This window comes from Devosia sp., assembly GCF_030689745.1.
Lineage (GTDB): Bacteria > Pseudomonadota > Alphaproteobacteria > Rhizobiales > Devosiaceae > Devosia > Devosia alba.
The window spans coordinates 1-42,891 of the sequence record NZ_JAUYGL010000233.1 but is presented as its reverse complement, the minus strand read 5'-3'; the positions used below and the strand labels follow the sequence as shown (position 1 = coordinate 42,891).

The 42,891-nt window shown below is 62.6% G+C and carries 43 protein-coding genes; 18 read left to right on the top strand and 25 right to left on the bottom strand.

Features of this window, described 5'->3' with window-relative positions:
• Positions 1 to 339: DUF6384 family protein (locus Q8O80_RS20725; RefSeq protein ID WP_305582895.1), on the top strand; the 339-nt coding region annotated here is incomplete at its 5' end.
• A 4-nt stretch (positions 340 to 343) separates the two neighbouring features.
• Entirely contained in the window at positions 344 to 1,885 is a 1,542-nt protein-coding gene (locus tag Q8O80_RS20720) for a hypothetical protein (protein WP_305582893.1), read from the top strand.
• A 66-nt stretch (positions 1,886 to 1,951) separates the two neighbouring features.
• On the opposite strand, the gene Q8O80_RS20715 is transcribed toward Q8O80_RS20720, so the two are convergent.
• From Q8O80_RS20715 to Q8O80_RS20675, 9 genes are all read right to left on the bottom strand, one after another.
• The gene (locus tag Q8O80_RS20715; RefSeq protein ID WP_305582891.1) at positions 1,952 to 2,350 is read right to left on the bottom strand and encodes a VOC family protein; all 399 of its coding nucleotides are present in this window, start codon (positions 2,348 to 2,350) and stop codon (positions 1,952 to 1,954) included.
• 130 nt (positions 2,351 to 2,480) lie between these two features.
• Positions 2,481 to 3,068 carry an SCO family protein gene (locus Q8O80_RS20710; protein WP_305582899.1) on the bottom strand — a complete coding sequence of 196 codons (588 nt, stop codon included), beginning with the start codon at positions 3,066 to 3,068 and terminating at the stop codon, positions 2,481 to 2,483.
• A gap of 5 nt (positions 3,069 to 3,073) precedes the next feature.
• On the bottom strand, positions 3,074 to 3,595 hold the full coding sequence (locus tag Q8O80_RS20705) for a copper chaperone PCu(A)C (RefSeq protein WP_305582889.1): 522 nt from the start codon (positions 3,593 to 3,595) through the stop codon (positions 3,074 to 3,076).
• A 54-nt stretch (positions 3,596 to 3,649) separates the two neighbouring features.
• Positions 3,650 to 4,039 (bottom strand): hypothetical protein, encoded by a 390-nt coding sequence (locus Q8O80_RS20700; protein WP_305582887.1) that lies wholly within the window; start codon positions 4,037 to 4,039, stop codon positions 3,650 to 3,652.
• 55 nt (positions 4,040 to 4,094) lie between these two features.
• The gene (locus tag Q8O80_RS20695; protein ID WP_305582885.1) at positions 4,095 to 5,006 is read right to left on the bottom strand and encodes a LysR family transcriptional regulator; all 912 of its coding nucleotides are present in this window, start codon (positions 5,004 to 5,006) and stop codon (positions 4,095 to 4,097) included.
• A 34-nt stretch (positions 5,007 to 5,040) separates the two neighbouring features.
• Positions 5,041 to 5,778 carry a TSUP family transporter gene (locus Q8O80_RS20690; protein ID WP_305582883.1) on the bottom strand — a complete coding sequence of 246 codons (738 nt, stop codon included), beginning with the start codon at positions 5,776 to 5,778 and terminating at the stop codon, positions 5,041 to 5,043.
• A gap of 135 nt (positions 5,779 to 5,913) precedes the next feature.
• Positions 5,914 to 7,812 (bottom strand): ABC transporter ATP-binding protein, encoded by a 1,899-nt coding sequence (locus Q8O80_RS20685; RefSeq protein ID WP_305582881.1) that lies wholly within the window; start codon positions 7,810 to 7,812, stop codon positions 5,914 to 5,916.
• Complete coding sequence (locus tag Q8O80_RS20680) at positions 7,809 to 9,665, bottom strand: ABC transporter ATP-binding protein (protein ID WP_305582879.1); 1,857 nt, start codon at positions 9,663 to 9,665, stop codon at positions 7,809 to 7,811. The genes Q8O80_RS20685 and Q8O80_RS20680 overlap by 4 nt, the downstream gene beginning before the upstream one ends.
• Positions 9,666 to 9,834: 169 nt before the next feature.
• Positions 9,835 to 10,818, bottom strand: a complete 984-nt coding sequence (locus Q8O80_RS20675; RefSeq protein WP_305582877.1) for a DUF1624 domain-containing protein — start codon at positions 10,816 to 10,818, stop codon at positions 9,835 to 9,837.
• Between the two features lie 156 nt (positions 10,819 to 10,974).
• Here Q8O80_RS20675 and Q8O80_RS20670 point away from each other — a divergent pair, with 156 nt between their 5' ends.
• A complete protein-coding gene (locus tag Q8O80_RS20670; RefSeq protein ID WP_305582875.1) occupies positions 10,975 to 11,916 on the top strand; it encodes an ornithine cyclodeaminase family protein in 942 nt (313 codons plus the stop codon).
• Here Q8O80_RS20670 and Q8O80_RS20665 read toward each other — a convergent pair whose 3' ends face one another.
• The 7 genes from Q8O80_RS20665 to Q8O80_RS20635 all read right to left on the bottom strand — a co-directional run bounded on the left by Q8O80_RS20665 (position 11,917) and on the right by Q8O80_RS20635 (position 18,730).
• Positions 11,917 to 12,948 (bottom strand): proline racemase family protein, encoded by a 1,032-nt coding sequence (locus Q8O80_RS20665; protein ID WP_305582873.1) that lies wholly within the window; start codon positions 12,946 to 12,948, stop codon positions 11,917 to 11,919.
• 30 nt (positions 12,949 to 12,978) lie between these two features.
• Entirely contained in the window at positions 12,979 to 13,980 is a 1,002-nt protein-coding gene (locus tag Q8O80_RS20660; RefSeq protein WP_305582871.1) for a 4-hydroxyproline epimerase, read from the bottom strand.
• A 185-nt stretch (positions 13,981 to 14,165) separates the two neighbouring features.
• On the bottom strand, positions 14,166 to 14,891 hold the full coding sequence (locus tag Q8O80_RS20655) for an ABC transporter ATP-binding protein (RefSeq protein ID WP_305582869.1): 726 nt from the start codon (positions 14,889 to 14,891) through the stop codon (positions 14,166 to 14,168).
• Entirely contained in the window at positions 14,888 to 15,673 is a 786-nt protein-coding gene (locus Q8O80_RS20650; RefSeq protein WP_305582867.1) for an ABC transporter ATP-binding protein, read from the bottom strand. The genes Q8O80_RS20655 and Q8O80_RS20650 overlap by 4 nt, the downstream gene beginning before the upstream one ends.
• Before the next feature lie 2 nt (positions 15,674 to 15,675).
• A complete protein-coding gene (locus Q8O80_RS20645; RefSeq protein WP_305582865.1) occupies positions 15,676 to 16,638 on the bottom strand; it encodes a branched-chain amino acid ABC transporter permease in 963 nt (320 codons plus the stop codon).
• A 1-nt stretch (position 16,639) separates the two neighbouring features.
• Positions 16,640 to 17,554, bottom strand: a complete 915-nt coding sequence (locus Q8O80_RS20640) for a branched-chain amino acid ABC transporter permease (RefSeq protein WP_305582863.1) — start codon at positions 17,552 to 17,554, stop codon at positions 16,640 to 16,642.
• Between the two features lie 78 nt (positions 17,555 to 17,632).
• Positions 17,633 to 18,730: a branched-chain amino acid ABC transporter substrate-binding protein gene (locus Q8O80_RS20635; protein ID WP_305582861.1), complete on the bottom strand. Its 1,098-nt coding sequence runs from the start codon at positions 18,728 to 18,730 to the stop codon at positions 17,633 to 17,635.
• A 184-nt stretch (positions 18,731 to 18,914) separates the two neighbouring features.
• On the opposite strand from Q8O80_RS20635, the gene Q8O80_RS20630 reads away from it, so the two are divergent.
• Together Q8O80_RS20630 and Q8O80_RS20625 are read left to right on the top strand one after the other, a co-directional pair.
• Positions 18,915 to 19,586, top strand: coding sequence for a GntR family transcriptional regulator (locus Q8O80_RS20630; protein ID WP_305582859.1), 672 nt, complete (start codon positions 18,915 to 18,917; stop codon positions 19,584 to 19,586).
• Between the two features lie 162 nt (positions 19,587 to 19,748).
• Positions 19,749 to 21,320: a serine hydrolase gene (locus Q8O80_RS20625; protein ID WP_305582857.1), complete on the top strand. Its 1,572-nt coding sequence runs from the start codon at positions 19,749 to 19,751 to the stop codon at positions 21,318 to 21,320.
• Positions 21,321 to 21,411: 91 nt separating this feature from the next.
• On the opposite strand, the gene Q8O80_RS20620 is transcribed toward Q8O80_RS20625, so the two are convergent.
• The 5 genes from Q8O80_RS20620 to Q8O80_RS20600 are packed head-to-tail and all read right to left on the bottom strand — an operon-like array spanning position 21,412 to position 25,295.
• Positions 21,412 to 23,133: a SulP family inorganic anion transporter gene (locus tag Q8O80_RS20620; protein WP_305582855.1), complete on the bottom strand. Its 1,722-nt coding sequence runs from the start codon at positions 23,131 to 23,133 to the stop codon at positions 21,412 to 21,414.
• Positions 23,134 to 23,139: 6 nt separating this feature from the next.
• Entirely contained in the window at positions 23,140 to 23,466 is a 327-nt protein-coding gene (locus tag Q8O80_RS20615) for a beta-lactamase hydrolase domain-containing protein (RefSeq protein ID WP_305582853.1), read from the bottom strand.
• A 41-nt stretch (positions 23,467 to 23,507) separates the two neighbouring features.
• The gene (locus Q8O80_RS20610; RefSeq protein ID WP_305582851.1) at positions 23,508 to 24,401 is read right to left on the bottom strand and encodes an MBL fold metallo-hydrolase; all 894 of its coding nucleotides are present in this window, start codon (positions 24,399 to 24,401) and stop codon (positions 23,508 to 23,510) included.
• 25 nt (positions 24,402 to 24,426) lie between these two features.
• On the bottom strand, positions 24,427 to 24,867 hold the full coding sequence (locus Q8O80_RS20605; protein WP_305582849.1) for a YeeE/YedE family protein: 441 nt from the start codon (positions 24,865 to 24,867) through the stop codon (positions 24,427 to 24,429).
• On the bottom strand, positions 24,867 to 25,295 hold the full coding sequence (locus tag Q8O80_RS20600; protein ID WP_305582847.1) for a YeeE/YedE family protein: 429 nt from the start codon (positions 25,293 to 25,295) through the stop codon (positions 24,867 to 24,869). Before Q8O80_RS20600 ends, Q8O80_RS20605 begins: the two co-directional genes overlap by 1 nt.
• A gap of 178 nt (positions 25,296 to 25,473) precedes the next feature.
• On the opposite strand from Q8O80_RS20600, the gene Q8O80_RS20595 reads away from it, so the two are divergent.
• Positions 25,474 to 25,776: a helix-turn-helix transcriptional regulator gene (locus Q8O80_RS20595; RefSeq protein WP_305582843.1), complete on the top strand. Its 303-nt coding sequence runs from the start codon at positions 25,474 to 25,476 to the stop codon at positions 25,774 to 25,776.
• 28 nt (positions 25,777 to 25,804) lie between these two features.
• On the opposite strand, the gene Q8O80_RS20590 is transcribed toward Q8O80_RS20595, so the two are convergent.
• The 3 genes from Q8O80_RS20590 to Q8O80_RS20580 all read right to left on the bottom strand — a co-directional run bounded on the left by Q8O80_RS20590 (position 25,805) and on the right by Q8O80_RS20580 (position 29,049).
• Positions 25,805 to 27,244, bottom strand: coding sequence for a M81 family metallopeptidase (locus Q8O80_RS20590; RefSeq protein ID WP_305582841.1), 1,440 nt, complete (start codon positions 27,242 to 27,244; stop codon positions 25,805 to 25,807).
• A complete protein-coding gene (locus tag Q8O80_RS20585) occupies positions 27,244 to 28,425 on the bottom strand; it encodes an MFS transporter (RefSeq protein WP_305582839.1) in 1,182 nt (393 codons plus the stop codon). The genes Q8O80_RS20590 and Q8O80_RS20585 overlap by 1 nt, the downstream gene beginning before the upstream one ends.
• Positions 28,426 to 28,569: 144 nt before the next feature.
• Positions 28,570 to 29,049 carry a hypothetical protein gene (locus Q8O80_RS20580; RefSeq protein ID WP_371136250.1) on the bottom strand — a complete coding sequence of 160 codons (480 nt, stop codon included), beginning with the start codon at positions 29,047 to 29,049 and terminating at the stop codon, positions 28,570 to 28,572.
• A 63-nt stretch (positions 29,050 to 29,112) separates the two neighbouring features.
• On the opposite strand from Q8O80_RS20580, the gene Q8O80_RS20575 reads away from it, so the two are divergent.
• The 8 genes from Q8O80_RS20575 to Q8O80_RS20540 all read left to right on the top strand — a co-directional run bounded on the left by Q8O80_RS20575 (position 29,113) and on the right by Q8O80_RS20540 (position 38,022).
• Positions 29,113 to 29,397 (top strand): hypothetical protein, encoded by a 285-nt coding sequence (locus tag Q8O80_RS20575; protein ID WP_305582835.1) that lies wholly within the window; start codon positions 29,113 to 29,115, stop codon positions 29,395 to 29,397.
• Between the two features lie 67 nt (positions 29,398 to 29,464).
• Complete coding sequence (locus Q8O80_RS20570) at positions 29,465 to 30,619, top strand: Gfo/Idh/MocA family protein (protein WP_305582833.1); 1,155 nt, start codon at positions 29,465 to 29,467, stop codon at positions 30,617 to 30,619.
• 10 nt (positions 30,620 to 30,629) lie between these two features.
• Entirely contained in the window at positions 30,630 to 31,517 is an 888-nt protein-coding gene (locus Q8O80_RS20565) for a carbohydrate ABC transporter permease (RefSeq protein WP_305582831.1), read from the top strand.
• Positions 31,518 to 31,606: 89 nt separating this feature from the next.
• Positions 31,607 to 32,449, top strand: a complete 843-nt coding sequence (locus Q8O80_RS20560; RefSeq protein WP_305582897.1) for a carbohydrate ABC transporter permease — start codon at positions 31,607 to 31,609, stop codon at positions 32,447 to 32,449.
• 43 nt (positions 32,450 to 32,492) lie between these two features.
• Positions 32,493 to 33,713, top strand: coding sequence for an ABC transporter substrate-binding protein (locus Q8O80_RS20555; protein ID WP_305582829.1), 1,221 nt, complete (start codon positions 32,493 to 32,495; stop codon positions 33,711 to 33,713).
• Between the two features lie 98 nt (positions 33,714 to 33,811).
• Entirely contained in the window at positions 33,812 to 34,888 is a 1,077-nt protein-coding gene (locus Q8O80_RS20550) for an ABC transporter ATP-binding protein (protein ID WP_305582827.1), read from the top strand.
• A 29-nt stretch (positions 34,889 to 34,917) separates the two neighbouring features.
• Positions 34,918 to 35,784, top strand: a complete 867-nt coding sequence (locus Q8O80_RS20545; RefSeq protein WP_305582825.1) for a MurR/RpiR family transcriptional regulator — start codon at positions 34,918 to 34,920, stop codon at positions 35,782 to 35,784.
• A 225-nt stretch (positions 35,785 to 36,009) separates the two neighbouring features.
• Positions 36,010 to 38,022, top strand: a complete 2,013-nt coding sequence (locus Q8O80_RS20540) for a beta-N-acetylhexosaminidase (RefSeq protein WP_305582823.1) — start codon at positions 36,010 to 36,012, stop codon at positions 38,020 to 38,022.
• A gap of 93 nt (positions 38,023 to 38,115) precedes the next feature.
• Here the strand turns inward: Q8O80_RS20540 and Q8O80_RS20535 are convergent, their stop codons facing one another.
• The gene (locus Q8O80_RS20535) at positions 38,116 to 39,576 is read right to left on the bottom strand and encodes a M81 family metallopeptidase (protein ID WP_305582821.1); all 1,461 of its coding nucleotides are present in this window, start codon (positions 39,574 to 39,576) and stop codon (positions 38,116 to 38,118) included.
• A 194-nt stretch (positions 39,577 to 39,770) separates the two neighbouring features.
• On the opposite strand from Q8O80_RS20535, the gene Q8O80_RS20530 reads away from it, so the two are divergent.
• The 4 genes from Q8O80_RS20530 to Q8O80_RS20515 all read left to right on the top strand — a co-directional run bounded on the left by Q8O80_RS20530 (position 39,771) and on the right by Q8O80_RS20515 (position 42,720).
• Positions 39,771 to 40,160 carry a RidA family protein gene (locus Q8O80_RS20530; RefSeq protein WP_305582819.1) on the top strand — a complete coding sequence of 130 codons (390 nt, stop codon included), beginning with the start codon at positions 39,771 to 39,773 and terminating at the stop codon, positions 40,158 to 40,160.
• Between the two features lie 7 nt (positions 40,161 to 40,167).
• Positions 40,168 to 40,944, top strand: a complete 777-nt coding sequence (locus Q8O80_RS20525; protein WP_305582817.1) for an SDR family oxidoreductase — start codon at positions 40,168 to 40,170, stop codon at positions 40,942 to 40,944.
• Positions 40,941 to 42,002, top strand: coding sequence for a D-TA family PLP-dependent enzyme (locus Q8O80_RS20520; RefSeq protein ID WP_305582815.1), 1,062 nt, complete (start codon positions 40,941 to 40,943; stop codon positions 42,000 to 42,002). The genes Q8O80_RS20525 and Q8O80_RS20520 overlap by 4 nt, the downstream gene beginning before the upstream one ends.
• Before the next feature lie 151 nt (positions 42,003 to 42,153).
• Positions 42,154 to 42,720 (top strand): DNA-3-methyladenine glycosylase, encoded by a 567-nt coding sequence (locus Q8O80_RS20515; protein WP_371136251.1) that lies wholly within the window; start codon positions 42,154 to 42,156, stop codon positions 42,718 to 42,720.
• Positions 42,721 to 42,891: the final 171 nt, after the last annotated feature.

Sequence of the window (42,891 nt, the reverse complement as noted above, 5' to 3'; positions counted from 1 at the left end):
GAATATACGCTGCGGGTGGTCAATCGCGCTGACGAGCAATCCGGCTTCTGGACCTTCCCGGAGATCAATACCGACGCCACCAACTACTATCTGGTGGTCGAGGCGCTTGATGCCGACGGGCAGACGCTCAGCCTGCCCATTCTCAACGAGGAGACGGGCGCGACCGAAACGGTCAGCATCTGGGGCGTGCGGGTTCCCGAAGCGGTCTATGACGCGGTGGTGGCGGACAAGCGCGACGACGGCATCATCCAGAACAATGAAATTGGCCGGAAATCCTATGGATTCATCGAAGTAAACTACAATGTGCCGGTGTCCGGCGGGGCGGTAACGCGGTGGTAGAGTTATGAGCATTCGCGGCCCTGAGGCACTGGCGAGCCTGGACGAGGCGATGCGGGATATCCGCCGCGAGGAAGACGAGATTTCCAAACGGCTGGCCCGCGCCGCCGATCGCATCAGCAAGATCCGCGAGGGCGAGGCAGAACTGTTCCGGCAACTCGCGCGGCTGCGCCTTGACCCGGCAATACAGGGCGAGCTGGACGGCGCCATTTCGGCGGCCGAAACCAGGGCGCGGGCGCAGGTCAAGGCCCATGCCAAGGATTTGAGCCAGGCCGAGAGCGCCGTGGCCGAGATCGACGCCCGGCTCAGCCAGTTGACCACGGAGCGGGCCGCCGTCCTCAAGCAATACGAGACCCATCAGGCCGAACTCAGGGCCCTGGCCAACGCGCTCGGTGCGTCAATTGCCCGCGATCCAGCTTTTGCCGCCAAGCAGGAGCAGGCAGTGGCGCTCGCCGAAGTGGCCGCCCAATCCATGCGCAAGACCGAGCAGGCCGAGGCCGATCGGGAGGAAAAGGGCAAGCCTTACCGCGAGGATCGGCTGTTCATGTATCTTTGGGAGGCGGGCTACGGTACGGCCAATTACCGGGCCAACAATCTGGTGCGCTATCTCGATGGCCTGGTAGCCAAGCTGGTGGGCTTCCACAAGACGCGGCCAAATTTTGCCATGCTCAACGAAATTCCGCTGCGGTTGCGTGAACATGCCGAACGGCAGATCGCAATGGCCAAATCCGCCGAGGCCGAACTCGACGAGATGGAGACCGCAGCGATTGATGCGGCAGGCGGCAAGCCGATCCGCGACGCCATGAAAGGCGCCCAGCAGCAGCTCACCGATTTTGATGCTCAGATGTTGGCCACCGAGGATCAGCGCGACGAGGCCGCCAGAACCGTGGCGACGCTGTCACAGGGCCTCAACCCGGCCATTGAAGGCACGCTGGGGGAACTGGCCACCGCGCTCGAGCGTGAAGACATCCAGAGCTTGCTGGCCGATGCGCGTCGCACCCGCACCGGTCAGGACGACACCATCGTGGCGCAGATTGACGATGCACGGGCCCGCGCCAAGGAAGAAGAGCAGGAAACGCGCGAGCAGAAGGAGCGGCTCAAGACCCTGGCCGCCCGCCGACGCGAACTCGAAGATATTCAGTGGGAGTTCAAAAAACAGCACTTTGACGATCCACGCTCGACCTTTCGCGAGGAACGGCTGGTGGGCGATCTGCTCAACGACTTCCTGCGCGGCAGCATCACGGCGGCGTCCTATTGGGACAAGTGGCAGCGCAGCCAGAATTGGGGTGCGGGCACCAGCGATTGGGGCGGCGGGGTCGGCTTGCCCAATAATGGCCGGCAGCGCTCCAACACGCCTTGGCCCGAAGGTGGGGGCTTTAGCTGGCCGGACAACAGCTTCGGGGGCGCCGGCGGCAAATCCAAGGGTGGCTTTAGTGGCGGTTTCGGACGTCCCTCCGGGGGGGCCACTGGCGGCGGCTTCTCGCGTCCCCGCACCGGATCGAGCGGCACGCGCAAGCATGGCGGCTTCAAGACGGGTGGCGGCTTTTAGGGCAGCGGCAGCAAGTGTTCGGGGCTCCTGCCCCGGCACTATCAGCGCCGCCCCTCTACTGAGGGTTTAGTGCGCTGGCGGCTTGGCCATCAATTCCCAGACATTGCCTTCGCTGTCCTCGAAATAGGCCGAATAACCCCATTCCGATTGCGTGCCTTCGGTGATGATGGCGCCGCCAGCAACGAGCACCCGGCGCAGGATATCGTCAACATCGGCCGGACTTGCGGCCTGGTGGCTGAGCACGAAGCCAGGTGTGCCGGCGATGGCGACTGGCTTGCCGGCGGTCTGGGCGATCTGCTCGCGCGGGAACAGCACGAAGGAAAAGCCATCATCGAAGAAAAAGGCGATGTGGTCTTCGCCAGCGCCAATCTGGTCATCGCTGATATCAAACAGGGTGCGGTAGAAGGCAAAGGCGCGTTCGAGGTCGTCGACACCGATGGTGATGATGGATATCGAGGGCTGCACGGCACGCTCCTTGTGGCTGTTGCGCGCAACCTAGCCAGCATAGCCCGCTTCGTCACCCACCAGTTTGGCGCGGGCGCGGTTCTGTGGGGTGGGTGCCCGATCCGCAGCACTGCGAACCGGGGGTTTGATCTCAGGATTTGGCCAGCAAATTCCTGAGCTTGCCGACCGCCGTCTCCTGGTCCTCGCCATAGGCGATGGTGCCCTGGAACGCTCCCCTGTCGTCGAGCAGGAATACAAGCGCCGTGTGATCCATGGTGTAGCCACCATCATCGAGCGGAACGCGTTGATAGTAGACGCCCCAGGACCCGGCGATCTTGGCGATCTCCTCGGGCGTGCCGGTAATGCCGGTGATGCGATCGCTGACCCAGCTGACATAGTCGCCCAACAATTCCGGCGTATCACGCTCGGGGTCGATGGAGACGAAATAGGCCCGCAGGTCCTTGCCCTCATCGCCCAGCGCCTCGAACCAGCCGGCCATTTCGGCCATGGTGGTGGGACAGACTTCCGGGCAATGGGTAAAGCCGAAAAACAGCGCCGACGGGTGACCGATAAACAGGGTCTGATCGACCGCTTTGCCGTTCTGGTCGATCAGGCTGTAGGTCCCGGTGCCGAAGGGCGCGGCGCCCGGCGGCGACTGACGCAGCAGCAGGGCACCGACACCAGCCGTCAGCGCCAGGGCGACAACCGCGCCCCAGAGCCAAAGCCGAACCGTCTTGATGGCCACTATTTGGTGGCCGCAGCGGGCGCCGCGGGACCGTGACCCATTTCCATGGCGCCATGCTCGGCCGATTTCGCCGCATTGCCCAGTACTGGCAGGGCCAGCTCGACCGAACCGGCCTTTTCGAACACCAGCGTCACCGGCACGGCTTCGCCTTCGACAAAGGCCTGATTGAGACCCATGAACATGATGTGGAAGCCGCCGGGGGCCAGCGCCACGGTTGCACCGGCCGGGATTTCAAGACCGTCGGCCAGCTCGCGCATCTTCATGACATCGCCTTCCATGGCCATTTCATGGATTTGCACATCGCCGGCCACGGCGGAACTCGCTTCGATCAGACGATCGGCCTCAGCTCCTGTGTTGGCGATGGTCAAAAAGCCCCCGCCGACGGGTGCGTTGGGCAGGGTGGCACGCGTGAAGGGCTGGGTGATGTTGAGCTCGCCGACATGGGTGGTCCCGTCATGGGCGAAGGCGGGCGTGACGAGCAGCAGAATGGCTGCAACAGCAGCGTGCAGAGTACGGATCATGGTGATGACTTTCGAAAGAGAAATGGATCTGAATGAGCCAGGGGCTCGGGGCAATCAGACCAATGCCGGTGGGCCGCGGGGTCCTGACGGCGGGGCAATCGCCGCCGGACGAACCGTGACGCGCGCCACAGGACGGGGGGCGGCGAGCATGATAGCGCCCAGATCCAACACCACGGCGTCAAGAGCCGGGGCCACGAGCGCGGACTTGCCGACGCCGGTGACCGGGCATTTGCTGACCGGCGTTTCGCTGTCGGGGTCAGAATCGGAAGTCGAAAGGGACGAACACAGCACCCAACCGCTCTGCAGCGTCGAATAGCCCAGCTTTTCAAAGGCCAGCTGGCTGGCGCGGGCTTCGTGCAGCGGCGCCAGCAGGGTAAGCAGATAGATCGCCAGCACGGCCAGGGCCGTTCCGATCTCGCTGCTGATGCTGCGCGTGCTGTTCATGGTTCACTCATAGGGCGGCGGCGGATCGCGTGAAAGCGCCGAAATGTCGCAAGCCTCAGATTGCGGGGGTATAGGTCTCGCTGCACAGGGCGATAAAGCTCTTCATGGCGGCTGACAAGGGGGTTGATTTGCGGCGGGCGACCAGCAATTGGCGCAGCGCCCATGGCTCGGCAAGCGGGGCGCAGACCAGATCGGTACCGGCCAGCAGATGCAGGCTGGTGGAGCGCAGGAAGCCGATGCCAAAACCGGCCTCAACCATGCGCACCAGGGCCGGAAAACTCTCGACGCGAAGGGTCTCCGTCAGCGGCTTGCCGGCCGTGTTGGCTGCATCCGCCAATAGTCGGTCGAGCGAGCCGGCGTGATGGATGCCGACAATGGGATGGTCGAGCACTGCAGCAAAGGCAATTTCCTTGCGCGGCTCGATGCTGGCGGCCAGTGGATGGTCGGGCGGCACAACGACCCAGACGCGATCATCCTCGAAGGGTTTGATCTCAAAGCGGGTGAAATCGTAATTGTCGGAAACAATGGCGATATCGGCCCGCCCCTCATCAAGGGCCAGCAGCGCTTTGGCCGCGCTCATTTCCTGAATATCCAGATCAATGCCGAGATGCCTGGCCGCGTAGTGCGCCAACAGTTCTGGCAACCGTCCGGTCAGGGCAGAACTGGTACAGGCCAGCCTGAGCGCGCCGCGATGACCCGAACTGAAATCGGTCATTACCGCGTCAAGATCGGCAATGGCGCGCAACACGGTACGGCAGCCTTCGGCATAGGCCTCGCCCGCAATGGTCAGCCTGACGCCTTGTGCCGAGCGGTCAAACAGCACCACGCCGAGGCGGCTTTCCAGATCGGAGACGCGACGGCTGACGGCCGATGAGGCAATGCCTTCGCGCTCGGCGGCGCGACCGATTGAGCCGGTATCAGCCAACAATAAAATCAGGCGCGCGGTAACGCTGTCGAACGGTGCCATCTGGTCCCCCTGGCCGGCACCATACTGATCGCGATCAGATCAGCAAGGAAATGCCGCGGCCCAGATAGAATATCCCGATGGCGGTGACAATCCAGCGGGTCCAGGAACGGAAATTGGCATCAGTGAGCCGCTGCAAAATCCAGTGCCCGGCGCTGGTACCGGCGATGGCAAAGGGCGCTGCAAGCGCAATGGCACCCCATTCCAGCGGGGTCAGCACCGCCGCGGCATTCCAGTAGAACACCACCTTGGCTGCGTGCGAAACCACCTGCGTCGCCGCCTTGGTGGCGATGATCTTGCGACGATCCATCTGGGTGCGGATAAAGAAGATATCGACGGTCGGTCCAGAGACCCCGACCGCCAGATTGAGACCGCCACCGAGCAGGCCACAAAAGAAGGCATGCAACGGCTTGCTGGCGTCGAGTTCCAGCCAGCTTTTGGGAATCCAGACCAGAATAGGCAGCAGCCCGATGGCGATGCACACCGTTGTCAGGTCCGGTGTATAGCGCACGATGAACAGGATGATGCCCGCCACCAGCAGCCCCAGGCAGATCATGCCCAGTATTTTCCAGTCGATATAGGCCCGTGACAGGAAGGCGCGCGAGCCATTGGCCACGATCTGGATGGCGCCCTGCACGGCGATGGCCGTGCCGACCGGCAGGATGGCCAGCAGAATACCCAGCAAAACCAGTCCGCCAGCCATGCCGAACACGCCCGACAAAGTCGAGGTACCAAACACGGCCAGCAGCAACGCCGCACTCACCCACAGACTCACGCATTTCACTCCTGCTGTCGGGGCGCTTCATGCACCGGCGTGGCAAGCGGCGCCAGAACCGATGTGGCAAGAGGGGGTGTCGAGGTCGGCATGCCGGGTTGGCAAGCACGCTAAGGCGGCAAGCGCGCACTGGGCTCAGGTGCTCGCCGCCTTGGCATTGGCCTTGCTGACCAGTTCGTCCGGAATGTCGTCAAAGCTGGAATAGTTCATGTTGTAGAGCTTGGCGTAGAGGCCGCCGAGTTCCATCAACTCGTCATGATTGCCGGTCTCGATCAATTCACCGTTCTGCAGCACGAAAATACGGTCGGCGCCGCGAATGGTCGCCAAACGGTGGGCGATGACCATGCCCGTGCGGCCTTCCAGCAGGGTCAGCAGAGCCTTCTGGATCTGCCGCTCGGTATAGGAATCGATGTTGGCAGTAGCCTCGTCGAGCACCAGGATCTTGGCGTCCGCCACCAGGGCACGGGCAAAGCTCAGCAATTGGCGCTGTCCCAGCGACAGATTGGAGCCGCGCTGTTCGAGAATGCTGTCATAGCCGTTCGGCATGCGCTCGATAAATTCGTGCGCCCCCACGGCCGTGGCCGCATCAATGACGTCCTGGCGCGTCGCGTTGACCTTGTTGTAGCGGATATTGTCAAACACGCTGCCGGTGAACAGGAAGGGCTCCTGCAGCACCATGGCGACCTGTTCGCCCAGCGATTGCTGGGTGATATCGCGCACATCATGGCCACCCACCAGCACGGCGCCGGACTGCACCTCGTAGAAGCGGTGCACCAGGGCCATGGCACTTGTCTTGCCCGACCCCGTGGGGCCGATCAGCGCGACCGTCTCGCCCGGATTGACCGTGAAACTGACATTCTTGAGCACCGGGCGATCCGGGTCATAGGCGAAATTGACATTGCGGAACTCGACCGAGCCATCCATGTCACGCGTCAGGGAAATGGCGTCGGGTTTGTCGGTGATCGAGGCGGGAATATCGAGCACTTCGGTAATGCGGCGGCCCGAGGTCATGGCGCGCTGCATGATGGAATACTGCATGGTCAGCGACCGGATCGGATCAAAGAAGCGCTGGATGTAGAACAGGAAGGCGACGATGACGCCGATCTCCAGCTTGCCATTGAGCGCCAGCGAGCCGCCCACCACCACGACAATGGCCATGGCGGTGCCGGTCAGGGAGTCGACAATCGGCACCATCACCTGGGCAAAGCGCGAGCCGATCAACTGGGTGCGCAGATTGGCATAGGCCTTGTCGTCGAACAGGTCGAAATTGACCTTCTGGCGGTCGAGATTCTGCACGGTGCGCACGCCATTGATGCCCTCGGCCATGGCGCCGGCAGTGATCGAATTGGTTTCATGGGCGTTCCAGAAGGCGCGCTTGGCGGGAGGCAGCCAGAAGATGCGGACGATGAACAGGATGGGCATGGTGGACAGCGTCAGCAGGCCCAGCCGGAAATCGAGCGACAGCAGCACCACGACAATGCCAATCAGCAACACCATGTCGCCGACCGAAATCACCGAGGTTTCGAGGAACTCCTGCATGGAGTTGACGTCGCCCTGCAGCCGGCTCATCAGGCGACCGACTTCGGTCTTGTCCATGAAACTGAGTGAGACGCGCTGCAGTTGGGCGAACATGGCGCGGCGCATGTCGAACAGCACGTTTTCGGCCACCTTGCCCACTTCGGTCTCCTGCACGAAGGAGGCGCCAAAGTTGAAGATGACGGCGACGGCGAAGGCGGCCACCGCCCAGAGCAGATTGGTGGCATTGCCCCCTTCGGTCATGCCGCTGTCGATAGCGCGGCCGATGATCAGCGGAATGGCCAATTGGGTAGCGGTGAACACCAGCACCGCCGCAACCGAGAGAACGATCTTGGCCCGATAGGGACGCACGAATGCCCAGATGCGGCGCACCGTCTGGGGATCATAGGCCTTGCCAAAAACGTCCTCTTCAATGCGGTGGCTCCCGACACTGGCGCGGGGTGGACGCTGGCCCGGAAAGGCGGCAACTTCGCGTTCGTCTTCGTCAAGCACGTTCATTGGGCAGCGCTCCCGAGTTCAATATTGTCGCTGGGGCGGGTCTGCAGATCGTAGAGCGCACGGTAGCGACCGCCCTGGGCCAGCAGCTGGTCGTGGCTCCCCTGCTCGACGATTTTGCCATCTTCGAGGAACAGGATGGTGTCGGCATGCAGCAGCGAACTCAGGCGATGGGAAATCACCAGCGTCACCCGATCGCTGGCATAGCGGCGAATGGCACTGCGAATGCGGTGCTCGGTCCCCGCATCAATGGCAGCGGTGGAATCGTCAAATACCATCACGGCAGGCTTGAGCACCAGGCTGCGGGCAATTGACAGGCGCTGGCGCTGCCCACCGGAAAGCGACACCCCGCGTTCACCCACCACAGTGTCGTAGCCGGCAGGCAGACCCATGATGTAGTTGTGCAATTGCGCGCTTTCGGCGGCCCGTTCGATCTTGGTCTCCTTGGACCAGGGATCACCATAGGCAATGTTGTTTTCAATGGTGGTGGTGAACAGGAAGGTGTCCTGCTGCACGACCGCTACCGCGCGGCGCAGTGACTGCAGGGTGACCTGACTGACATCCTGGCCATCAATGGTGATCTTGCCGGCGTCGATGTCGTAAAAGCGCGGGATCAAATGGGCGAGCGTCGACTTGCCGCTGCCGGGGGCGCCAACAATGCCAATGGTCTGGCCCGCTTTTGCCTCGAAGCTGACGCCCGCCAAAGTGGGGTGGGTAGCGCCGGGATAGGTGAAATGCACATCCTCAAAGCGCAGCGTGCCCTCGGTCAGCTTGAGATCGACCGCGCCGGGCACATCATCAATGGCCAACGGTTCGTCGAGGAAATTGAACAGCCGGTCGCCACAGATGGAAGCACGGGCGAAGGAATTGACCATCAGTCCGAGCTGGCGCACCGGCATCTGCAAAATGGTCATGAAGGTCAGAAACGAGGCCAGCGTGCCCACGCTCATGTCGCCAGCGATCACCTTGTTGCCACCGAACCACAGCACCAATCCCATGGCGGCGAAGAAGGAGAAGGTCATGGCGCTGGTATTGCGCACCCGCACATCGACCCGCTGATGGGACAGTGCCAGGGCTGCACGCGAGGCAGTATCGAATTTGTCGAGCTCGAAATCCTGCGCCGAAAAGGCCCGTACCACGCGAATGCCGCCCAGGTTTTCTTCCATCACCCGTGTCAGCCCGGAGAGCTTTTCCTGCAGGGCGATCCAGGTGGCGCGCAAGGTAAGCTGGGCCACCGAGGAGCGCCAGGCGACGAAGGGCACGAAGCTCAGCGCCAGCAAACCCAGCATCACATCGGTGGTGAGCAGCATGGTGGCCCCCACCCCGATCAGCACCGAGAGCAGCACCATGCGCACCAGGCCCGTAGCAAAGAACATGCGCACACCGTCGAGATCGAGCAGGCCCATGGTGATCAGGTCACCGGTGTGGATCTTGTCATGGTAGGAATAGGAGAGCTTTTGCACCTTGTCGTAAAAGGCCAGCCGCAGCTCATAGCCGACATGGTGGCCCACCGATTCCGAAAAATAGTTCTGCACCAGGGTGAAGGCGCCGCGCGCCACCGAGACGGCCAGCAGCGTCATGGCACTCCAGAACAGGGCCTGTTCGGCCCCCTCGGCGGCGGTGCTGAGAATACCCTGCGCCTGATCAATGGCGTGGCCGAGCAGGCGGGGAATCATCAATTGCAGCACTGAGGCGACAATGGTGGCACCGATGGCCAGCGACGCCTGCCAGGGATGACGCAGTGAAAACAGCGCAATTCGCACCAGTGGGCGGCGGCCCTTGCCAGCGTGAGCGGCCGCCAAATGCGCCCGTGCATCGCCGCGAGAATGGTCGCGGCCAGCCGTATGGGTGGTCAAGGAAGTATCCAGACTTCAATAAATGTGGGGTCCGAACGGGCCAGGCGCCAACCGCTACCGGAGTTCGGACAAATCAGCTCGTGGTTTATTGAATGCCCAATCAGCCTACCATTCAAGACGCAATTTGGGCAAAAAATGCAATTCGCAACGTTATCAGGCCGGCCTGCCCCTATTGGCCCATATTGAGTTCGGGATAGATCAGCGCAGAGCACTGGCGATTGCTGGCGTCCAGAATGGTCTGCTCCTGCGCCGACACCATGCCGGAATAGACGGCGCCCCACAGATCGTTGGCCTCCACGCCCTCGAGGCCGCACTGGCAATAGGTGGTGCAGAGCGGGGCGCTGGTGCCGCCCGCCATGCAGGTGGTCTGGCATGAGCGAAGAAAATCGCTGCTGCGCATGGCGATCTCTGGCTGCAGAACCGCGGCGGCCGGATAGAGCAGGCCCAGCAGAATGGGCTGATGCAGCAGATAGATCAGCAGACTCCAGCGGCCGAGCAGCGCCAGCAATTGCGGCAGGCGGCCCGTTGGATTGATGGCAGCGAGGCGCCCGGCCATTGGCGAGGCGAGCACCAGACGGGTGGCGATGAGGCCGACAAGGACGACGCCAAACCAGGGAAACAGCGGCACCAGGTCATTGGCTGGCGGCGGCACCTGCCAGAAACCGATCCAGGAGAACAGCTTCTCGTTGAACAGCGGGTCCGAATAAAGGAATGGCAATATGATAACAATTGCCGCCACCGTGATCGCCAGCCACAGCGGCGCACGCACAAAGGCGAGGCCCAGCAGGCTGAACAGGGCGATGGCGTGCAGCACGCCGAAATAGACAAAGCTGTCGGGAAACACCAGCCAGGTGCCAAGGGTGATCGCCAGCGCTCCCAGCACGACAAAGACGGTACGCCGCCAGAAGCTGGGCCAGCGAATGCCGTTCCCATGCCCGAGCACCAGCCCGACGCCGACCAGCAGCATGAATGCCGCCAGAATGGTGCGGGCGATCAGCACCCAATTGGGATCGCGACCGACATCGGGGGCGATGAAGCGCAACAGGCTGAGATCCCAGCACAGATGATAGGCAACCATGGCGATGATCGCCACGCCGCGGGCGATGTCGACAATGGCGTAGCGCGGGCGGGAAATGGTCGGCTCGCTGGTCAAATTGTGCTCTCGTCCCGAAAAGGCCGCTGGATTGCTTAGCGACTACCTAGCCGGTTTCGCGGCGCACTCATAGTTGCGCGTCTTCACGAATAATGCGCCGGCCGAGGTCGGGCCGCCGTGCGTTGCAAACAACAGCATCGCTCCTATAGTGCCGCCATGAAAACCTATTCCGCCGAAGACGTTCGCCAGGGCCTTGATTGGCCCGTTCTGCTTGCCGCGCTCAAGACGGCCTTTGTCGAGGGGGCGGAGGCGCCCCTGCGCCAGCACCTACATGTGGGCGACGCTGCCACCAATGGCAATCTTCTGCTGATGCCGGCCTGGCAGCCGGGCCGGCATATTGGCGTCAAGCTGGTGACGGTGTTTCCCGATAATGACCAGCTCGGGCTGCCCGCCGTGGCCAGCGTCTATACCCTGTTCGACGGCAAGACCGGCGCCGTTATTGGCCAGATCGATGGCGGCGAGCTGACCGCCCGCCGCACCGCCGCCGCCTCCGTGCTGGCCGCGACCTTCCTGGCGCGCACCAATGCCCGCAATCTGGTGATCCTGGGCACCGGCCGGGTATCGCGGAACCTGGCCCAGGCCTATTGCGCCATCTTCGCCATCGACAAGCTGACCCTGTGCAGCCGCTCGCTGGACAAGGCGCAGGCTCTGGCCGCCGAACTGGGTCCCATTGCGCCGAACATCGTCACCACCACCGATTTCGCCAGCGCCGTCAGCGACGCCGATATCGTCAGCACAGCGACCCTGGCCAAGACGCCGATCATCCTTGGCGAGCTGCTGCGCCCGGGCACCCATGTCGATCTGGTGGGCAGCTTCCGGCCCTATATGCGCGAGGCGGATGACGCCGTGCTCAGCCGCGCCGGGGGCATTTTCGTCGACACCTTTGAGGGCGCCAGCAAGGAAAGCGGCGACGTCACCCAGCCGCTGGCAGCGGGCAATTTGAGCCGGGAGGGCCTGTTGGCCGATCTGGCCATGCTGTGCCGTGGCACCCATCCGGGGCGCCAGAGTGAAACCGCGATCACCGCCTTCAAGTCGGTGGGCACGGCGCTCGAAGATCTGGCCGCTGCCGTGGCACTGACGGCTGCCGATCACGCCTGACTAGCTGATCCTGGGCCAGGTGTCCGACAGCCGATAGCCCGCCGGCCAGGGATCGGCGGGGTCTAGCATTTCCTGCCGCGTCCCGGTGATCCAGGCGCGGCCGGTAATGGTGGGGATGATCGCCGGCGTGCCGGCCAGATCGGTCAGCGCTTCGAGCTTGCAGAAGAATTCCGAACCGATGATCGAGCGGCCGACAAACTCATCGCCCACCGCCATCAGCCCGCGCGCATGCAATGTCGCCATGCGGGCCGAGCAGCCGGTGCCGGTGGGCGAGCGGTCGATCTTGCCCGGCTGGATCACCACGGCATTGGCGCCGGTCAGCCGACCCTCAACAGTCTCGAGCGGCGCGGCGATCTGGCAGAACGAAATATGGGCCCAGTCCGGATTGGTGGGGTGGGTGAAGCCGAGTTGTTCATTGGCCGCGCGGGTGATGCGGATGCCGGCTTCAGCGATGTCGCGCGCCTCATCTTCGGCAATGGCGAAGCCCAGAGCCCGTGCATCGGCAATCACGAAGCTGTCACCGCCATAGGCGGTGTCGACGCGCAGCGTGCCGATCCCCTCCACCTCGATGGTGGCATCAAGCCTGTCGACGAAAGAAGGCACATTGCGCACGGTGATCGACTGCGCCTTGCCGTCGCGACACTGCGCCACCACTTCCACCAGCCCGCCCGGCGCTTCGAGCACCATGCGGGTTTCCGGCTCGGTCATCGGCACAATGCCGGTATCGAGCAATACCGTCGCCACGCAGATCGAATTGGACCCCGACATGGGCGGGGTGTCCTCGGGCTCCATGATGATCCAGCCCATCACCGCCCGCTTGTCCTTGGCCGGCACCAGCAGATTGATGTGGCGGAACACCCCGCCGCGTGGCTCGTTCAGCACGAAATTGCGCAGGCTCTGGTCCCTGGCAATCCAGCGCGACTGTTCCCAGATGGTGTCGCCGGGCGGCGGCGCCACCCCGCCCACGATCACGTCGCCCACCTCGCCCTCGGCGTGGCAGGAAACGATGTGAATGGAGCGGGTGGAACGCATGGCAGGGTCTTTCGCGGGCGGAGAATTGGCTTAGCTGACCAGAAAGCCGTGTCTGAACGGGTCGCGGTCATCGACAAAAATGGTATTGAGGCCGGTCATTCGCGCCCAACCGGCAATCGAGGGCACGATGGCGGGCAGCCCGCCGACACTCAGCGTGTTCTCCACCTGACCCTTGAAGATCGAGCCGATAATACTCTCATGGACAAAGGCGTCACCCGCCTTGAGCTTGCCCTTGCCATACCACTGCGCCATGCGCGCCGAGGTACCGGTGCCGCAGGGCGAGCGGTCAATCGCCTTGTCGCCGTAAAACACCGCATTGCGCGCCGTGGAGCCGGCCAGCTTGGGCGCGCCGGTCCACATGATGTGGCTCAGCCCATTGATCTCGGGCTGTTCGGGATGAACAAAGCTGTGCGCCGCGTTCAGCCGTTGCCGCAGCACCGGGCTCCAGCGGATAAAGTCGGCGGCCGAATACCGGTCCATGTCGGCGAAGTTGTCCTGCGGGTCGATGATCGCGTAGAAATTGCCGCCATAGGCCACGTCGACCTTGAGCAGGCCCAGATCAGGGCACTCCACCTCCAGGTCGGTCTTGTAGAGGAAGGACGGCACGTTGGTGATTTTCACCTCTTCGACGTAATCGCCGACCTGGGTGTATTCGGCGATCACCAGCCCGGCCGGCACTTCGAGCCGCACCACGCCCGGCACCCTGGGCACGATCAGTCCCTGCTCGATCGCCATGGTCACCGTGCCGATGGTGCCATGGCCGCACATGGCCAGGCATCCCGAGGTCTCGATGAACAGGATCGCCATGTCATTGGCCGGGTCACTGGGCGGATAGAGGATCGAGCCGGACATCACGTCATGGCCACGCGGTTCGAACATCAGCGCGGTGCGGATCCAGTCGTGCTGCGCCAGAAAATCGGCGCGGCGCTCCAGCATGGTCTGGCCCTTGAGCTGCGGCCCGCCGCCCGCCACCAGCCGCACCGGATTGCCGCAGGTATGTCCGTCTACGCAAAAGAAGCTGTGTCGTGCCATGGCTGTTCTCGGCTCATAAGTGGTCTGCTGCAGCGGGTGTGAGTTCGCCGCTGCTGCATTGGACATGCCTTGCCACAGCGGGCATGTCCAGCACGCCGCTCTGCGTCATTTCCGTCGTCAGGGCCGCAATGCCGCCTTGGCAATTGACGGCCACGCAGTCTTGCCCTCTGAGGAGCGAGGCCCGATCATTCGCCCAGATAGGCCTGCACGATGGATTTGTCGGCCCGCAGCGTGGCCGCCTCCCCTTGCATGCGGATATGACCGCTTTCGAGCACATAGCCGTAATGGGCAAGCTTGAGGGCGAGCCGCGCATTCTGTTCGACCAGCAGGATGGTGGTCCCGGCCTCGCTCAGCCGTTTGACGATCTGCATGGTCTCGATCACCAGCTTGGGCGCCAGTCCCATCGAAGGCTCGTCCAGCAGCAGCAGGCGGGGGCCATGCATCAGTGCCCGGCCAATCGCCAGCATTTGCTGTTCGCCCCCCGATAGCAGCGAGCCATCGCCGTGTTGGCGCTTGGCCAGCACGGGAAACAGCGCGAACACCTCATCCATCCGCTTGCGCCGTGTGGCCGGGTCCTTGACGGTGAACGCCCCCAGTTCGAGATTTTCGCGCACGCTGAGACCGCGCAGCACGTGGCGGCCTTCGGGCACATGCACCAGGCCCCGCCGGGCAATTTCATGCGCCGGGGTCTGGGTGATATCCTCGCCGGCAAAGCGCACCGTGCCGCCCGACGCCCGCACCAGCCCCGAAATGGTCTTGAGCGTGGTGGTCTTGCCCGCCCCATTGGCGCCCAGCAGGGTCACCATGGCGCCAGTCTGCACCTTAAGATCAATGCCGTTGAGGGCCACGATCCGGCCATAGCCAGCGGTGATGTTTTCCAGCTCAAGAAGGGTCTCGGTTGGCGCGCTCATAGCAGATCCTCCCCGTCGTCCTGGCCCAGATAGGCTTCGATCACCTTGGGGTTGGCCTGGATCTCTTTGGGCGCGCCCTCGGCGATAATCACGCCATGGTCGAGCACGCTGATGCGTTCGGAGATTTTCATCACCATGCCGGTGTCATGTTCGATCAGCAGCACGGAGATAGCGAGTTCGTCACGAATTCGGCCGATCAGATTGAGCAGGTCCTGCTTCTCGCCGGCATTGAGGCCCGCCGCGGGCTCATCGAGCAGCAGCAGCTTGGGCCGGGTTGCCAGCGCGCGGGCGATTTCGACCCGGCGTTGATGGCCATAGGCCAGGTTGGTGGCGTCGCGATCCATCTCATCGGCAATGCCGACAAACTCCAGACACTCAATGGCATGGGCGCGGATCGCTGCCTCCTCGCGGCGCTGGCTGGGCAGGCCCAGAATGGCCGATATGGCGCCGGCCCTGGAGCGGCAATGGCTGCCGCTCATCACGTTTTCCAGCACGGTCATCTGCTGGAACAACCGCACATTCTGGAAAGTGCGGGCAATGCCGGCCTGGGTAACCTTGTGCGGCTTGAGCCCCATCAACTCGTGGCCATCGACCTTGATCGAGCCCGATTGCGGTTTGTAAAAGCCGGTAATGCAGTTGAACAGCGAGGTCTTGCCGGCCCCATTGGGGCCAATCAGGCTGACGATCACGTCACGCCCGACGCTGAAGTCGACATTGTCGAGTACGGTATTGCCGGCAAAGCTCAGATTGACGCCGCGCAGTTCAAGCAGGGGAAGGGCCATGCTCATTTCCCCCTCACTGGCCAGATGCCACTGGGGCGGAACAGCATGATCAGCAGCAGGCCCACCGCGAACAGCAGCAGACGATATTCGCCCAGATCGCGCAGCAGTTCGGGCGCCAGCACCACGATGAAGGCGCCGAGGATGACGCCGGGGATCTTGCCCATGCCACCCAGAATAACCGCCATCAGGATCAGCACGGATTGCTGGAACGAGAAGCTCTCCGGTGAAATGGCCCCGAGATTGACGGCAAAGAACGCCCCGCTGATCGAGCCAAAGATCGCCCCGATCACATAGGCTGCCAGCTTGACGCGCACCGTATCGATGCCCATCGCCTCGGCTGCATCCTCATCATGGCGCACATAGAGCCAGGCCCGGCCCAGCCGCGAATGCTGCAACCGCACGCTGACGATCACGGCGATGATCGCCAGCACCACGAACACATAGTAAAATTCAAAGGGCGTGTTGATGTGCCAGCCAAACAACCAGGGCTGCTGGATGCCCGAAATGCCGCTGGCGCCGCCGGTAATTTCCATATTGCGCGCGCTGAAGCGCACGATCTCGCCAAAACCCAGTGTCACGATCGCCAGATAGTCCGAGCGCAAGCGCAGGGTGGGCGTGCCGATGATGACACCGGCGATCATGGCCGCGCCCACTGCAAATGGCAGGGTGAGCCAGAAATCGAGCCCGAAGGTGTGGGTCAGAATGCCCACCGTATAGGCGCCCACCGCAAAGAAGGCCGCATAGCCCAGATCGAGCAGGCCGGCATAGCCGACCACCACATTGAGCCCCAGCGCCAGCACCACATAGAGCAGCGCATTGGTCAGGATCACGGTGGCATAGGGCCCCAGCGAAATGGGGGCAATCAGCAGCAGCGCGACGATCACCGCAAACGCTGCATAGCGTTTCCAGGGCTCGTCGAACTGGGCGATGATATTGTTGAAGGCGTTGGAGCGGGGCTGAGCCATGTTACATGCGCTCCTGCTCGGACTTGCCCAACAGGCCAGTCGGTTTGAGCACCAGCACGAGGATCAGCACGGCAAAGGAGAACACGTCCTTCCACTCGCTGCCAATGCCGGGGATCTGGGTACCAAAGGATTCAAGCAGGCCCAGGATCAAGCCACCCAGCATGGCGCCGGGGATCGAGCCGATGCCGCCGATCACCGCGGCGGTAAACGCCTTGATGCCGATCAGAAAGCCCATGAAATACCAGACCGAGCCATAATAGGCCCCGGCCATAGTGCCAGCCGCAGCGGCCAGCGCCGAGCCGATAAAGAAGGTCACCGCGATCACGGCGGTGACATTGATGCCCATCAGGCGGCACATGTCCTTGTCGATCGAGATCGCCCGCATGGCCCGGCCATATTGGGTGCGCGACACGAACAATTCCAGCGCGATCATCAGCGCGGCGGCGGTGCCCACCAGGATCATCTGATTATAGCTGATGAACAGCAGGCCCAGATTGACGCCGCCAAAGCCGAGATCGGCGCCCATCGGCTGATATTGTCCATGGGTCAGCGTCAGCACGCCATTCTGCAGCACCAGCGAAACCGCCAGCGCCGTAATCAGAATGGAAAGCCGGGGGGCGTTGAGCATGGGTTGGTAGGCAACCCGCTGGATCACCACGCCGAGAAAGCCTACCGCGATCATCGCCACGACCATCGAAACGGCCACGCCAGTCCAGCCCGGCCCGACCATTGGCGCCACCACAGAGAGCACCAGAAAGCCGACAAAGCCGCCGACCATGTACACGTCGCCATGGGCGAAATTGAGCAGCTTCACCACACCGTAAATCATGGTGTAGCCCAGCGCCACCAGCGCATAGAACGAGCCGAGCACGAGCCCGTTCACCAGTTGCTGCAAGAAGATATCAAAGACGGACATGCACAAGTTCCCCCACCGGACGCCGATCGTCATTGGCCCCGCCGCCCATGCAGCGGCGGGGCCAGTGTTCGGGTTGGGCTACTGCGCCAGGCCCCACTTGCCGCCATTGCCCTTCAGCACGACGAAGTTCGAACGGGCCAGGGTGTTTTCGGGGGTGAAGGTGATCTGACCGGCAATGCCGGGATAGTCAGCATCCATCAGCGCGGCGTTGATCGCGGCGGGGTCGGTGCTGCCGGCTGCCTCGATTGCGGTGGCGAGCAGGTGCATGCCGTCATAGGCCAGCGGCGCATAGGGGCCCGGAGGCGAGCCATTGGCTGCCGTGTAGTCGGCAATGAAGTCCTTGGCCCCGGGCAGGAATTCAGCGATGGGATTGGAGAACCCGATCACGCCCTCGGCCGCCGAGCCGGCAATGCCGAACAGTTCCGGAGAATTGGAGCCATCGCCCACAGCGATCGTGCCTTGGTACCCGGCCTGGCGCAGTTGGCGGATCAGCAGGCCGCCATCAGCATAATAGGCAGTCCAGAACACGGCATCGGGATTGGCCGAACGGATGGCCGTCACGATGGCTGAATAGTCCTGCTCGCCCTTGTTGGCGACTTCGAAGGCGGGGACCGTGTTGCCGGCAGCTTCCCAGTCCTTCTTGGTCAGGTCAGCAAGGTCCTGCGAATAGGCATCGCCCTGGTTGACGATGGCCAGCGATTTCGCGCCAACGGAATTGAAGTACTCGATGGCCTTGGCCACCTGATCATTGCCGGTGGAATTGATCATGAAGGCGTTGCCGGGATTGGCCGGGATCAGCTTGGTGGAATTGGCGCCGGTGATTACGAACGGAATGCTGGCATCGCCAAAAATCTTGAGGGTGGGAACGGTGGCGCCCGAGCAATAGCCCCCGACGACACCCACGACATCGGATGACGCCAGCTTGCTGGCAGCATTGACGGCCTGCTGCGGATCGCAGCCATCATCGCCGATCACCGAGCTGAGCTGCTCACCCAGAACACCGCCCGCAGCATTGATTTCGGAAATGGCCAGATTGACGGCATTGGCCATGTCCTGCCCGTAGGTGGCTTCCGAGCCGGTGGTGGGCGCCAGAATGCCGATTTTCATTTCCGCATAGGCGGGGCCCGCCAATGCCATGGCAATCGCGGTGGTCGCAAGAAGTGTCGTGAGTTTCATCTTGAAGGCTCCTCAACCTGTTATCGATCCTGGCGTTGTTCCCTCCACCAGAGCATCTAAAACTTAGGCTTGCACGATTGTATCCAATATACAACATGCTACGTTCTGCTTCGGCGCCCAGAAGCCGGGAGGCAGATAGCGCCGGCAAAAAGCCGGTATGGGCCACAGTGGAGGAGCTGGATTAATGGAAGGGCTGAGTGCACGAGCGTCCAACATCGGTGCCGGCGCGTCCTCGTCGGACGTGATTCTTGACGCCCTGCGCACGGCCATTATTCGCGGTGAACTGGCAGAAGGGCAGACCCTGCGCCAGGATGCCATTGCCAAGATGTTCAATGTCAGCCGCATCCCGGTGCGCGAGGCGCTCAAGCAGCTCGAAGCCAGCGGCCTGGTCACCTCGGTGCGCTACAAGGGGGTGGTGGTCAGCCGCATCTCGGTCGCCGAAATCCAGGAGATCTTTGACTTCCGCGCCACGGTCGAACCGAAATTGATCGCCCATGCCGTGCCGCGCATGAGCCAGCATTCGCTCGACCATGCCCAGCAGCTTTGCGAAGCCTTTGCCGAGGAAACCGATGGCGTGCGCTGGGGCGACCTCAATCGCCAGTTCCATTCCTCGCTCTATCTCGATGCTGGTCTGCCATATTATTTTGCGGCCGCCGAAGCTGCCAATGACCGCATCGAGCGCTATATCCGCGCCCAGCTCAGCCTGGGCCATGGCCGCGCACTGGCCATTGCCGAGCATCAGCAGATCATCGATGCCTGTCGGGCCGGCGAGGCCGAGCGCGCCGCCGATCTGACGCGCAAGCACATCGTCAAGGCCTCGGAATCGTTGACCCGGATTATCACCGAACGCGGCTGAGCTGGCCCGCGCACTACGCAGGCCAATAAAATATCTGGCCCTGCCATAACGATACCGTCATTATTGCGGTGGTTTGACAGGGGCGTCACCGTCGTACGCAGCGTGCGGATTGACGATAGTCAGGAGCTCCCCCTGCGGAGCCAGCCCGGAGGAGCATTCTGCATGACCACCCCAATGTCTCGCGCGCTACCGCTCGCTACTGCCCTGGCCATAATCGGCACCATGGCACCCGTTCAGGCCCAGCCGGCAAATCTCGATCTCAGTGCGGCCCCGAATATGGATGCTGTCAAACTCGCCCCTGGCGGTCTCGATCTGGCCCTCGACCAGCTTGAGGACACCATCGCAACCATCATGGAACGCAGCCTGGTCCCCGGCGTGGCGGTGGCGGTGGTGCGTGGCGGCGAAACCGTCTTTGCCCAGGGCTTTGGCGTGCGCAAGCTGGGCGAGGACGATCCGGTTACCCCCGATACCGTGTTCCAGATTGCCTCGGTTTCCAAACCGCTCGCCGCCACCGTGGCAGCCATTGCCGTCAGCAATGGCCTGGTTGCCTGGGATGATCTGGTCACCGCCTATCTCCCCGAATTCCGGCTCAATGACGACTGGGTCACTGAGCACGCGACCATTGGTGATCTCTACGCCCATCGCTCGGGCCTGCCGCTGGGCGGCGGCGATGAGCTTGAAGATCTCGGCTTCACCCGCGCCGAGATCATGGCGCGACTGCGCCTTCTGCCGCTCGACAGTTTCCGTACCTCCTACAATTACTCAAATTTCGGCATTACCAGCGGCGCTGAAGCGGTCGCTGCGGCGACCGGCAAGAGCTGGGAGGATTTGTCCGAAGCGACCCTTTACGACCCACTTGGCATGACGGCGACCAGTTCCCGCAATGCCGATTTCGTCGCCCAAGCCAACCGCGCCAGCCTGCATACGCTGGTCGATGGCAGTTTGCAGCCACTGTATCAACGCAACGCAGACCCCCAGGCGCCCGCTGGTGGCATTTCCTCCACTGTCATTGATCTGGCCGAATGGCTCAAACTGCTGCTGGCCGATGGCGAACGCGATGGGCAGCAGCTGATCGACCCGGCCGCCCTGCAGGCGGCACTCAGCCCCCAGGCATTCAGCTCGCCCGGCCACGTCCCCAGCGCCCGTCCCAGCTTTTACGGCTATGGCTTCAATGTCGGCATTGGCGCTGATGGCCGCACGGTGTTCGGTCATTCCGGAGCCTTCACCCTGGGCGCTGCCACCCGTATCCAGTTCATCCCGTCGGCCGATGTCGGCATTGTCGTTCTCACCAATGCCGGACCGCTCGGCGCGGCCGAGGCCATCGCCAACAGTTTTCTCGACACCGTGCAATTTGGAGAGCCTACCCGAGACTGGTATGACGCCTTCCATCCCCGCATGGTGGCGTTTTACGACCCCGAAGGCGATCTGGCCGACAGCGCGCCGCCTGCCCAACCCGCCCCTGCCCGGCCGCTCGATGCCTATCTCGGTATCTATCAGAACGATTATTTCGGGCCGCTCGAAATCACCCGGGGTGATAGCGGGTTGACCGCCCGGCTGGGCCCGCGCGGCGACAGCTTCGCCCTGACCAATTGGGATGGTGAGGTGTTCGCGATGGCGCCACGCAACGAGAACGCGCCGGCCGGTTCAAAGTCCTCGGTCACCTTCGATCCGGCGGACGGTAGCGTGCTGATCGAGTATTTCAACCGCAACGGCCTTGGCCGCTGGCAGCGCTGACCGGCAGTCTCGGCCCCGGCCTGACAGGCCCATTCCCCACGCCATAAAACAAAACTCCCGCAGGCCATGGCGCTGCGGGAGCAAGGGATGATCAGGCTGCTGCGGGCAACGCCTTGATCGCTTCCATCGCCTGATGCTGGCTCAGATGCACCCCACCGGACAGATGCTGCAGGAATTCGGTGCCCGCCAGGCGGTCCATCACCGGTCCCTTGACCTCCGACAGATGCAGGCGGACGCCCAGATCCTTGAGCTGGTGCTGGATCGCCTCAAGGCTTTCCAGCGCCGACATGTCGATGGCGTTCACCGCCGAACACATCAGCACCACGTCCTTGAGTTCAGGCCGCCCGGCGACCTCGCCATAGACCAGATCCTCGAGATAGCGCGCATTGGCGAAATAGAGACTTTCATCGACCCGGATCGAGAGCACGCTGGGAATGGTGTGCACATCATGGCGCTTGACGTTGCGGAAGTGCTCGGTGCCCGGCACCTGACCAACCACGGCGGCATGCGGCTGCGATGAGCGATAGAGAAAAATCAGTATCGAGGCGGCAACGCCGAGGGAAATGCCCACCTCCACGCCCATCAGCAAGGTGCCCAGCAGCGTGATGGCCACGGCGGTGAAGTCGGCCTTGGAATAGGTCCAGGCGCGTTTGAGGATCGAGAAATCCACCAGGGTCAGCACGGCCACAATGATCGTGGCCGCCAAGGTCGCCTTGGGCAGAATGGCCAGGAACGGGGTCAGCAGCAGGGTGGCGCCGGCAATACCAATGGCGGTGAAGGCACCGGCGGCGGGGGTGGCCGCGCCGGCATCGAAATTGACCACGGAGCGGGCAAAGCCGCCCGTTACCGGATAGCCGCCACCGACAGCGGCCGCGATATTGGCCGCGCCCAGGCCGATCAGTTCCTGATTGGGGTCGATGCGCTGGCGGCGCTTGGCAGCCAGGGTCTGGGCCACCGAAATGGATTCCACAAAGCCGACGATCGAGATGATCAGCGCCGGCAGCAACAGCGCCTGCATGGTATCGAGATTGAAATTGGGCAGCGACAGCATGGGCAGGCCCTGGGGCACGTCGCCAACCAGTGCCACGCCCCTGGCACCCAGATCGCCCAGCACCGACCAGGCCATGGTCAGGAAGACCACCAGTACCGGCCCGGCGCGGGTGATGATGGTCACCGCACCCTTGGGCAGGCCGAAGCGGAGCAGCCAGTTCTTGAGGTCCATGCGGATCCACAGCAGCAGGGCCAGGGACACCGCGCCGACGGCCAAGGTATACCAGTTGATGGTGCCGATATTGTGCACAATCGACATCACCAGTTCGGGCAATGCATGGCCCTCGGTCTTGATGCCAAGCATGCCGCCCACCTGGCTGGTGGCGATGATCAGGCCCGAGGCGGTGATGAAGCCCGAGATCACCGGGTGTGACAGGAAATTGGCGATGAAGCCGAGCCGGAACAAACCCAGCACCGCCAGAATGATGCCCGACATGGCGGCCAGCAGAATGGCGGCGCTGGCATAGTCCACTGTACCCTCGGCAGCGATGCTGCCAATGGCCGAAGCGGTCATCAGCGACACCACCGCCACCGGGCCGACGGCCAGCGCCGTCGAGGTGCCGAAGATGGCATAGGCCACCAGCGGCAGCACCGAAGCATAAAGACCTACCTCCGGCGGCAGGCCGGCCAGCAGCGCATAGGCCAGTGATTGCGGGATCAGCATGATCGTCACGATCACTGCCGCAACCAGATCGCTGGTCAGGGAGTCCCGGTTATAGCGGCTGCCCCATTCGAGAATGGGAAGATAGGTCTTGAGCTTCATGGTGTCTTACTTGGACAGAGTCGCGTAGAGGCTGCCGGCGCGTGCGCCGGAGCGGCAATAACCCAGCATTGGCTTGGGCAGGTTGGTCCAGGCATCGTGGAAGCGGATAACCTGGCCTTCGCCCAGCATGCCGGAAACCGGGATGTGGACAATCTTCAGGCCCGCCGCTTCGGCGGCGCGGGCAACTTCGTCATAGCTGGGCTGGCCGCCTTCTTCATGATCGGGACGGGCGCAGACGATGGACTTGTAGCCAGCGTCGGCAATGGCCTTGATCTGGTCGGGGGTGATCTGGCCAGTAGTGGCGTAATCGGCAGTAATCTTGTTGAGGTGCATGGTCTTCTCTTTGGGTTTTGCTTGAGTAAAGGGCCACATGGTCAGAGCCCGTTCACGGGGACTTTGAGGAAGGTATTGCCATCTTCATCCTTGGGGGGAAGCTTGCCGGCGCGCATGTTCACTTGCAGTGACGGGATGATCAGCTTGGGCATGTCCAGTGTCGCGTCGCGCGCTTCGCGCATGGCCACAAAGGTGTCTTCGTCGGTGCCCTTGCCCACGTGGATATTGTGCTCCAGCTCGTCGGCCACCGTGGTTTCCCACTGGATGTCGCGGCCATTGGGACCGTAGTCGTGGCACATGAACAGCCGGGTCTGGGCAGGCAGGGCGAGTACACGCTGGATTGAACGATACAAGGTGCGCGCATCGCCGCCGGGGAAGTCGGCACGGGCCGAGCCACCATCGGGCATGAACAGGGTGTCACCGACAAAGGCGGCATCACCAACCACATGCGTCATGCAGGCCGGGGTATGGCCCGGCGTGTGCATTACATGCGCGGTCAGGCCACCGATCTTGTAGCTGTCACCATCGGTGAAAAGCCGGTCGAACTGGCTGCCATCGCGCTGGAATTCGGTGCCTTCATTGAAGACCTTGCCGAAGGTTTCCTGCACGATCTTGATATTCTCGCCAATGCCCAGCTTGCCGCCCAGCTTGCCCTGGATATAGGGCGCCGCCGAGAGGTGATCGGCATGCACATGGGTTTCGATCAGCCACTGCAGATCCAGCTTTTGATCCTGGATATAGGCGATGATCTTGTCGGCACCATCATAGGTGATGCGGCCGGCCGCGTAATCGATATCCATCACGGAATCGATGACCGCACAGGCGTTGGAACCGGGATCCTTGACCACATAGCTGATGGTGTTGGTTGGCTTGTCAAAGAACGCCACCACTTCAGGATGCACATCAAGTTCTGGGGTGAATGGAATGGACGTCATGGTCATATCCTCTTCTTGAATGAATTCAGGCGGTTTTGGCGACCCGAGGCCGCAGGGCGTCACGGGCCGTTTTGGCGGCGGCGATACCAACCAGCATCGCGGCAACAAAGATCCAGGCGGCACTCTCTCCCAGGCCCAGGGCCGGGATGGCGCCGCCGGGGCAGAAACCGGCAATTCCCCAGCCTATGCCGAACAATGCAGACCCTGCCAGCAGCGATGCATCGAGCTTGCGGTTGGTCGGCAGGTGAAACCGGGGCTCCAGGATCGGCCTGTCGCGCTTGAGCACGAAGAAATAGCCGACTGCGGCTACCAGCAGGGCGCTGCCCATGACAAAGGCAAGCGAGGGATCCCAATCGCCAGCAAGGTCAAAGAAGTTGAGCACCTTGGCCGGGTTGGCCATACCAGAAATGGCGATGCCGGTTCCAAATACAAGGCCTATCAGACCAGCGAAAATTGTGCGGCGCATCAGAAGCCTCCCAGCACATGGCGAACGACATAAACGGTGACGAAAGACGCCCCCATGAAGACCGCTGTTGCGGCGATCGAGCGCGGCGACAGGCGGGCCATGCCGCAGACACCATGACCCGAGGTGCAACCAGAACCGAAGAACACACCGACGCCGACGATCAGACCACCAATGATGACCCAGGGTGTGGGAACGGGACTGGCGAAACCGACATCATAGCCGGTCAGCAGCACCATGAGAGCGGGCGCGATGATTGCACCGCCCAGAAACGCTGCGCGCCAGGCCCAGTCGGGGGCTATGGGCGGCAGCAAACCAGTCAGAATGCCGGTCATACCGGCAATGCGACCATGAAAGGCCATGAGTAATACGCTGGCGAGACCGATCAGCGCGCCGCCAAGCAGCGACACGAGAGGGGTAAATTCCGTCATCTATAAATAACCTTGCACGTCGAGGGGCCAGTTGGCGTGTAAACAGGATAGAGGCTGGTGTCAGTCCAGTGGCGCAGTCAGCGCTGTCCATCTGGGTCGTCAAATCAGCCTCCTTGATCATTGCTATGTTTGAGTGCTACGTCTCAAAGCGAATATACACTTATTAGAACATTCTAATATGGTCAAGATGGAAATTGAAAAACTCGAGGCCAATGCCGAGCAGGCGTCACGCCTGCTCACAGCCATGGCCAACGCCAAGCGCCTGCGCATTCTGTGCTGCCTGCTTGATGGTGAAATGAATGTGGGTGACCTGGAAACGCGCGTCGGGCTGGCCCAGTCCCCGCTCAGCCAGCACCTGTCCAAGCTGCGGGCCTGGAACTTCGTTACGACGCGGCGCGACGGCCAGCAGGTCTTCTACTCCATCGCGTCCGACGATGTGCGCCATATTCTGACGACGCTATACGGCATCTACTGCACCTAGTGGCCCGCCCCCGCGCGAGGCGCACGGCTCAGCGCTGTTCGGCGCGCTTTGACCAGAATACCTCCGGCGCCCAGGCAAAATCCTTGTCGAACGGATATTGCGGTACGCTTTTGTGCCGCCGCTCCAGCCGCTCGACGAACTGATCCACCACGCCGGGCGACAACGCCATCAGGCTGGGATTGGCGATGGGACCCAGATCGGGCGACAGATAGCCCGACTTTACCACCACGATCCTGGCGGTACGAGGATCGAGCCCCAGCCGGGTGAAGTCGGCAATATTGTGGAACGGTCGCCGCCGCGCCGTGATCACCAGATCGATACCGCCAATCCGCACCACCGCCTCGCGCAGCTGCGGATCGCCGGTTTCGAGCAGGAACTGCACTGTAGCTTCGGTTTTGACCGTGACGCTGGACGGGTCCAGACTGGCCCCAATGGTCAGCTCGAGGCTCGCGCCCGTGCCGGCGGCATAGGCTGCGTCGGTGGCTTGCTTGTCGGCAATGCCGGCAAACACCACGCCCTGCGCGTCATTGGCCATCAGTTCGGCCAGCACTTCCGCCCGGTCGCCGACACCGCCGCCCGTCGGATTATCGCCCGATTCGGCCAGCACCACCGGGGCAGTGGTGGCGGTCACGGCCCAGTCGACACATTCCTCGATGCTGCCCGTGGTGGTGCCGAACACGAAGCGCTCGCGCAAATCCCAATAATCCTGCGCCAGCACCCGCGCCGCCGCGGTCATCGCCAGCCGGTCGGTCCCGGTGATCACGGCACAGGCCGTGGCGCGGGGCTCGTCCGCCCACACATAGCCCACCTGAAACGAGGCATCCCAGACCCCGGTGGGGTCTTCGGCCGCCTGCAATTGGCTGTAGAATGTGCGCGCCGGCTCATCCTGCGTCGAGGTGCGCTCACCCGGCAGCAGCACCGGCACCGGCACCCAGGCCAGTACTGGCCGCTGCCCGGAGCGGAGCGCGCGCACCAGCATGGTCACCGCCCGGCGCATGGTATCGGCCACATCGATATGGGGCGCGGTGCGATAGGTGGAGAATATGTCGAGCCCGTCGACGATGCGCTGGCTGACATTGCCATGCAGATCATAGCTGGCCGCGATCAGCACATCGGGGCCGACCAGATCACGCACCGCACTGATCATATCGCCCTCGGCGTCCTGCAGGTCCTCGACAAACATCGCGCCATGCATGGCCAGATAGACGCCATCAAGCGGCAGGGCGGCCTTGATCCCGTCAAGGATTTCCGCCTTCCAGCGCGCATAGAGCGCCCCTTCCACCGGCCCGCCGGCAATCGCCCGCGCATGCAGCACGGTAATAAACTCGGCTGGAAAATGCGTCAGGAAATCGAAATAGGCGTCCTTGATCATGGTGGGTCCACGCAGCACGCGGAAATCGGCCTCCCGCGCCAGCACGGGATTATAGGTGCTGCACTCCGTGTGCAGGCCGGCAACAGCAATGCGCATCACAGCACTCCAGCGATTTGGGCTTCAGGATTGGATTTGGAGACAGCTTTGTTGGTGTTGAGCCGACCGGTCAACAGCAGGCTCAGCAGCAGCCCGGGAATGACGCAGGCCAGGCCCAACCGCATATCGGCATGTTCGGCCACAAAACCGATCACCGGCGGGCCGACCAGAAAGCCCAACAGGGCAACAAAGCTCAAAATGGCGACATTGGCTGAGGCGGCGCGATCGGTCAGGGCGGCCGCGGCCGTTACCGCCAGCGGGAACCCCACCGAGACGCCCAGCCCGATAATGCCGAAGCCGAGCAGCGCCAGCATGGTATTGGGTGTGAACACCAGCATGCTCGCGCCCGCCAGGGCCAGCACGCCGCAGATCCGCGCTGTGGTCACCGCGCCGAACCGGCGTTTCAGGCTGTCGCCGCCAAACCGGCCGGCTGCCACCATCAGCGCAAATACCGAATAACCCAGCCCCACTGTGCCCGCTTCGGCGCCGAGGGCATCGCGCAGGAAGATCGCCGACCAGTCGGCCATGGCGCCTTCGGTCATGGTGATGCCGAATACGAAGAAACAGATGCCCAGCAGCGCCCAGCTGGGTAGCGCCCAGGCCGAGCGACTGCCCTCATGGCTTTGGCTCGCCTCGGCATAGACCGGCAAGGCCAGGGCAGCCGCAATGGCCAGCGGGAGCACCGCTCCCGATACAAGCAGGATCGCCCAGCGTGGCTCCAGCCCCAGTGCCGCCAGGGCCGCGCCAATCAGGCTACCCGCCATGATCCCGACCGACCAGAAACCGTGTGCGGTGGTCATGATCACCGAGCCGGTGGCCTTCTCCACCGCGTCGGCCTGCACATTGAGCCCGAGTTCGACAAACGACATGGAGGAGCCGATCAGCATCAGCGCTCCGAACAGCAGGGTCGCGTCAGTGGCAAAACCGGGCAGCGCAACAGCAATGGAATACAGCACAAAGCCGACAATGATCGCCCGACGCGGCCCGATCCGCCCCACCAGCGGCCCGGCAAATGGCAGGGTGAGCAGCGTGCCGCAGGGCAGGCCCAGCAAGGCCAGAGCCAGTCCGCCCGGGCCGAGACCCAGCGCCAGCTGCACCTCGGGAATACGCGGCAGCCATGACCCGAAGGCGATCGGCTGCAGGAAGAAGATCAGCATGGTCAGGCGCTGGGGAGTGAGCATGTTCTGGTTCTCAGAAAAAGTCCCCTCCTCCGCCCTTCGGGCATCTTCTCCCACGAGGGGCTAAGGGGGCTGCGGCACGAGTGGAGAGGGTGGATCGGCCGCTGGCCGGGACGGATGAGGGGGCGGGATAGGCAACGCCGCGACCTACCCCGCCATTGGATAGGGCAGATACCCCGCAAAGCCCGTCAGCTTCCACACGCCCGCGACCTTGCGGCAGAAATACAGCGTCTGCCAGTTCAGCACGTCCTTGCCGCCATCGCGCAAGGCGATCTCGCCGTCGAATTTCTTGTGCGCGATGGCGATGTCGCCATTGATCTCGATCTCGGTCAGGCTGGTGGCGCGGTGGATGCCGGTCAGCACGTCTTCGGCATAGTCGAGCTGCTGGCTCGCCTTGGCCTGGGCGATCCAGTCGTCGCGATAGGCCCCGAGGGTGGGAAAGCTGATGCGCCAATTGTCGGGATTGCCGGACTTGCCGCCATTAATGCCGAGAAAGCCCGGCTCGATGAAGTCGCCTGCCACCATGCTCCAGTCGGCAGCCACGAAGGCGGCAATGTCGCGCTCCACCAGCATGGTCCAGATGGCGCTGCGGTCGGCATCATTGGGGAAGGGATTGGTGCTGGTCATGTCCATCTCGTCGCGTTGCTTTGATCTTATCTGCCGTGGTTCTGAACTCGGTCATCCTGGCCGATGTCCATGGTGGCCGCCGTCGCCGGCATGCCCACCGCCTTGGTGTCGCAAATTTTCAAATTGGCCATCCGGCAGCAGGTGACATTTGGAGGCCAGATGAATACCAATTTTGACAATCTGTCTGTTTTCTGCCTGCTTGTCCACACCGGAACCAACCGAAACTGGCCGATAAATGCCCAGAAAATCAGCAAATTGCTGATCGCTTATGCAAAATTCATGCGTGGCTTATATTGGTATTGTTGTTGCGGCGGATTCGTGTTGACATTGGTTTCAAAGCGGCCCTAATCTTGAAAATAGTTTACAAAAATACGACCAATCCGACAGAGACTGGCGTCAAAAAACAGGGATCACTATGCGGGTAGGCGTCATCGGTCTTGGCTATCGTTTGGGCTATTTGGCGCGGGTCTTTTCCGCTGCCCGCGATGACTTCTCGATTGCCGGATATGTCGACCCCTCGCCGGCCGGCCTGCCCTACGCCACCGAACATGGCGTCTCGGTCGGCACTGCGTTCGACAGCCTCGAGGCCATGCTCGACAGCGAACCGCTCGACCTGCTGATGGTGGGTTCGCCCAATCACCTGCACCTTGAGCACATTCGTATCGGCCTGGAACGCGGGGTCAAGATTTTCACCGAAAAGCCGGTCGTGACCTCGGTGGAAGACACCATGGCGATCGCGCGGCTGATCGCCCAATATGGGGCCGACAATTTGATGGTCGGCCTGGTGCTGCGCTACGCGCCGCTCTATGTCGATCTGCGCAAGGCGCAGGCCGAAGGCCAATTGGGTGACATCACCTCGATCGAGGCCTCCGAGCATATTCCGCCCTATCACGGCGCCTTCTTCATGCGCGACTGGCGCCGATATGAGCGCTATTCGGGCAGTTTCATGCTCGAAAAATGCTGCCATGACCTGGATCTCTACAATGGCGTGATGGGCTGTCGCCCACATTATGTCTCCAGCTTTGGGGGACGTCGTACCTTCGTGCCGGCCAATGCGCCGACAAATGTCGGCATCAACGACCTGGAAGTCTATCACCGCAAACCCACCGGCTGGATGGGCAGCGACAAGGTGTTCGACAGCGATGGCGACATCATCGATTACCAGACTGCCATGGTGCAATACGCCAATGGCGCGGCGCTGAGCTTCCACACCAATCTGAACGTCCCAGACGATTTCCGCCGCTTCGCCGTGATGGGCGCCAAGGGCATGGCCGAGGGCGACTTCATCCGCAATTTCCTGCGGGTCACCGACAGCCGGACCTCGGACCGACTGGTCGATACCACCTACAAATTGAGCGAACTCAGCCAGCACTATGGTGCCGACGAGCAGATGGCCGAGGATATTCTCAAGCACGTGCTCGATGGTGAGCCCCTGCCGGTGTCGATCATCGACGCGCTGGAAGCGGGTCTGCTGGCGCTGACCATGGATCAGGCGATGCGCACCAGAACGGTCATCGACATGACCCCCATCTGGCAAGAGTTCGATACCGCCCTCGGGCGCGAAGGATAGGGAGAAGCCGATGACCAGCACCCGTAGCGCCTCCCTGTTCGCCCTCGCCCTGCTGGCGCCGGCCATCCTCTACATACTGGCCATCGTTGCCTATCCGCTCTTTGACACGGTGGTGCTCTCCTTCACCAATGCCGCGCTGCGCCCCGCCTACGATTTCGTCGGCTGGGCCAACTATGAGCGCATCTTCGGTGCTGGCAATTTCACCGAGGTGATCATCCGCACCTTTGTGTGGACCTTCGCCTCGGTGTCGCTGAAAATGATCATCGGCATGTTTGGCGCCGTTCTGCTCAATGCCTCGATTCCCGGCCAGACCCTGTTCCGCATTCTGACCATGCCGCCCTGGATCGTGCCCATGGCCATCGGCATCTTCATGTGGGGCTGGATGTATAATGGCCAGTTCGGCATGCTTTCCGGCCTGCTACAGAACTTTGGGCTGATAGCTGGTCCCTTTCCCTTCCTAGCCTATGGCTCCAGCGCTTTCTGGGCGACGGTGGTCACCGACGTCTGGATAGGCGTGCCCATGGTAACCATCTATTTCCTCGCCTCCATGCAGTCGATCCCCAAGGATCTGCATGAGGCTGCCTGGACCGATGGTGCGGGCCGTCTCTATCGGTTCCGCCGCATCACCCTGCCACTCATGGTGCCGGCAATCATGACCATGAGCCTGCTCAGCCTCATCGCCACCTTCAATTCCTTCGACATCATCTGGATCCTGACCCAGGGCGGTCCGAGCAATCAGACCACCACCATGATCATCGACACCTACAAGACCGCCATCGGCTCCTACCGCTACGGCGAAGGTGCCGCTCGTGCCGTGGTGATCTGCATCTTCGTGTCGATCTTCTGCATCGTCTATTTCCGCGCCGTTCGGAAGCTGTCGCAGGGAGAAGTTAAATGAGTGACGTCGCCCGCACCACCGAAGTAGCTGCTGTAGACAGTCCCGCCATCATCGAGCCAAAGCGACGGAGTTTCCGCGCCGGGGTGGCGATGATTGATCGCTATAGCTGGTATGAACTGGTGGGCCTCTATGCCGGTCTGGCATTGTTCCTGATGTTCGTGCTGGCGCCCTTCATTGAAGGCTTCATGGTGTCGCTCAAGCCATTGAGCCAGCTGTTTTCGACGCCTTACAGCTTCATCCCCGAAAACGGCTCCTTTGCTGCCTATTCCACCATGTGGACCACCGTTGACGGCCTGGGACGCTATATATTCAACTCGCTGTTCATTTCCGCGGTGGTTACGCTGGCCGTCATCGTGATCGTGGTGCCCGCCGCCTACGCCTTCGCCCGGTTCCAGTTCGTGGGTTCGGGGGTGCTGCTGGGTATGTTCCTGGCGGTCAACATGTTCTCCGGTGCGGTCCTGCTGATCCCGCTCTATCGTCTGATGCGCTCGCTGGGCCTCCTCAACTCCTACTGGGCCATGATCGTGCCGGGCATTGCCTTCCTGATCCCTTCCTCGATCTGGCTGCTCCGCACCTATATGGCGCGTATCCCGCGCGAACTGGACGAAGCCGCCTGGGTTGATGGCGCGTCCCGTCTCTACACCCTGCGCCGGGTCATCCTGCCGCTGGCGATGCCGGGGGTGGTCGTGGTCGCCATCATGACCTTCATCGGTGCTTATGCGCAGCAGTTCATCTTCGCGCTGACCTTCAACTCGCGGCAGGAATTCATGCCCTTGCCGGTTGGCCTCTTTGCCTTTTTCGGTCGTCAGGAAGTGCTCTGGAACGAGCTGATGGCCGCCAGTTTCGTCGGAATTCTGCCGGTCATGATCATTATCGTGTTCCTGCAGCGCTATCTCGTCGCCGGTCTTACCGCTGGTGCCGTGAAGCAATAGGGAGCGGAGCCCCTCAAGCTCGCAACACAAGGGAGACTATGTCGTGAAATCAAAATCCAAGATATTGCTCGCCTCGCTGGTGGTCCTGTCCGGCTCCACCAGCCTCGCCACCGTCGCTTATGCGGACCCGATAAGTTTCATCCTCTGCGGCGATGAAGTTTTCCCGACCCAGCAGCAGGCCATGGACGACTGGGCCGCGGCCAATCCCGACTACCCTGTCGAGGTGCAGCTGGTCGGCTGGGCTCAGTGCCAGGATCGTGCCACCCAGCTCGCCATTGCCGGCGATCCCGTTGGCCTGGCCTATGTCGGCTCGCGTACCGTCAAGCAATACGCCATCAACGACCTCATTGTGCCCATCCCGATGAGCGAAGAAGAACAGGCCAGCTACCACAATTACGTACCCGAGACCGTAACCTTTGAGGGCCAGCAGTGGGGCGTGCCGGTCGCCTTCTCCACCAAGGCGCTCTACTGGAACAAGGATCTGTTCGAAGCTGCCGGTCTCGACCCCGAAGTGCCGCCGACCACCTGGGAAGAAAAGATCGCCTTCGCCAAGCAGATCACGGAAAATACCGATTCAGCCGGCTATGGCGTTGTTGCCAAGACCATGGACAATACCATGCACCAGTTCCTGCACTGGGTGTATTCCAACAATGGACAGGTGATCGATGCTGAAGGCAACATCGTCCTCAACTCGCCTGAGAACCTGGAGGCACTGACCGCGCTCAAGGACATTGTTCCTTATGGCGAAGAAGGTCCGACCGCCTACGAGCAGAACGAAGTGCGTGCCATCTGGCTCGATGGCGGTGTTGCCATGATCGAAGCCATGGCCAGCGCCGGTAACCTGGCGGGCGAAGCCGGCATGAACTGGGGCGTTGCACCACTGCCGCAGGGTCCAAGCGCTGAAGGCCCGGGGACCTTGCTGATCACCGACTCGCTGGTCGTGTTCAAGGGTACCGGCTATGAGGACAAGGCGATCGAGTTCGCCAAGTTCATCACCAAGCCCGAATACCAGTGGTCCTATGAGCAGGAGAACGGCCTGACTCCGCTCCGTCCATCGGAAGAAGTCGCGCAGTTCGTGGCTGAAAATCCGGAATGGGCGCCGCTGATCGACGGCATAGAATTCGGTGGTCCCGAGCCGTTGTTCAACGACTATATCGGTCTGCAAAACGTCATGATCGAGATGGTTCAGTCGGTTGTCACCGGCCAGGCCGAGCCTGCAGCTGCCCTTGAAAAGGCGGCTGCCGAACTCGAGCAGTACAAGTAAGTTCTTCTGACCTGGCCATCGCCCCTTCTGGGGCGATGGCGCTTCCGATCCCCATTGCCTGCCCGGGGGTATCAAGCCCCGCCGACCGGAGACGCCCCATGTCGCAACTGAGCCTGAAAAACCTCGAAAAATCCTTCAACGAAGCCCGCATCATCAAGGGTATCGATCTGGATGTGTCCGAGGGCGAGTTCGTGGTTTTCGTCGGCCCCTCCGGCTGTGGCAAGTCCACCCTGCTGCGCATGATCGCGGGCCTTGAAGACGTCACGTCGGGTGACATCGAGATCAGCGGCAAGGTGGTCAACGACCTGCCGCCCGTGCAGCGTGGCATTGCCATGGTGTTCCAGAGCTACGCGCTCTATCCGCACATGACGGTCTATGAAAACATCGCCTTTCCGCTACGCGTGGAAAAGCTGCCCAAGGCCGAGGTCGAGGCGCGCGTCGACGCTGCCGCCAAGGTCCTGCAACTGGAATCGCGCCTGCAGCATCGTCCCGGCCAGCTCTCGGGTGGTCAACGCCAGCGCGTTGCCATTGGCCGCGCCATTGTGCGCCAACCCAAGATTTTCCTGTTCGATGAACCGCTGTCCAATCTGGATGCCGCGCTCCGCTCGGAAATGCGCATCGAGCTGATGGAACTGCACAAGCGCCTCGGCTCGACCATGGTCTATGTCACCCATGACCAGGTCGAGGCCATGACCATGGCCGACAAGATCGTCGTGCTCGACGCCGGTGAGATTTCCCAGATCGGCTCGCCGCTCCAGCTCTATCACAAGCCCGACAATCTGTTCGTTGCCGGGTTTATCGGCAGCCCCAAGATGAACTTCATCAATGGCACCGTAGCCAAGGCCGATGGCACCACGCTCAGCGTTGATCTGGGGCCTCTGGGCAATATCGCCTTGCCGCGCAGCACGAAGGCCAAGGCCGGGGCGCCCATCACACTGGGTATTCGGCCCGAGCACCTGCAATTGGGCAAGGGGGACTTCACGCTCAAAGTCACCCCCAATATCGTTGAATATTTGGGCATCCACACCGTGGCCTACTCCACCCTGCCAGGCGGGGAGAACTTCATCGCCCTGTTCGAAGGTGCCCCGGCGATCGCCGAGGGGAAGGTCAGCGAGATCGGCTTCGCGCTTGATCAGGTGCACCTGTTTGATCAGGCGGGGCTGGCAGTTTACTGATCGGCTGATTGCACGCCGGGGAAGTGACCATGCTCGATATTGTTGGACAGCTGCAGAGCGAAAAGCACGCGTTCACGCGCTCTGAACGCGCCTTGACCGAAATTGTGCTGGCCGACGTCGACAGTGTGCTCAAGCTCTCCATTGTCGATCTTGCCGCGCAGGCCGACGTGTCGCCGCCGACCGTGACCCGTTTCTGTCGCCGTCTTGGTTGCGACAGCTATGCCGATTTCAAGGTGCGGCTGGCGCAGTCCCGTTTTGTTGGCCAGCGCTATTTCGCTCCTGCCGCCGGTCCCTCCAGCGTGCACGAAATTGCCCAGGGCGTGGTCAACGGCATCCAGTCGATCATCTACGAAACCTTCGACCATTTCGATTTCGCTGCCGTCGAGCGCGCTGCTGAAAGCCTGGTCAAATCCAGTTTCGTGCTGGCCTTCGGATCGGGTGGCGCCTCCTCGATGATGGCGGGCGAGATCGAGGCACGGCTGTTCCGCCTCGGGCTCAAGATTGCTGCCACGGACGACCACCAGATGCAGATGATGCGGACCGCCGCAGCGCCATCCGGCACCGTCATCGTGGCCTGTTCGCTCTCGGGCAATAACGCCCAACTCGCCAAGGCGCTGACCGTGGCGGGGGAATATGGCCTGACCCGGGTGGTCATCACCAGATCCGCCTCCATTGTGTCGGAGCAGGCCGATATCCTGTTGCCGATCAACTGGCAGGAGAACGGCGATATTTTCCGCCCCACACCGGGCCGCTATGCCTTCCTGGCGACAATTGACGTCTTGGCGCAAACCGTCGCCACCCGGCTCGGCCCGTCCGCTATCGCCAGCATGCGCCGCATCAAGCACCAGCTCGTCGTCAACCGTGACGGCGACGACGCCCAGCCTTTGGGGGATTAGCCCGTCACTGTTTCAGTCAGCCTTCCCTGCCCCTTGCAGGGCTTCGCCATCGGTCGGCACGGCCGATAATAGGCTCCACTGGAGCCTTTCGAGACAAGAAGGCCATGAGAGCAGTGCTCGAATGGCCAGATCGAGGGGTCGTTCAGTTCATCACTGCTGGACCCCCACCCCCACCCGGCCCCGCAAGGGGGAGGGGAGCCACACATCCGACCAAGAGACATTTCCATGACCACCTCCTTCTCCCTCGTCACCACCTGGACCCCCGCCACAGATGACGCGCCGCTCGCCTATGGCCTCGAGCTGACCAATACGGGCGATAGTCCGGTCAGCGGTTTCACCCTCGGCTTCTCGGGCCCGGCCCGGATCGACCCGACGGCGACGCTGGAAAACGGCAAGCTGCTCAAACGGCTGTCCAACTACACCTTGATCGCCCCGCCTGACGGCTTTGTACTGGCGCCCGGCGAGACCTGGACGTCGATCGCGCGCGGCCTGTCCTATGGTTTGCGGCACTGGAGCGACGGCGCCAATGCAGCCTATGTCGAGCTGGCCGATGGCACCATCGTCAATCTCGCGACCGCGCCCACCCAGGGCAAGGGCCACAATTCGCCGCTCCTCAAGGGCGCGGCAAAATTCCCCGTGCCGGCCAAGGCGCCGGTACAAGTCTCCATCATCCCCTGGCCGAAATCGGTGGCCACTACCGGCACGCGCACCCCGCCGCCTGGCCTGGATCTCAAGCCGGAAGGCACAGATGCCGGCCGCGCCGCCGCCGCCTTTGCCGATCTGGTCGATGATCTGTTTGCTGTCGAGGCCATTGTCCGCCCGGCTTCCGAAGCCGGCATGCCCGTTGCCATCCGCTATCGGGATGGCCTCGGCGCCGAAGCCTATGAAGTGAGCTTCAGTGAAGACAACGCCGTTGTGGAGGCCACCACCCGCCAGGGCATGTTCTATGGCCTGGTGACGCTCGGCCAGATCCTGCGCGGCGCCAAGAAGCACCCGCAGACCTTTGTCTTCCCCACCGGCGGCACCATTGCCGATGAACCGGGCTTTGCCTATCGCGGCTGCCATCTCGACGTCGCCCGCCAGTTCTATTCCAGCGCCGAATGCAGCCAGTTGCTCAGACTGCTGGCCTGGAACAAGCTCAACAAGTTCCATTGGCACCTGAGCGAGGACGAGGCCTGGCGGATCGAGATTGATGCCTATCCCCAGCTCACCGAAATCGGCGCCTGGCGCGGTCACGGCAAGGCGCTGCCGCCCTTGCTCGGCTCGGGCCCTCAGCCCACGGGCGGCTATTATTCCAAGGATGCCGTGCGCCAGATTGTGGCGCTGGCCGATAGCCTGGCCATCGCGGTGATCCCCGAAATCGACATTCCCGGCCATTCCTACGCCACGCTGCAATCACTGCCGGAGCTGCGCGATCCGGCCGAACAGGGCGAATATCAATCGGTGCAGGGCTTTCCCAATAACAGCCTGAACCCAGCCTATGAGCCGGTGTACAAATTCGTCGAAACTGTCGTCGACGAAGTCCTCGAGCTGTTCCCCGCTGGCATCTTCCATATCGGTGCCGATGAGGTGCCACTGGCCGCCTGGTCCGGCTCGCCACTGGCGCTCGACATGATTGAAAAGCTCGGCGGCCCGGACATGCGCGCCAGGCACGAGCGGCAATTCAACCAGCTCGGCAATCATCACGGCGCCGACGAAATCGAGGGCTCACCCACCGCGCTGATCCAGGCCGCTTTCATTCGCCGCGTGCATGATTACATCACCGCCAAAGGCGCCATTACCGGCGGCTGGGAAGAGGCGGCGCACGGCAATGCGGTGGATCCCGACAAGAGCTTCGTCATCGGCTGGCGCAATGTCGAGATCAACGCCGCCCTCGCCGAAAAGGGCTTCAACATTGTCGTCTCGCCGGGGCAGCGCTACTATCTCGACATGGCCAATTCGGAGGCCTGGGCCGAGCCCGGTGCTGGCTGGGCCGGCTGGTCGGGCCCGCAGGAGACCTATGAGTTCGAGGCCCGCGCCGGATTCTCCGAGCAGGGACTGACACACCTGATGGGCGTGCAGGCCTGCATCTGGAGCGAATCCATGACCGACCGCGCCATCTTTGACCGCCTGGTTTTCCCCAGGCTATCGGCCATCGCCGAAGCTGGCTGGACGCTGCCCGAGCGCAAGAGCTGGGACCGGTTCAAGGCGCTGGTGGGCCTGATGCCCATCATGTACCGCAACTGGTCCGCGGAGTAGGCCTATACCGTCTCAACAAACCCGATCGTCACTCTCGGGCCTGACCCGAGGGTGACGTGCGGTGGGTGTGGAAGCGGGGCGGCCGCGCCGCCCTCAATCACCCCACGGATTCTCCACCATGGGCCAGATATCGCGCCGCGCCTTGCGGTAGGGCGTGGTGGCCGGCGTGTTTGGATAGGGCTTGCCGGCCGCGCAATAGATGATCTCCGAGGCGATTCTGGAGAAGGAATCGTAGAAGTGATTGGTCGATTTGATCAGCAGGATCTTGCGCGACTTCGGGTCAATGCCCATCACGGAAAACAGTGATGGATCAAAGCTTTGCGCCCGGGTCGAATTGAGGATCACATCAATCCCGGCAAAGCTGATCCAGGCCGCATCACCGAAGGGCGCATAGCTTTCGCCAAAGCGCATCTGCGCGTCGCATACGATGCGATTGACCGTCACTATTTGATCAATCGGGTTACCCGTATGCGGCGCCGACTTGGCCCCGAAACGCAATGGAATTTGAGCACCTTCGCCGGCTGCCATGCAGATCTGCACCGCGATCGGATCCCAGATCGTGCCCACGGCGACGTCACGTATCCCCCGTGCAATCAGCTCTGCCAGAATGACGGTTGCATCGCCCGCCGTGCCGCCCCCGGGGTTGTCCCACACATCGGCAATCACCACGGGCCCGCGCGGCGCGGCAATTGCCGCGTCAACGGCCGCGCGCTCATCCACCTGCGCCACCATGAAGGTGCCGCGCATGGCAAACAATTCGCGCCCCAGCTTTTCGGCCAAGGCCGCGCCCTTGGCGGCATTGTCATTGGTGATGGCGATGATCTTGGTGCCCATTTCGGGCACATCGCCGGCCATGAAGCCGTGGATCACCGAGAGCGAGAGCACATCCGGCTCGGCCCGTTCCAGCGCATAAAGCTGATCGACAAAGCCGCGCATCGGTTGTTTGGAGGTGGGGAACACATCGATCATGCGACAGTCGAACACGCTCATCACCGGGGTAATCTCGCCCTTGAGCGCCCGCACGGCGATGGCCCAGAGGTCCCGCGCCCGGTCGACGAAATCGGTGTGCGGGAATTCCTTGAACGCCACCAGGAAATTGGCGGCTGCGACGCGTTTGGCGGTCAGGTGACTATGCGGATCGAGCTCGGCGCAGACCAGCACGCCGGGCCCGACAATGGTCCGGATACGGCTCAGCAGATCGCCCTCGGGATCATCATAACCCTGCGCCACCATGGCGCCATGCAGCCCCAGCACGACGGCGTCGACGGGCATGGCGGCTTGCAATTGCGCCAGAATTTCGTCGCGCAGCTCTTCATAGGTGGTTCGCGCCACCAAGCCTGCCGGGTCGGCCCAACTGGCGCTGCCTTCGATCAGCGTCCAGCCTTGCTGGGCGCAGACCTCGCGGCCCACCGTGATCGGCGCGGTGCACAGGGTGGGGGTGGCCGGATGCTCGCCCGGGCGGGCATAGAGCGAGGCCTCGAACGCCCGCCGGTCCACGGCGATGGGTGAAAATGTGTTGGTTTCAGTGGCTAGGGCGGCGGTAAAGACGCGCACTTGGAAACTCGCAATAGTGACTATTTCTGGGCTTGGGCTAAGGTGTCTGGAGAGCACGGTAACACAGGCCATATGGGGCAATCACGTAAGAAATTTACATTTTGATCCGTGATTTGTCGGTGAAACCGCTCTCTTGGCCCGATATGATGGCCGATAACGAAATTTGATTACAAAATTCTCCCAGGAGTGCTGCGATGTCGATCAAACGCTATGGTGCCGAAAAGTCCGGGGCCGGTGGCCAGAACCTGCCCTTTGCCCGTGCCGTTGGGGCCGGCGGTTTCCTGTTCGTTTCCGGCCAGGTGGCCATGAAAGACGGCGAAATCCAGGGGGTTGGCATCGTCGAGCAGACCCACCTCACGATCAAGAACGTCATCGCGATTCTGGAAGAAGCCGGCTATGGGCTGCAAGATGTGGTGCGCTGCGGGGTCTGGCTGGATGATCCGCGCGACTTCTGGAGCTTCAACGCTGTCTATAAAAGCTATTTCGGCGAGAACCCACCGGCGCGCGCGGCGGTGCAGAGCCACATGATGGTGGACTGCAAGGTCGAGATCGACTGCGTCGCCTACAAGCAGCCGCAGGGATGATCGGATAATGGACAGCTCGGTGTTCGGATTGAACGGCAAGACCGTTCTGGTCAGTGGCGCCGGCGGCGGCATCGGCCAGGCACTGGTGGCCAGCCTGCGGGCGGCGGGGGCCAGGGTGGTGGGCGCCGACCGCGAGGCCAGCATGCTTGCGGGGCTTGATCTGGTCGACACGGTGCTGTTTGACCAGGCCGATGCCAGGGGCACACGGGCATCCATTGAAGGTTATCTGGCCAGAAGCGGCGCGCCCGACGCGGTGATCGCCAATGCCGGCTTCACGCGGGCCGAAACCCTCGACCAACTCGATGACGCGGTCTGGGCAGCCGAACTCGCCATCAATCTGAATGGCGCCTATGCCATGACCGACCCGATCATCGCCGCCATGGCCAGGCGCGGCGCCGGCAGCCTGGTGTTCATCTCCTCGGTCAATGGGTTGGGCCATTACGGCAACCCGGCCTATGCCGCCGCCAAAGCCGGGTTGATCGCCTATGCCAAGGCCATCGCAGTGGAGCGCGGCGGCCAGGGCGTGCGTGCCAATGTGATCTGCCCCGGCTCGGTGCGCACGCCGGCCTGGGATCACCGCCTTGAGGCCGATCCGGGCCTGCTGGACACTGTGCTGCCGCATTATCCGCTGGGGCGCATGGTGCTGCCGGCTGAAGTCGCCAATGCGGCGGTGTTTTTTTGTTCGGACGCCGCCTCGGGCATTACCGGCACGGTGCTGCCGGTCGATGCCGGGCTCACCGCCGGCAATCTGCGTTTCGTCGATGATGTATTGAGGGGCAAATGAGCCGTATTTTCGAGGTCGATACCCCCGCCGTGCTGATCGACATTGATCGCGTCGAGGCCAATCTCAAACGGGCGCAGGATTATGCCGATGCCCATGGCATCAAGCTGCGCCCGCATATCAAGACGCACAAGCTGCCGCGTTTTGCCAAGCGCGCCATGGAGCTGGGCGCGGTCGGCATCACGGTGCAGAAGCTGGGCGAGGCCGAGGTGATGGCCGATGCCGGGATCAGCGAAATCTTCCTGCCCTACAATATCCTGGGCGCTGCCAAGCTGGCGCGCCTCAAGGCGCTGCATGAGCGCGTGCATATCACTGTCACTGCCGACAGCGTCGAGACCGTGGCTGGCCTGTCGAGCACCTTTGCCGACGCCGCCCAGCCGCTAGCCGTGCTGGTTGAGTGCGATACCGGCATGGGCCGCTGCGGGGTGCAGAGCCCCGAGGCGGCGGTTGAATTGGCGCGGACCATTGCGGCGTCGCCCGGTCTGGTGTTTGGCGGCTTGATGACCTATCCGGCCGCCGGGCAGGTCGAAGCCAATCAGGCGTTTCTGGCGGCTGCCAAGGCAGCACTGATCGCAGCAGGGCTTGCCCCCGCGATCATTTCCAATGGCGGCACGCCCGATCTGTGGCGCGCCCATGAGGTGACAGCAGCCACTGAGCATCGCCCCGGCACCTATATCTATATGGACCGCTTCCAGGTCAGCAAAGGCGTGGGCGGGTTCGAGGACTGTGCCCTGACCGTGCTGGCCACTGTGGTCAGCCGGCCCACCGAAAACCGCGCCATTATCGACGCCGGCTCCAAGGCGCTGACCAGCGACACGCTGGGGATGAGTGGTTTCGGCTTGATCGAGGCCTATCCCGGGGCCCAGATCGTCGGACTGAGCGAAGAGCATGGCACGATCGATCTGACACGGTGCGTGGACAAGCCGCAGATCGGCGACAAGATCCGCATCATCCCCAACCACGCATGCGTGGTGTCCAATCTGTTCGACACGGTGACGCTGATCTCGGGTGACCAGGTGGTCGAGACGGTCCGGGTCGACGCGCGCGGCCGGGTGGATTGAGGGTGATGCGTCTGGTTCCGCCTTTGCGGTGTCGCCCCAGCCTCAGCCCCTCCCCATCAAGAGGAGCGAGGCGCTGGCTACGGTGCCGGTGTTCATCGTCTCCCTCCCCCTTGTGGGGAGGGATCAAGGGTGGGGGTTTTGAGACCCTCAGCTGCCCCCGGTGACGCCGCAACTCACCCCCGCCTTCTTTGATCGCCCCGCCCCCGAGGTGGCGTGCGATCTCATCGGCGTCACGCTCCTGGTCGATGGCGTGGGCGGGGTCCTGGTCGAGGTGGAGGCCTATGACCAGCAAGACCCTGCCTCGCACAGCTTCAAGGGACCGACCCCGCGCAATGCGGCGATGTTCGGTCCGGCCGGGCATGCCTATGTCTACAAGATCTACGGCATCCACTGGTGCCTGAACTTTGTCTGCCAGCCGGGCAGCGCCGTGCTGATCCGGGCGCTGGAGCCGCTCCATGGGCTGGCGCTGATGCAGCAGCGGCGCGGTGGCATGTCCGGGCGCCAACTCTGTTCGGGTCCCGGCAAGCTTTGTCAGGCGCTGGGCATTGATGCGGCACAAAACGGGTTGCCGCTTGCCAGCCCCCCCTTCAGCCTCACCGCCAGCGCCGAGAGCCATGAGATCGCCACCGGGCCGCGCATTGGCATCACCAAGGCGGTGGCGACACCCTGGCGCTTCGTGCGGCGCGGCTCGCCGTTTCTGAGCAGGCCACTGTCGTAGCGAGCCCCACCCCGATCCGTCCCTTCAAGAAGGAAGGGAGCGCGCCTCTCTGCTCTCGGCAGTCCCAAGCCGTCGCCGAACTCGCAGGAAAATCGTGACGGAACCAATAACGGCCTCTGGTGATTTCGGGTAGCAAGAGGCCAGAGCGTGTCAATCGGACAAGGCGGCAGA

Excerpts from the sequence above, each read along its gene's own strand:
- Q8O80_RS20630 (WP_305582859.1), top strand. The coding sequence starts at position 18,915 with ATGGAAGGGCTGAGTGCACGAGCGTCCAACATCGGTGCCGGCGCGTCC.
- Q8O80_RS20720 (WP_305582893.1), top strand. The coding sequence starts at position 344 with ATGAGCATTCGCGGCCCTGAGGCACTGGCGAGCCTGGACGAGGCGATG.
- Q8O80_RS20545 (WP_305582825.1), top strand. The coding sequence starts at position 34,918 with ATGCTCGATATTGTTGGACAGCTGCAGAGCGAAAAGCACGCGTTCACG.
- Q8O80_RS20665 (WP_305582873.1), bottom strand. The coding sequence starts at position 12,948 with ATGCGTTCCACCCGCTCCATTCACATCGTTTCCTGCCACGCCGAGGGC.
- Q8O80_RS20685 (WP_305582881.1), bottom strand. The coding sequence starts at position 7,812 with ATGAACGTGCTTGACGAAGACGAACGCGAAGTTGCCGCCTTTCCGGGC.
- Q8O80_RS20640 (WP_305582863.1), bottom strand. The coding sequence starts at position 17,554 with ATGTCCGTCTTTGATATCTTCTTGCAGCAACTGGTGAACGGGCTCGTG.
- Q8O80_RS20585 (WP_305582839.1), bottom strand. The coding sequence starts at position 28,425 with ATGCTCACTCCCCAGCGCCTGACCATGCTGATCTTCTTCCTGCAGCCG.
- Q8O80_RS20635 (WP_305582861.1), bottom strand. The coding sequence starts at position 18,730 with ATGAAACTCACGACACTTCTTGCGACCACCGCGATTGCCATGGCATTG.
- Q8O80_RS20530 (WP_305582819.1), top strand. The coding sequence starts at position 39,771 with ATGTCGATCAAACGCTATGGTGCCGAAAAGTCCGGGGCCGGTGGCCAG.
- Q8O80_RS20600 (WP_305582847.1), bottom strand. The coding sequence starts at position 25,295 with ATGACGGAATTTACCCCTCTCGTGTCGCTGCTTGGCGGCGCGCTGATC.
- Q8O80_RS20575 (WP_305582835.1), top strand. The coding sequence starts at position 29,113 with ATGTCCATGGTGGCCGCCGTCGCCGGCATGCCCACCGCCTTGGTGTCG.
- Q8O80_RS20695 (WP_305582885.1), bottom strand. The coding sequence starts at position 5,006 with ATGGCACCGTTCGACAGCGTTACCGCGCGCCTGATTTTATTGTTGGCT.
- Q8O80_RS20570 (WP_305582833.1), top strand. The coding sequence starts at position 29,465 with ATGCGGGTAGGCGTCATCGGTCTTGGCTATCGTTTGGGCTATTTGGCG.
- Q8O80_RS20660 (WP_305582871.1), bottom strand. The coding sequence starts at position 13,980 with ATGGCACGACACAGCTTCTTTTGCGTAGACGGACATACCTGCGGCAAT.
- Q8O80_RS20650 (WP_305582867.1), bottom strand. The coding sequence starts at position 15,673 with ATGGCCCTTCCCCTGCTTGAACTGCGCGGCGTCAATCTGAGCTTTGCC.
- Q8O80_RS20520 (WP_305582815.1), top strand. The coding sequence starts at position 40,941 with ATGAGCCGTATTTTCGAGGTCGATACCCCCGCCGTGCTGATCGACATT.
- Q8O80_RS20610 (WP_305582851.1), bottom strand. The coding sequence starts at position 24,401 with ATGACGTCCATTCCATTCACCCCAGAACTTGATGTGCATCCTGAAGTG.
- Q8O80_RS20560 (WP_305582897.1), top strand. The coding sequence starts at position 31,607 with ATGATTGATCGCTATAGCTGGTATGAACTGGTGGGCCTCTATGCCGGT.
- Q8O80_RS20620 (WP_305582855.1), bottom strand. The coding sequence starts at position 23,133 with ATGAAGCTCAAGACCTATCTTCCCATTCTCGAATGGGGCAGCCGCTAT.
- Q8O80_RS20525 (WP_305582817.1), top strand. The coding sequence starts at position 40,168 with ATGGACAGCTCGGTGTTCGGATTGAACGGCAAGACCGTTCTGGTCAGT.
- Q8O80_RS20580 (WP_371136250.1), bottom strand. The coding sequence starts at position 29,049 with ATGACCAGCACCAATCCCTTCCCCAATGATGCCGACCGCAGCGCCATC.
- Q8O80_RS20565 (WP_305582831.1), top strand. The coding sequence starts at position 30,630 with ATGACCAGCACCCGTAGCGCCTCCCTGTTCGCCCTCGCCCTGCTGGCG.
- Q8O80_RS20655 (WP_305582869.1), bottom strand. The coding sequence starts at position 14,891 with ATGAGCGCGCCAACCGAGACCCTTCTTGAGCTGGAAAACATCACCGCT.
- Q8O80_RS20540 (WP_305582823.1), top strand. The coding sequence starts at position 36,010 with ATGACCACCTCCTTCTCCCTCGTCACCACCTGGACCCCCGCCACAGAT.
- Q8O80_RS20590 (WP_305582841.1), bottom strand. The coding sequence starts at position 27,244 with ATGCGCATTGCTGTTGCCGGCCTGCACACGGAGTGCAGCACCTATAAT.
- Q8O80_RS20705 (WP_305582889.1), bottom strand. The coding sequence starts at position 3,595 with ATGATCCGTACTCTGCACGCTGCTGTTGCAGCCATTCTGCTGCTCGTC.
- Q8O80_RS20605 (WP_305582849.1), bottom strand. The coding sequence starts at position 24,867 with ATGCGCCGCACAATTTTCGCTGGTCTGATAGGCCTTGTATTTGGAACC.
- Q8O80_RS20625 (WP_305582857.1), top strand. The coding sequence starts at position 19,749 with ATGACCACCCCAATGTCTCGCGCGCTACCGCTCGCTACTGCCCTGGCC.
- Q8O80_RS20550 (WP_305582827.1), top strand. The coding sequence starts at position 33,812 with ATGTCGCAACTGAGCCTGAAAAACCTCGAAAAATCCTTCAACGAAGCC.
- Q8O80_RS20700 (WP_305582887.1), bottom strand. The coding sequence starts at position 4,039 with ATGAACAGCACGCGCAGCATCAGCAGCGAGATCGGAACGGCCCTGGCC.
- Q8O80_RS20670 (WP_305582875.1), top strand. The coding sequence starts at position 10,975 with ATGAAAACCTATTCCGCCGAAGACGTTCGCCAGGGCCTTGATTGGCCC.
- Q8O80_RS20615 (WP_305582853.1), bottom strand. The coding sequence starts at position 23,466 with ATGCACCTCAACAAGATTACTGCCGATTACGCCACTACTGGCCAGATC.
- Q8O80_RS20595 (WP_305582843.1), top strand. The coding sequence starts at position 25,474 with ATGGTCAAGATGGAAATTGAAAAACTCGAGGCCAATGCCGAGCAGGCG.
- Q8O80_RS20645 (WP_305582865.1), bottom strand. The coding sequence starts at position 16,638 with ATGGCTCAGCCCCGCTCCAACGCCTTCAACAATATCATCGCCCAGTTC.